39 protein-coding genes are annotated in these 41,226 nt (G+C 64.1%); 19 read left to right on the forward strand and 20 right to left on the reverse strand.

The features are described 5' to 3' along the window. The 3 genes from DK261_RS08285 to DK261_RS08295 form a co-directional block, all read right to left on the reverse strand. Positions 1-228 (reverse strand): bacteriocin immunity protein (locus DK261_RS08285; RefSeq protein WP_110175578.1); only part of this gene is annotated, 228 nt, incomplete at its 3' end. Between the two features lie 121 nt (positions 229-349). Continuing rightward, the gene (locus DK261_RS08290; RefSeq protein WP_009048391.1) at positions 350-706 is read right to left on the reverse strand and encodes a DUF6572 domain-containing protein; all 357 of its coding nucleotides are present in this window, start codon (positions 704-706) and stop codon (positions 350-352) included. A gap of 94 nt (positions 707-800) precedes the next feature. Next, on the reverse strand, positions 801-1,901 hold the full coding sequence (locus tag DK261_RS08295; RefSeq protein ID WP_232788612.1) for an S-type pyocin domain-containing protein: 1,101 nt from the start codon (positions 1,899-1,901) through the stop codon (positions 801-803). Between the two features lie 269 nt (positions 1,902-2,170). Between DK261_RS08295 and DK261_RS08300 the strand changes: the two genes are divergently transcribed. The 3 genes from DK261_RS08300 (at position 2,171) to dmeF (ending at position 3,991) form a co-directional block, all read left to right on the forward strand. Beyond that, positions 2,171-2,509: an FKBP-type peptidyl-prolyl cis-trans isomerase gene (locus DK261_RS08300; protein ID WP_009048393.1), complete on the forward strand. Its 339-nt coding sequence runs from the start codon at positions 2,171-2,173 to the stop codon at positions 2,507-2,509. A 238-nt stretch (positions 2,510-2,747) separates the two neighbouring features. Beyond that, positions 2,748-3,020 carry a metal/formaldehyde-sensitive transcriptional repressor gene (locus DK261_RS08305; protein WP_009048394.1) on the forward strand — a complete coding sequence of 91 codons (273 nt, stop codon included), beginning with the start codon at positions 2,748-2,750 and terminating at the stop codon, positions 3,018-3,020. Positions 3,021-3,034: 14 nt separating this feature from the next. Next, on the forward strand, positions 3,035-3,991 hold the full coding sequence (dmeF, locus tag DK261_RS08310; protein ID WP_028682778.1) for a CDF family Co(II)/Ni(II) efflux transporter DmeF: 957 nt from the start codon (positions 3,035-3,037) through the stop codon (positions 3,989-3,991). 2 nt (positions 3,992-3,993) lie between these two features. Here the strand turns inward: dmeF and DK261_RS08315 are convergent, their stop codons facing one another. From DK261_RS08315 to DK261_RS08325, 3 genes are all read right to left on the reverse strand, one after another. Then, complete coding sequence (locus DK261_RS08315) at positions 3,994-4,968, reverse strand: alpha/beta fold hydrolase (RefSeq protein WP_053268744.1); 975 nt, start codon at positions 4,966-4,968, stop codon at positions 3,994-3,996. 91 nt (positions 4,969-5,059) lie between these two features. Further along, positions 5,060-5,407: an antibiotic biosynthesis monooxygenase gene (locus tag DK261_RS08320; protein WP_009048397.1), complete on the reverse strand. Its 348-nt coding sequence runs from the start codon at positions 5,405-5,407 to the stop codon at positions 5,060-5,062. Next, positions 5,407-6,549, reverse strand: coding sequence for a cytochrome P450 (locus DK261_RS08325; protein ID WP_038631633.1), 1,143 nt, complete (start codon positions 6,547-6,549; stop codon positions 5,407-5,409). The genes DK261_RS08320 and DK261_RS08325 overlap by 1 nt, the downstream gene beginning before the upstream one ends. Before the next feature lie 81 nt (positions 6,550-6,630). Between DK261_RS08325 and DK261_RS08330 the strand changes: the two genes are divergently transcribed. Both DK261_RS08330 and DK261_RS08335 read left to right on the forward strand, forming a co-directional pair. Next, positions 6,631-7,404, forward strand: a complete 774-nt coding sequence (locus DK261_RS08330) for a helix-turn-helix transcriptional regulator (RefSeq protein WP_110175545.1) — start codon at positions 6,631-6,633, stop codon at positions 7,402-7,404. A gap of 71 nt (positions 7,405-7,475) precedes the next feature. Continuing rightward, positions 7,476-7,973, forward strand: a complete 498-nt coding sequence (locus DK261_RS08335) for an AAA family ATPase (protein ID WP_110175546.1) — start codon at positions 7,476-7,478, stop codon at positions 7,971-7,973. A 312-nt stretch (positions 7,974-8,285) separates the two neighbouring features. On the opposite strand, the gene DK261_RS32830 is transcribed toward DK261_RS08335, so the two are convergent. Next, complete coding sequence (locus DK261_RS32830) at positions 8,286-8,822, reverse strand: hypothetical protein (protein WP_146043827.1); 537 nt, start codon at positions 8,820-8,822, stop codon at positions 8,286-8,288. Between the two features lie 215 nt (positions 8,823-9,037). Here DK261_RS32830 and DK261_RS08340 point away from each other — a divergent pair, with 215 nt between their 5' ends. The 4 genes from DK261_RS08340 (at position 9,038) to DK261_RS08355 (ending at position 13,307) form a co-directional block, all read left to right on the forward strand. After that, positions 9,038-10,447, forward strand: a complete 1,410-nt coding sequence (locus DK261_RS08340) for a circularly permuted type 2 ATP-grasp protein (protein WP_009048402.1) — start codon at positions 9,038-9,040, stop codon at positions 10,445-10,447. A 3-nt stretch (positions 10,448-10,450) separates the two neighbouring features. Further along, entirely contained in the window at positions 10,451-11,401 is a 951-nt protein-coding gene (locus DK261_RS08345; RefSeq protein WP_007925069.1) for an alpha-E domain-containing protein, read from the forward strand. Continuing rightward, positions 11,398-12,195, forward strand: coding sequence for a transglutaminase family protein (locus DK261_RS08350; protein ID WP_110175547.1), 798 nt, complete (start codon positions 11,398-11,400; stop codon positions 12,193-12,195). Before DK261_RS08345 ends, DK261_RS08350 begins: the two co-directional genes overlap by 4 nt. A gap of 227 nt (positions 12,196-12,422) precedes the next feature. Next, the gene (locus DK261_RS08355; protein ID WP_110175548.1) at positions 12,423-13,307 is read left to right on the forward strand and encodes an N-acetylmuramoyl-L-alanine amidase; all 885 of its coding nucleotides are present in this window, start codon (positions 12,423-12,425) and stop codon (positions 13,305-13,307) included. 81 nt (positions 13,308-13,388) lie between these two features. Here the strand turns inward: DK261_RS08355 and DK261_RS08360 are convergent, their stop codons facing one another. From DK261_RS08360 to DK261_RS08380, 5 genes are all read right to left on the reverse strand, one after another. Then, positions 13,389-14,408, reverse strand: a complete 1,020-nt coding sequence (locus DK261_RS08360; protein WP_009048405.1) for a branched-chain amino acid aminotransferase — start codon at positions 14,406-14,408, stop codon at positions 13,389-13,391. A gap of 301 nt (positions 14,409-14,709) precedes the next feature. Next, the gene (gene lpdA, locus DK261_RS08365; RefSeq protein WP_110175549.1) at positions 14,710-16,101 is read right to left on the reverse strand and encodes a dihydrolipoyl dehydrogenase; all 1,392 of its coding nucleotides are present in this window, start codon (positions 16,099-16,101) and stop codon (positions 14,710-14,712) included. Positions 16,102-16,119: 18 nt separating this feature from the next. Next, on the reverse strand, positions 16,120-17,409 hold the full coding sequence (locus tag DK261_RS08370; RefSeq protein ID WP_110175550.1) for a dihydrolipoamide acetyltransferase family protein: 1,290 nt from the start codon (positions 17,407-17,409) through the stop codon (positions 16,120-16,122). Next, a complete protein-coding gene (locus DK261_RS08375) occupies positions 17,410-18,468 on the reverse strand; it encodes an alpha-ketoacid dehydrogenase subunit beta (RefSeq protein ID WP_016702795.1) in 1,059 nt (352 codons plus the stop codon). A gap of 1 nt (position 18,469) precedes the next feature. After that, complete coding sequence (locus tag DK261_RS08380) at positions 18,470-19,705, reverse strand: 3-methyl-2-oxobutanoate dehydrogenase (2-methylpropanoyl-transferring) subunit alpha (protein WP_009048409.1); 1,236 nt, start codon at positions 19,703-19,705, stop codon at positions 18,470-18,472. Positions 19,706-19,902: 197 nt separating this feature from the next. On the opposite strand from DK261_RS08380, the gene bkdR reads away from it, so the two are divergent. After that, positions 19,903-20,391: a Bkd operon transcriptional regulator BkdR gene (gene bkdR / locus DK261_RS08385; RefSeq protein ID WP_009048410.1), complete on the forward strand. Its 489-nt coding sequence runs from the start codon at positions 19,903-19,905 to the stop codon at positions 20,389-20,391. Positions 20,392-20,549: 158 nt separating this feature from the next. Here the strand turns inward: bkdR and DK261_RS08390 are convergent, their stop codons facing one another. Beyond that, positions 20,550-21,491 (reverse strand): polysaccharide deacetylase family protein, encoded by a 942-nt coding sequence (locus tag DK261_RS08390; RefSeq protein WP_110175551.1) that lies wholly within the window; start codon positions 21,489-21,491, stop codon positions 20,550-20,552. A gap of 222 nt (positions 21,492-21,713) precedes the next feature. After that, positions 21,714-22,508: a diaminopimelate epimerase gene (dapF, locus tag DK261_RS08395; protein ID WP_110175552.1), complete on the reverse strand. Its 795-nt coding sequence runs from the start codon at positions 22,506-22,508 to the stop codon at positions 21,714-21,716. Between the two features lie 300 nt (positions 22,509-22,808). Between dapF and DK261_RS08400 the strand changes: the two genes are divergently transcribed. Both DK261_RS08400 and DK261_RS08405 read left to right on the forward strand, forming a co-directional pair. Continuing rightward, on the forward strand, positions 22,809-24,482 hold the full coding sequence (locus DK261_RS08400; RefSeq protein ID WP_039967995.1) for an MFS transporter: 1,674 nt from the start codon (positions 22,809-22,811) through the stop codon (positions 24,480-24,482). Beyond that, a complete protein-coding gene (locus DK261_RS08405) occupies positions 24,479-25,624 on the forward strand; it encodes an HlyD family secretion protein (RefSeq protein ID WP_110175553.1) in 1,146 nt (381 codons plus the stop codon). The genes DK261_RS08400 and DK261_RS08405 overlap by 4 nt, the downstream gene beginning before the upstream one ends. A gap of 119 nt (positions 25,625-25,743) precedes the next feature. On the opposite strand, the gene copD is transcribed toward DK261_RS08405, so the two are convergent. The 3 genes from copD to DK261_RS08420 form a co-directional block, all read right to left on the reverse strand. After that, positions 25,744-26,607, reverse strand: a complete 864-nt coding sequence (gene copD / locus DK261_RS08410; protein ID WP_110175554.1) for a copper homeostasis membrane protein CopD — start codon at positions 26,605-26,607, stop codon at positions 25,744-25,746. A gap of 3 nt (positions 26,608-26,610) precedes the next feature. Then, positions 26,611-26,973, reverse strand: a complete 363-nt coding sequence (copC, locus tag DK261_RS08415) for a copper homeostasis periplasmic binding protein CopC (RefSeq protein WP_110175555.1) — start codon at positions 26,971-26,973, stop codon at positions 26,611-26,613. 93 nt (positions 26,974-27,066) lie between these two features. Further along, positions 27,067-27,507, reverse strand: a complete 441-nt coding sequence (locus DK261_RS08420; protein ID WP_016702787.1) for an acetyltransferase — start codon at positions 27,505-27,507, stop codon at positions 27,067-27,069. Between the two features lie 239 nt (positions 27,508-27,746). On the opposite strand from DK261_RS08420, the gene DK261_RS08425 reads away from it, so the two are divergent. Further along, positions 27,747-28,367: a TetR/AcrR family transcriptional regulator gene (locus DK261_RS08425; RefSeq protein ID WP_007922198.1), complete on the forward strand. Its 621-nt coding sequence runs from the start codon at positions 27,747-27,749 to the stop codon at positions 28,365-28,367. A gap of 184 nt (positions 28,368-28,551) precedes the next feature. Here the strand turns inward: DK261_RS08425 and preA are convergent, their stop codons facing one another. From preA to hydA, 3 genes are all read right to left on the reverse strand, one after another. Next, positions 28,552-29,826 carry an NAD-dependent dihydropyrimidine dehydrogenase subunit PreA gene (gene preA / locus DK261_RS08430; RefSeq protein ID WP_110175556.1) on the reverse strand — a complete coding sequence of 425 codons (1,275 nt, stop codon included), beginning with the start codon at positions 29,824-29,826 and terminating at the stop codon, positions 28,552-28,554. Beyond that, a complete protein-coding gene (locus DK261_RS08435) occupies positions 29,827-31,194 on the reverse strand; it encodes an NAD(P)-dependent oxidoreductase (RefSeq protein ID WP_101282215.1) in 1,368 nt (455 codons plus the stop codon). It abuts the gene before it with no gap. A 158-nt stretch (positions 31,195-31,352) separates the two neighbouring features. Continuing rightward, the gene (gene hydA, locus DK261_RS08440; protein ID WP_101282216.1) at positions 31,353-32,792 is read right to left on the reverse strand and encodes a dihydropyrimidinase; all 1,440 of its coding nucleotides are present in this window, start codon (positions 32,790-32,792) and stop codon (positions 31,353-31,355) included. A 623-nt stretch (positions 32,793-33,415) separates the two neighbouring features. Here hydA and DK261_RS08445 point away from each other — a divergent pair. The 6 genes from DK261_RS08445 to DK261_RS08470 all read left to right on the forward strand — a co-directional run. After that, positions 33,416-34,903 carry an NCS1 family nucleobase:cation symporter-1 gene (locus tag DK261_RS08445; RefSeq protein WP_028682762.1) on the forward strand — a complete coding sequence of 496 codons (1,488 nt, stop codon included), beginning with the start codon at positions 33,416-33,418 and terminating at the stop codon, positions 34,901-34,903. Positions 34,904-35,120: 217 nt separating this feature from the next. Further along, positions 35,121-36,404: a Zn-dependent hydrolase gene (locus DK261_RS08450; RefSeq protein WP_110175557.1), complete on the forward strand. Its 1,284-nt coding sequence runs from the start codon at positions 35,121-35,123 to the stop codon at positions 36,402-36,404. A gap of 421 nt (positions 36,405-36,825) precedes the next feature. Then, positions 36,826-37,794 carry an aliphatic sulfonate ABC transporter substrate-binding protein gene (locus tag DK261_RS08455; RefSeq protein ID WP_110175558.1) on the forward strand — a complete coding sequence of 323 codons (969 nt, stop codon included), beginning with the start codon at positions 36,826-36,828 and terminating at the stop codon, positions 37,792-37,794. A 135-nt stretch (positions 37,795-37,929) separates the two neighbouring features. Continuing rightward, the gene (locus DK261_RS08460; protein WP_110175559.1) at positions 37,930-39,996 is read left to right on the forward strand and encodes an ATP-binding cassette domain-containing protein; all 2,067 of its coding nucleotides are present in this window, start codon (positions 37,930-37,932) and stop codon (positions 39,994-39,996) included. After that, positions 39,993-41,048, forward strand: coding sequence for a glycine betaine ABC transporter substrate-binding protein (locus DK261_RS08465; RefSeq protein ID WP_110175560.1), 1,056 nt, complete (start codon positions 39,993-39,995; stop codon positions 41,046-41,048). Before DK261_RS08460 ends, DK261_RS08465 begins: the two co-directional genes overlap by 4 nt. A 17-nt stretch (positions 41,049-41,065) precedes the next feature. Continuing rightward, the coding region (locus DK261_RS08470) for a peptide-methionine (S)-S-oxide reductase (protein WP_177411707.1) at positions 41,066-41,226 on the forward strand (161 nt) is incomplete at its 3' end.

Consider the following 41,226-nt stretch of genomic DNA (forward strand, 5'->3'; position numbering starts at 1 on the left):
CTTGTCACGGCAATAGCTGCTGACAGTCCGCGTTACGCCATCGGCTGAATCGTCTTCCCCAGCCTCTGGATAGAACATTAAATCGTTCCCTGCTGGATGGGGAACGATCTTGTTGAAGTGATCGACAAGCTCGGCTCGCTCTTCCTCAGTTCGTGCATTTTCAATCGCTTGGATCAGGGCCTTGAATTCCTGTTCGGTGTAGTAAGCCAAATGGCTCTTCAATTCCATTACTCAACTCCCCCTATGAGAGCCCACATTGAATGGGCTTTTCTTTTTCTGTCAGTTCTTGATCCCTGTAGCCAGAGCTTTGGCGCCTTGCCCTCTCCCCTAAGCTGGAGCGCATCGCCGGTCACTCGTTGTCTGTCACATCGTCTTGTTTAAGCACGAACTCTAGGCCAATGCCTACTTCCTTTAACACCTCGGTAGCGCGATCAACAAGGAGTTCACCTTGCTCTGAAAGCTCATACTTCCCGATGATGCGGATGATGGGGGACTTACCAAGGGCGCCGGGAATCTCGGTGTAGATGTCGCCGCTTTCGATGAAAGCGATGTACGCATTCAGCTTTTCTTGAAGCGCAAGAAGGTGCTCGCCCTGTTCGGTTTTGTCAGCCCACCCAAGATGGTCTGTGATCCCGAGAACTATTTTGTTGTGATCCCATTTTGGGATTCCCCACATGTCGATGACTTCGGTATCTGTAACTGACATAGCTGTTCCTTGATTGCGTTAGTCTATTTTCGGTCGCAAGATTTGTACTCGGGTTGGCGGTATAACCGTTCCTCCGGGGAAGCCAGGTTTACCTTTACCAACAATGACTCCGCCGCTCTCTTCGATTTCCGGGAACGCCAGCTTTTGATTGCGTGTAAGTGGTGCATCCGACGCACGCAATGTCTCCGTTCGCGTCCCTGCCAATCATATCGAGACGAGTTCTGGTGCCGCTCTTTGTTTTCAGCGTTACCTGTTGAGTTGACTCGTCCATTTCTTCGGCAAATGGAGGGTAAGCCTTATCTTCAAAAGCAGCGCCAGCCGTCTTGTTCTTCTCCAACTGTGTACTGAGCACAATGTAGATTGGCTCAATCCCCGAGTCAGGGAACCAGATAATTGCATCTCGGAATTCAGGTGGATGTGCGGGGTTCGCCAACACCGTGTCAGATTGTGCTGTAGGTGGATACACCCAAACAGGTGGCAACTGTGACGCGCCTTCCAGTGCAGGAATACCCAGTACACCGTCACCGCTTGCCGCTGGTGTCCAAGTGAGGCCGATCCCGTTGCCAATGTCGGCGATAAACTTCTCACCGTCTTTCCTGCCCTCAATGACTGGGACATTTTCCCAATCCGTCTTGCCGCCCGTGTAGAAGCCATAGGCGTTAACGGAGCCATCCGGCAAGGTCTTCACATTGACACGAACACGTGTGCGGCCTGTCTTGAGCATTGCGTACTGCTCATTCTTATAGAAGGCACTGTCAGGCGAAATGCTGGTGTTTGGAATCAGCAACGCAACAGTGCCCACTACAGCGCCAGTAGCAACAACACCTGACCCTTCCAGCAATGTGAGAGCCAATGATCCGCCAAGACGTTTGGCAATGGCGCTGCCAGTGGCAGAGCCGCCCACCAATTGGAGAGAGGAACCTTGCGCTGTGATTGCCGTCCCGGTAGCTAATACAGCCCATAGCCCGTAATCAGCCAGCTTCTCAACAGGCACAAATCCGGCCGGATTCTTGTGATCGATCACACCGTCAGGCAGGTTGCAGCTTTTGGCAAAGACACAACCCATGGTGGCGGGCTTGTCTTCTGCCTTTGGCGGCAGGTCCTTGTATTCCGCCCAGCGCTGGGCGCCAAGATCGACGGGCTCTACACCCTTGTTGCGATAGCCCTTCGGGGCGTTCGGTACGTAGCCACTCATCCCTGTTCGCGTCCACATTGTCCATAAAGAAAGCCCCCGTCAGAGGGGAGCGAAGAGCATTTGCAGTTGGCTTAGGGACGCTAGTGGATTCGGCTATGGAGGGTCTGTAGGGACAATCTGAAAAATGCTGGCTGGGCCAGGAGGCATCGATAATGTGCCCTGCCTCAGCCCCTTCCAGGAGCATGCCTGACAAGTCGCGAGGCCGAAAATTTGCTATTTTCCGCACCCTCGGCCGCCACTGTCGGCTGCCTCCAACAGAGAGTGAATAGATGAGCGACCTGTTACAGGTGATCGATATCGAAGTGGGCGAGGGCAAGGCGGTGGTCAAGGGCGCCTTGATCACCACCCAGTACCGCGGTTTCCTGGAAGACGGTACGCCCTTCGATTCGTCCTGGGAGCGTGGCAAGCCGTTCCAGTGCGTGATCGGCACCGGGCGGGTGATCAAGGGCTGGGACCAGGGCCTGATGGGCATGCAGGTCGGCGGCAAGCGCAAGCTCTTGGTGCCGGCGCACCTGGGTTACGGCGAGCGCTCGATGGGCAAGATCCCGCCGAACTCCAATCTGGTGTTCGAGATCGAGTTGCTGGAAGTCCTGACTCGCGACGACTGATTTCGCTTATTGGCCAGATCAGGGCTCTGCCTGATCGGGCCGCGTTACCCGGGCCGGGCGTGGGCTCGAACAGAATCGCCACGCCCTTGCTCCCTAGATCTCCCTTGAAATCGTGCTTCCGTGCTTTCGCCAGGCGGGGCCAGGTTGTGGCTGGTTGAAACGCAGCGGGCTTTGGCCTCTTGCGTCTGTTCCAGTCATCGGCCAGGATGGGTGCCATATAGGTATAGGGGGTATAGGTATGTCGCACACGCACGCACAGAAAGACGATCTGCTCAAACGGGTCCGGCGCATTCTTGGCCAGGTGCAGGCCGTGGAGCGGGCCCTGGAGTCCGGCGCGGAGTGCGCCAAGACCCTGCATCTGGTGGCGGCCACCCGCGGCGCGATTAACGGCCTGATGGGGGAAATCATCGAGGCCCACGCCCTGGAGCATGTGGCTCACCCCGAACTCAGCGATGAAGAACGGGCCAAGGGCGTGAACGAACTGCTCGAAGCCATTCGCCGTTATTCCTGACCGGAGACCACCCCATGCGCCTCACCTTGCCCTCTGCAGGCTTGACCCACGACCACCACTTCCTCGGTGCCGCCCACGATGAAAACGCCCGACGCACGCTGTGGGTGGTGGCGCTGACCTTCATCATGATGATCGGCGAAATCGCCGCCGGTTATCTCACCGGTTCCATGGCCTTGCTCGCCGACGGCTTCCATATGGCGACCCATGCCGGGGCCCTGGGCATCGCGGCGGCGGCCTATGGTTTCGCCCGGCGCAATGCCGACAATGCGCGCTTCAGTTTCGGCACCGGCAAGGTCGGCGACCTGGCGGGGTTCGCCTCGGCGCTGATCCTCGGCCTGGTGGCCATCGGCATCGCCGGCGAGTCGTTGCTGCGGCTGTTGCAGCCGACCCAGGTGGCGTTCACCGAGGCGACCGTGATCGCCGTGGTCGGGCTGCTGGTGAACATTGTCAGCGCCTTGCTGCTTTCCGGCGGCCATGCCCATCACGGCCATGATCACGCTCATCAGCCTGCTCATGAGCATCCGCATCCGCATTCACACGGGCACGGCCATCACCACGACAACAACCTGCGCTCGGCCTACGTCCATGTGCTGGCCGATGCCCTGACCTCGGTCCTGGCCATCGCCGCCTTGCTGGCGGGGCGTTATCTGGGGTGGGTCTGGCTCGACCCGGTGATGGGTGTGGTTGGCGCGCTGGTCATCGGGCGCTGGGCCTATGGCTTGATGAAGTCCAGCGCGGCGGTGCTGCTCGACACCACGGACGAACACCTGGCCGGCGAGATTCGCCAGTCGGTGGAAGCCGCCGGCGATGCGCGCATCACCGACCTGCATGTGTGGCAGGTGGGCCCGCAGGCGCGGGCGGCGATCGTCAGTGTGGTAGCGGCTGCCGGCGTCAGCGCCGAGACCATTCGCCAGCGCCTGGCGCCGGTCCACGAACTGGCGCACCTCACCCTCGAATATCGCAGCCTGTAACGCTAGGCCCCTGTCTGCACGGCAGGCGGGCAGGGGTAGTTCCTCCCAAGAAAATCCAGCAGCCGCAGATTGACCTCTGCGGCCTGTTCGCTCTGGATCCAGTGCCCGCAATCCGCCAGCCGATGCTGTTCCAGGCGTGGCACCTTGCCGGGCATGCGCTCCATAGTGCGAGCTTCCAACTGACCCACCGGGTCGCGGTCGCCGATCATGAACAGGGTCGGTTGGCTCACCTGGCGTTCGCCCAGGTGTTCGGTCCGCTGCCAGTTGCGCTCGAAGTTGCGGTACCAGTTCAAGGCGCCGCGAAAACCTCGCCCCGCAAAGGTGCGTCGGTACACCGCAAAGTCTTCCGGCGTGCACCAGGCGGGCGGTGCCTGGTGCGGCGGCATGCCGTCGAACAGCAGGGCCGACGGACTCTTCTCATCCAGCAGGTGTTCGCAGTCGTGCATGAAATGCAGCAGGCTGCGGTCGATGTCGGCGTCCAGTTCCCGCTCGGCGACGCCGGGTTTCTGGAAGTACAGGATGTAATTGAAACGCTCGGCGAACAGCTCGGCCATGATCTCCACGGCTGGGCGCTTGGGGCGGCCGGCGAAAGGCACCGACAGGGTCACCAGGGCCTTGACCCGCTGCGGCTCCAGCAGCGCCAGGTGCCAGGCGACTACGGCGCCCCAGTCGTGACCGACGATGCAGGCCTGCTGCTGGCCCAGGGCATCCATCGCCTGCTGGATATCCGCACACAGGGTCAGCACGTCATAGGCGGCTACCTCCTCTGGGGCGCTGCTGTCGCCGTAGCCGCGCATCTGCGGGATCAGCACCCGGTAGCCGGCGGCCGTCAGCGGCGCGACCTGCCGGCGCCACGAATACCAGCACTCGGGAAAACCGTGCAGCAGCCACACCGGCGGTCCATCCAGCGGGCCATCGGCATGCAGGTGCAATTCGATGCCATTGAGCTTCAGGGCATGTTGGGTCATCTGGCTCATGATGGTGTCCTCCCAAGTCCAGGCATGACCCTAGCAGAAGCACGATGACCTTCTGACCACCATTCATTGGTCGAATAGGCGCCCAGCAGTTTTACCCGGCATGGGCCCGGCGGCTGTCCGCCGGCGCCTGGTCGCGCTGGGTCAGCCCGTAGTCGCGCGCCACTGCGGCGACCCGCAGCCGGTAGTCGGCGAACACCTGGGTCCGCCCCAGGGCCTGGGCCGTGCGATGGCGTTCCAGGGTGCGCCAGGCCTCGACCGCTTGCTCGTCGCGCCAGAACGACAGGGACAGCAGCTTGTCCGGCTCGCTCAGGCTCTGGAAGCGCTCGATGGAAATGAACCCGTCGATCTCCAGCAGCAGCGGTTTCAGCGCGGCGGCGAGGTCCAGGTAACGCTGGCGATGTTCCGGGCGGGGCAGGGCTTCGAATATCACGGCGATCATCAGTGCGACTCCGGCAGGAGGGTGAACAGGGGGATGCGTCCGTTGAGCGAGGGCTTGTAGGTCCAGGCGATGGGCTGGTCGAGGGTCGATTGTGGCAGCAGTGCACCGACCACCGCGCTGGCGATGCTCAGGGCCAGGGCCTGGCCGGGGCATTGGTGGCGGCCGCTGCCAAAGCTGAAACTGCGCCGGTCCTCGCGTTCGAGCAGCAGGCGATCCGGCTCCGGGTTCAGTTGCGGGTCGCGGTTGGCCGAGGCCAGCAGCACCAGCACCACAGCGCCTGGCTCCAGCGTCACCCCGGCGATGCGGCAAGGGGCGGCGACGAAGCGCCGGGTGTTCTGCACCGGCGGGTCGTGACGCTGCACTTCGGCCAGCAGGTCGGCGATCCGGTTGGGCGTCGTCCGCAGGTCCGCGAGTAACTGGCGATCGTTCAGCAGGGCGCAGAGGCTGTTGCCGATCAGCCCGGCGCTGGCCTCGAAGGTCTGGGACAACAGGCCGATCAGGTTGCCGATCAGGCTGTCGTGACCCTGCCTGCCGAAGCCGTTGACGATCCGCTGCAACAGCGGGCTGACGGGGGCCTGATCGAGCAGGGCCTCGAAGTGTCGGCTCAACGCTTCGGCTGCCCGGTGGGCGGCCTCCCGTTGTGCCTGATTGCTGGCCGGCGACAGGCAGGCGACAAAGTCCCGGGTCAACCCGGCAATCTCTGGCAACTGGTGCGCGGCAAAGCCCAGCAGCCCGGCGACCACCGCCACCGGCAGGCGGAACTGGCAATCGTGCAGCCTGGCAGTGGTATCCCTTGGCAGGCCCAGCAGCAGGGCGGCGACCCGCTGCTGGATTTCCTCGGCATATACCTGTTGCAGGCCCGGCTCGACCGCGGCCCGCGGGCAACGCTGGCGTTCGCCGTCGTTCATCCGCATCAGTTGGCCGAACACTGTGCCGGCGGCGCCGTCGGCTATGGCCCGGGGCACCGGCTCGTGGGCGGGACGTACCCGGCACTCGGGATGGGCCAGCACCGCGGCCACCGCTGCGGCGCTGCTGGCCAGCCACATCCCCAGCCTGGGGTCGAAGGCCAGCCCGTCCCGGACCCGCAGGCTGGCGTAGTAAGGGTAGGGATCGGCGTGGGTGACGGCGGTGATCGGGTCCATGACGGGCGGCCTTATTCGCGGGGGAGAAGTGTTGCTACTATCGGCAACCTGCGAAGGGCACGATTCGTTCGGGAGCGAAATATGAATGCACAGCAGCACGACAACGCCGTATCCCAGGTCGCCGCGGCCATTGCCGAGCCGGCGCGGACGAAGATGCTCTGCGCGTTGATGGACGGCCACGCGCGCACCAGCACCGAGCTGGCGGCGATCGCCGATGTCAGCGCCTCCACCGCCAGCGCGCACCTGGGCAAGCTCAAGGACCTGGCCCTGGTGCGCCTGCATGTGCAGGGCCGCCATCGCTACTACAGCCTGGCCGACAAGCGCGTGGCCCAGGCCCTGGAGGCCCTGATGGTGATCGGCCGCAACGCCATGCCAGCTTTCAGCCCGCGCACCCCGGACCGCCTGCAGTTCGCCCGTACCTGCTACGACCATATGGCCGGCACCCTGGCGGTGCAGTTGCATGACCGCCTGCTCGACGCCGGCTGGTTGCAGGAGCCGCAGGAGGGCGCCCAGGAGTACAGCCTGAGCCCGGCCGGCGAAGGGTTTTTCGCCGGATTGGGTATCGATGTGCAGGCCCTGGCGACCTTGCGTCGACGCTTTGCCTGCCCGTGCCTGGACTGGAGCATGCGCCGCCCGCATCTGGGTGGTGCGCTGGGAGCCGCGTTGTTGCAGGAGGCGATCCGGCGCAAATGGCTGACCCAGGACCTGGACAGCCGGGCGCTGGGATTGACCGCCCTGGGGCGCAAGGAGCTTGCCACTCGGTTCGCGGTCCAGCTCGAAGAACCGGACAGCCCAACCCTGCGGGTCGGGAGCGCTGCCAAACCGGATCGGCCGTCCGTTACCCAGGCTTCATAGGCCGGTCCACAACCCCATGGCTGGCGCTGCTGTCAGCCTGCGCATGCAGTGCTTTGCTTGGAGTTCTCCCTATGCTCATCGTCTTCAGTGGCCTGCCCGGCAGCGGCAAGACCACCATCGCCCGGGCACTGGCCAGCCATCTGCGGGCCGCCTATCTGCGCATCGACTCTATCGAGCAGGCTCTGCGCAACGGCGGCTTGGCGGAGGTCGGCAAGGCCGGGTACGAGGTCGCCAATGCCCTGGCCCGCAGCAACCTGGCCCTGGGCAACCGGGTGGTGGCCGACTGCGTCAATCCGGTCGCCGAGAGCCGCCAGGCCTGGCAGGACATTGCCGAGGCCGAGCAGAGCCCTTTACTGAATGTCGAGGTGGTCTGCACGGACATCGCCGAGCATCGGCGCCGGGTGGAAAGCCGTGAGGCGGATGTGCCCGGCCTGCGACCACCGAGCTGGCAGTCGGTGCTCGATCATGATTACCAGGCCTGGAGCAGCGAGTGCTTGAGGCTGGACAGCTCCCTGCTGTCGCCAGCCGAGGCGGTGCGGATCATCCTCGAACACCTGGAAACCTTGTAGTACCTGACCCACCGCGATGCCTGGATCGCCAGCAAGCTGGCTCCTACACGTTTTGCGGTGTGTGCGAGTAGCTATTTATCCGCGAATCACTGTAGGAGCGAGCTTGCTCGCGATGGCGGCGTGCCTGATTCACCCTGGTGCCTGCATCGCGAGCAAGCTGCGCTCCTACAGGTTCGGTGGTGGGGGTAGGGCGGCGATAAATCCTGGCTGATTGCACTGAATCAATAAAAAGTGGAATGAAGAGTTCGGCGGATAACGTCGGCGAACGTTATTCCTTTGGGCGCGAACCGTGCACAGTCGGAAATACCCGATTCAATCCTGTCCGACACTTTTACAAACTAGCGCTGGCGAAAAGCTGAAATTGCGCCAATAGTTGGCGCTATTGGGTGTTTCGTTCGCCGTTGGTGCGTTTTCCGGACCGCTAATGGTGCGCTGTTCTTTCTCTCGGCAGGCCGCGTCAACTCTTGCTTTGTGCAAAGCGATAACAGCTGCTTTGCCAAAAATCCCCGTGTCAGGGCAAAAAAACCTTCCTCGACAGTTTCTGCACTTTTTTCGTTCGCGCCAGTGTTGTGCAAAGCCGTTCCGGCGGCCTTCCGGATAAAACGTTTCAGCATCAACAGGGAGTGGAGCCCCCTGGTTGAGTGAAAAGTGTCGCCAAAGTGTCATTTTTCCACCCTTGGGGACTTTATTCGCGGGGAGACGGGATTTGGGCACAGCGATTGCTAAAGCAGATAGACAGCCTTTGAAATCCAACGAAGTGTGCTGTTGAAGTTTCGGAAAACTTTCAGTTTGAAAGTTCACATTAAAACGAAAAAGGAGGTGACGAGTTCCACAACCAATGGACGTCATCGCGGGCGATCCATTGCCGAAAATCCATACGGGAAGTTTCGCCAAACGACTGGCGTCAATAAGTGGGGGTATTTCCGTCGGCATCGAGCGGAATATTCAAGCCGCACAATGAGGTGCACAACAGAACAGTTTCTATCGCTCAGCGTAAGGCCCGATTTATTGAAACAGAGAGTTTAAATAAAAAAGCCGTTTAAACCACGGCGAGGAGTTGGGGTATGTCCCGTGCTTTTTTTAACGAAATGTATGATGCGAGTGGTGGCTGCCGCCCACATTACCAGGAGTTCGCCCGCTGGCTGGCGGACACCCCCGTGGAGCTGCTGGACCAGCGTCGGCGCGAAGCCGACCTGCTGTTCCACCGCGCTGGCATCACCTTCACGTTGTACGGTGACGAGCAAGGCACTGAACGGCTGATTCCCTTCGACATCATCCCGCGCAGCATCAAGGCCAGCGAATGGCGGAACGTCGAGCGCGGCTGCATCCAGCGGGTCCAGGCATTGAACATGTTCCTGGCCGATATCTACCACGGGCAACGCATTCTCAAGGAGGGCATCATCCCGGCCGAGCAGGTGCTGGCCAACGAGGGTTACCAGGTGGCGATGCGCGGCCTGGACCTGCATCGCAATATCTATTCGCACATCTCCGGCGTCGACCTGGTGCGTGACGGCGACGGCAGCTACTACGTGCTGGAAGACAACCTGCGCACCCCCAGCGGCGTCAGCTACATGCTCGAAGACCGCAAGATGATGATGCGCCTGTTCCCCGAGCTCTTCGCCGCGCAACGGGTGGCGCCCATCGACCACTACCCGAACCTGCTGCTCGATACCCTGAAAAGCTCCAGCCCGCTGGACAACCCGACGGTGGTGGTGCTGACCCCGGGGCGTTTCAACAGCGCCTATTTCGAGCATGCGTTCCTGGCCCGGGAGATGGGCGTGGAACTGGTGGAAGGCGCCGACCTGTTCGTGCGCGACGACCGCGTATTTATGCGCACCACCTCCGGCGCCCAGGCGGTGGATGTGATCTACCGTCGTCTCGACGACGCCTTCCTCGACCCCTTGTCGTTCAACCCCGATTCCATGCTCGGCGTGCCCGGGCTGATCGCCGCCTACCGTTCCGGCAACGTGGTGCTGGCCAACGCGGTGGGCACCGGGGTGGCGGACGACAAGTCGATCTACCCCTATGTCGACGAGATGATCCGTTTCTACCTGAGCGAGGAACCGATCCTGAAGAACGTGCCGACCTGGCAATGCCGCAAGCCCGCGGAGCTGTCCCACGTACTGGCCAACCTGCCGGACCTGGTAGTCAAGGAAACCCAGGGTTCCGGCGGCTACGGCATGCTGGTGGGGCCGGCGGCCACGGCGGCGGAGATCGAAGACTTCCGCGCCCGGCTCAAGGCCCGTCCGGAAGCCTATATCGCCCAACCCACCCTGTGCCTGTCGACCTGCCCGACCTTTGTCGAGAACGGCATCGCGCCGCGGCATATCGACCTGCGTCCGTTCGTGCTGTCGGGCAGCGAAACCCGTCTGGTGCCGGGCGGCCTGACCCGCGTGGCCTTGCGCGAAGGCTCGCTGGTGGTGAACTCGTCGCAGGGCGGCGGCACCAAAGACACCTGGGTCGTGGAGGATTGACCGATGCTTTCAAGAACCGCTGCAGACCTCTACTGGATGTCCCGTTACCTGGAGCGCGCCGAGAACCTGGCGCGCATGCTCGAAGTCAGTTACTCGCTGTCGCTGATGCCCCAGGCGGGGCGTAGCGATGGCCATGCCGAGCTGGCGATGTCGCTGCTGGCCGCCGGCACCCTGGACGACTACAACCAGCGTTACGGCGAGCTGAACACCGAACGCATGCTGCACTTCTTCGCCCTCGACGAAACCAACCCCGGCAGCATCTATTGCTGCCTGCGGGCGGCACGGACCAACGCCCATGCGGTGCGCGGGCGGATCACCGCCGACATGTGGGAAAACATCAACGCCACCTGGCTGGAGATGCGCAACATCGCCAAGAGTGGCCTGGGACGCTACGGCATCAGCCATTTCTGCGAATGGGTCAAGGAGCGTTCGCACCTGTTCCGTGGCGCGACCTCGGGCACCATCATGCGCAACGATGCCTATTGCTTCATTCGCCTGGGCACCTTTATCGAGCGGGCCGACAACACCCTGCGCCTGCTGGACGCGCGCTACGAAATGTTCGGCGAGGAGTCGGAGGAGGTCAGCGACAACTCGGCCCGTGGCTACTACCAGTGGAGCGCCTTGCTCCGTGCCCTGTCCTCGTTCGAGGCGTTCAACGAGATCTACCGCAATGCACCGGGAGCCGAGCAGGTGTCCGAGATGCTGCTGTTGCGTGCCGACGTACCGCGCTCGCTGCATGCCTGCGTCGAGGAGCTGGACCAGATCCTCGCCAGCCTGCCGGGCAACAACGGCCGTCCGGCCCAGCGCCTGGCCGCCGAGCTGAACGCGCGCCTGCGCTACACCGGGATCGACGAGATCCTCGCGTCGGGCCTGCACCTGTGGCTGAGCGATTTCATCGCGCAGATCCGTCACCTGGGGCAGACCGTCCACGAATCCTATCTGGAGGTTGTATGAAACTTTCCATACGCCACGACACCACCTACAGCTACGCCGATGAAGTCTGCACCAGCATCCAGTTCCTGCGCCTGACCCCGCAGAACAGCGAGCGCCAGCAGATCCTCGAATGGCACCTGGAACTGCCGCGCCTGGTGCGCAGCCAGCTCGACCCCTACGGCAATATCCTGCACGTGCTGACCATGGACGAGCCCCATGGCGCCCTGGTCCTGAGCGCCTATGGCCAGGTGGAAATCGACCAGGCCCGGGAGATGGAGCACGACAGCCAGTCGCCGCTGCCCTTCCTGCGCAGCAGCCCGCTGACCAAGGCCGACGCCGCCCTCAGCGCCTTCGCCGCGCAGCACTGCGGCACCCGGCGCGACCGCGCGGCGCTGATCGAGCTGATGCACGCCCTGGCCGCACACATGGTCTACAGCCCGGGCGCGACCACGGTGGACACCACCGCGGCCGAGGCTTTCGCCGGCGGGGTCGGGGTCTGCCAGGACCACACCCATGCGTTCCTGGCCTGCGCCCGCGGCCTGGGGATTCCCGCGCGTTATGTCTCCGGCTACCTGTGCACCGAAGACGAAAGCCACCTGGCCAGCCACGCCTGGGCCGAGGCCTGGATCGACGGCGGCTGGTACAGTTTCGACGTGACCAACCGCCTGGCGCGGCCGGAACGGCACCTGAAGCTGGCGGTCGGCCTCGACTACCTCGACGCCTGCCCGGTGCGTGGCATGCGTCGCGGCGGCGGCGCCGAGCACATGCTGGCACAGGTCCAGGTGAACTCGATGTTCCAGGTCCAGCACCAGTAGCCGCGGCCTTTCCCGCACCATCGGGCATGCCGGCCCCGGCATGCCCACCTCTTGGGGCGCAGCAGCCCTGCATGGCCCATCTGCGCTTTCTGTCGTCGACTTTCTCAGCGACTTTCGGACTTTTCCTAAAGACAGTCTTTCCCCCCGGCCCCTAGCATGCGCCGCTCCGCAGGCCTGCAACGCAGCAAGCCAGGCGGGGAAAGGAAAGCAACGTTCAAGGGCAAGTCATGAAGAAATACACCACGGTCTTAAGCCTCTTGCTGGCGATGACCGGTTGTACCAGCAGCCACCAAGACACCTCCGAGGCCACGCTCACGGAGAAAGACGGCTACGTCCTTTCGAAAGGCGAAAGGGCGGTGGCGAAGAACCACCGGATCCGTTTCCTGGTCTTGCACTACACCGCGCTCGACCAGGCGCAGTCCTTCGAAACGCTGACGCGATCGGAACACGTCAGCGCCAACTACCTGATTCCCGACCGGCCGAAGACCCACAAGGGCCTGCCGGTGGCCGACCAGTTGGTCGATGACCACGACCGGTCCTGGCATGCGGGAGTGAGCCAGTGGAAGAACCGCAGCAACCTGAACGACACCTCGCTCGGGATCGAGATCGTCAACGCTGGCTGGGACCAGGACACCGGCCAGTTGCTGGGCGAGCCCTACAACGAGCAGCAGATAGAACTGCTGATCAGCCTGGCCCGGGACCTGGTCAGTAAGTACGACATACAGCCGACGGACATCGTCGGGCACTCGGATATCGCCCCCGGGCGCAAGATCGATCCGGGGCCGTTCTTTCCCTGGAAACGGCTTGCCGAAGCCGGCATTGGCGCCTGGCCCGACGAGCGCACCCTCGACGACTACCTGGCCCGCTTCAGCGTGGCGCCGCCGAGCATGGTCCAGGTCACGAAGGCGCTGCAAACCTATGGTTATGGCTATCTGGACGAGCAACCGGAAAGGGTGGTGGAAGCCTTCCAGATGCGCTTCAACCAGGAAAATGTCAGCGGGATCGTGGATATCCGTACGGCGGCCATCCTGTTTTCCCTGATCGACAAATATCACGGCAAGGACAAGGCGAGCGCCATTCTGCTGCCGCCGCAAGTGGCGGCGCTCGGCTAGGGGCACAGGTTTCGGCACCCATGAAAAAGCCCGCCGTTCGCGGTGGCGAAGGGCGGGCTTTTCAGCACCTGGTGGCTAGGGTCAGACCTTGACGATCCAGCCCGCTGGCGCTTCGATGTCGCCGGTCTGTACGCCGGTCAGCTCTTTGTAGAGCTTCTGGGTGATCGGACCGACTTCTTTTTCGCTGTAGAACACGTGCAGCTTGTCCTTGTACTCGATGCCGCCGATCGGCGTGATCACCGCGGCGGTACCGCAGGCGCCGGCTTCCTTGAAGTCCGACAGCTTGTCGATCAGCACGTCGCCTTCGATCACTTCCAGGCCCAGGCGGGTCTTGGCCAGTTCGATCAGCGACAGGCGGGTGATGCCCGGCAGTACCGACGGCGACTTCGGCGTGACGAATTTGTCGTCGTGGGTGATGCCGAAGAAGTTGGCCGAACCGACTTCCTCGATCTTCGAGTGGGTCAAAGGGTCCAGGTAGATGCAGTCGGCGAAGTGCTTCTTCTTGGCTTCCGAACCTGGCATCAGGCTGGCGGCGTAGTTGCCACCGACCTTGGCCGCGCCGGTGCCTTGTGGCGCCGCGCGGTCGTAGCTGGAGATCAGGAAGTTGTGCGGGGTCAGGCCGCCCTTGAAGTAGGCACCGACCGGAATGGCGAAAATCGAGAAGATGAACTCGGGGGCGGTGCGCACGCCGATGTTGTCACCCACGCCGATCACGAACGGGCGCAGGTACAGCGCGCCGCCGGTGCCGTAAGGCGGGATGAAGCGCTCGTTGGCGCGAACCACTTCCTGACAGGCGGCAACAAATTGCTCGGTGGACACCTGCGGCATCAGCAGGCGCGCGCAGCTGCGCTGCATGCGGGCGGCGTTCTGGTCCGGGCGGAACAGGTTGATCGAACCGTCCTTGCAGCGGTAGGCCTTCAGGCCTTCGAAGCACTGCTGGCCATAGTGAAGGGCGGTGGAGCCTTCGCTGATGTGCAGCACGTTATCTTCGGTCAGGGTGCCTTTGTCCCACTCGCCGTTACGCCAGTGCGACAGATAGCGCTTGTCTGTCTTGATGTAGTCAAAACCCAGCTTGTCCCAATTGATGCTTTCGTTACCCATGACACCCTCTATCGCTTAACAACCGTCGCAACGGCTCAAGGCTTCTGACGTTTTTTGGATGGGCACAACAATACTGCATTCCGGGGGGCTACCGCATCCCGGGCGATGGGAGGGGAAGCAAAAAAACTTAGCCTGCTCATGAACCCTCCTGCCGTCCTGTGGCGCGAACCCCAAAGGCTGCGGCGAGCTGTTTCTGTAGGAGCGAAGCTTGCTCGCGATAGCGTCGGCACAGACGGCTTGATATCCCTGCCGTGCTCACTGGTCCTATCGCGGGCAAGCCTCGCTCCTACAGACCCGGTGTTTATAGATGCAACGCGTGGCCCAGGGCGCGCAATGCCGCTTCCTGCACCGCCTCGCCCAGGGTCGGATGGGCGTGGATGGTGCCGGCGATATCTTCCAGGCGCGCGCCCATTTCCAGGGACTGGCCGAAGGCCGTGGACAGTTCGGACACGCCGACGCCCACCGCCTGCCAGCCGACAATCAGGTGATTGTCACGGCGCGCCACCACCCGCACGAAACCGCTTTTCGATTCCAGGGTCATGGCACGGCCGTTGGCGGCGAACGGGAAGCTTGAGACGATGCAATCCAGGCCGGCGGCCTTGGCCTCGTCCGGGGTCTTGCCGACCACCACCAGTTCCGGGTCGGTGAAGCACACCGCGGCAATGGCCGTCGGGTTGAATTCCCGGTGCTGGCCGGCGATCAGCTCGGCGACCATCTCGCCCTGGGCCATGGCCCGGTGCGCGAGCATCGGTTCGCCGGCGAGGTCGCCGATGGCCCAGACATTGCGCATGCTGGTCTGGCAACGCTGGTCGATGCGGATGGCCGAGCCGTTCATGTCCAGGTTCAGCGCTTCGAGGTTCCAGCCCTGGGTGTTCGGCTTGCGCCCGACCGCCACCAGCACCTGGTCGGTGTCCAGCTTCAGGCTGTCGCCGTTCGGGTCGCGCACCTGCAAGGAGTGGGTCGCGGCATCGAAACCTTCGACGCTGTGCTTGAGGTAGAGCTTGATCCCCAGTTGTTTCACCGATTCGAGCACCGGTTGGGTCAGCTCGGCGTCATAGGCCGGCAGGATGCGCTCCTGGGCCTCGACCACGCTGACTTCGGCGCCGAGCTTGCGGTAGGCGATGCCCAGCTCCAGGCCGATATAACCGCCACCGACCACGATCAAGCGCTTGGGCAGGGCCTTGGGCGCCAGGGCTTCGGTGGAGGAGATGATCGGCCCGCCAAGCGGCAGCATCGGCAGGTTGACGCTCTTCGAACCGGTGGCCAGCAGCAGGTGTTCGCACTGGATGCGGGTGCCGGCGCCTTCGATTTCCACGGTCTTGCCGTCGATGACCCTGGCCCAGCCCTGGATCACCTGGACCTTGTGCTTTCTCAGCAGGGCGGCGACGCCGGTGGTCAGGCGGTCGACGATGCCGTCTTTCCATTCCACGCTCTTGCCGATGTCCAGGGTCGGCGCCGAGACGTTGATGCCCAGGGCCGAGCCCTGGCTGTGATGGCGGGTCTGCTGGAACTGTTCGGCGACATGGATCAGCGCCTTGGACGGGATGCAGCCGATGTTCAGGCAGGTGCCGCCCAGCGCCTGGCCTTCCACCAGGATGGTCGAGATGCCCAGCTGGCCGGCGCGGATCGCCGCCACATAACCGCCGGGGCCACCGCCGATGATCAGCAAGGTAGTGTTCAGAGTTTGTTGCATGCCTTACTCCAGAAATGCCTATTCAACAAAGAGACTGGCGGGTTGTTCGAGCAGGCCGCGAATGGCCTGGATGAAGAGCGCCGCGTCCATGCCGTCGACCACCCGGTGATCGAAGGAGCTGGAGAGGTTCATCATCTTGCGGACCACGATCTGGCCTTTGATCACCATCGGCCGTTCGACGATCTTGTTCACCCCGACGATCGCCACTTCCGGCAGGTTCAGCACCGGCGTGCTGACGATGCCGCCCAGGGCGCCGAGGCTGGTCAGGGTGATGGTCGAGCCGGACAGTTCGTCGCGGGCCGCCTTGCCGCTGCGCGCGGCTGTAGCCAGGCGCGAGATTTCCGCGGCGCTGTCCCACAGGCTGCGGGCTTCGGCGTGGCGCACCACCGGCACCATCAGGCCGACGTCGCTTTGCGTGGCCACCCCGACATGCACCGCGCCGTGGCGGGTGATGACCTGGGCTTCGTCGTCGTAACGCGCGTTGATCTGCGGGAAGTCGCGCAGGGCCACGACCAGGGCCCGCACCAGGAACGGCAGCAGGGTCAGCTTGCCGCGGGTGGCGCCGTGTTTTTCATTGAGGTGCGCGCGCAGTTCTTCCACGGCGGTGACGTCGATTTCCTCGACATAACTGAAGTGGGCGGCGCGTTGGGTGGCTTCCTGCATGCGCTGGGCGATCTTGCGGCGCATGCCGATTACCGGGATCTGCTCCTCGTCATGACGTTCGGCATAACCGGACGGCGCCGAGCCGCTGCGTGCGCTCTGAGTGCCCTGGGCCAGGTAGGCGTCCAGGTCTTCGTGGAGGATGCGTCCGGCCGGGCCGCTGCCCTGCACCAGGCGCAGCTGGATGCCCAGGTCCAGCGCATGCTTGCGCACGGCCGGGGAGGCCAGTGGGCGCTCGTCGGCGTCGCGGGCTACCGGCGCCTGTGGCGCGGGGCGGCACGCGGCGGCGGGTTTGCTTTCCAGCACTGGCGCGGCTTCGACCTTGGGCGCCACCGCTGCTGGTGCTGCTTCTTTAATAGGGGCAGGTTCCTTGACCAGCTGATCGGAGGCCTTGAGGTTGCCGGCGCCTTCGACCTCGATGCTGATCAATATGCTGCCCACCGCCATCACTTCGCCGGGCTGGCCGCCCAGGGAGATGACCTTGCCGTGCACCGGGGAGGGGATATCCACCATGGCCTTGTCGGTCATGACGTCGGCCAGCACCTGGTCCTCGACCACCAGGTCGCCGACCTTGACGTGCCACTGCGCCAGTTCTACTTCTGCGATGCCTTCGCCGATGTCCGGCATCTTGATAACGTGCGTGCCCATTCAGACCTCCATGACCCGTTGCAAAGCCGCGCCCACTCGGGACGGGCCAGGGAAATACGCCCACTCCTGCGCGTGCGGGTAGGGGGTGTCCCAACCGGTCACGCGCTCGATAGGCGCTTCCAGGTGGTGGAAGCAATGCTCTTGCACCAGCGACACCAGCTCGGCGCCGAAGCCGCAGGTGCGGGTGGCTTCGTGGACCACCACGCAGCGGCCGGTCTTTTTCACCGACTTGACGATGGTCTCCAGGTCCAGTGGCCACAGGCTGCGCAGGTCGATGACCTCGGCGTCGATCCCGGTTTCCTCGGCGGCCACTTGCGAGACATACACCGTGGTGCCGTAGGTCAGCACGGTGACGTCCTTGCCCGGCCGGGTGATGGCGGCGACGTCCAGCGGCACCTTGTAGTAACCGTCCGGCACCTGGGCCGAGGGGTGTTTCGACCAGGGGGTTACCGGGCGGTCGTGGTGGCCGTCGAACGGGCCGTTGTACAGGCGCTTGGGCTCGAGGAAGATCACCGGGTCATCGTTTTCGATGGAGGCGATCAGCAGGCCCTTGGCGTCGTAGGGGTTGGACGGCATCACGGTGCGCAGGCCGCAGACCTGGGTGAACACCGCCTCGATGCTCTGGCTGTGGGTCTGGCCACCGTAGATGCCGCCGCCGCAGGGCATGCGCATGGTCAGCGGCGCGGTGAACTGGCCGGCGGAGCGATAACGCAGGCGCGCCGCTTCGGAAATGATCTGGTCGGTGGCCGGGTAGACGTAGTCGGCGAACTGGATCTCCGCCACCGGGCGCAGGCCGTAGGCACCCATGCCGACGGCGACGCCGACGATGCCGCTTTCCGAGATCGGCGCGTCGAACACCCGTGAGGTGCCGTACTTGGTCTGCAGGCCTTCGGTGCAACGGAACACTCCGCCGAAATAACCGACGTCCTGGCCGAACACCACCACGTTGTCGTCACGCTCTAGCATCACATCCATGGCCGAGCGCAGGGCCTGGATCATGGTCATGGTGGTCGTGGTCATGGCGGTGTCCAACTGGATATTGTTGTTGTGGTCGTTCATGTCAGATTCCCAGTTGCTGGCGTTGGCGCTTGAGGTGCTCGGGCATTTCCTTGTAGACGTCCTCGAACATGGTCGCGGCGCTGGGGATCTGCCCGCCGGCGAGGGTGCCGTATTGCTCGGCCTGTTTCTGCGCGGCGATGACTTCGGCTTCCAGTTCGGCGCTGACCGCGGCGTGTTCCTCTTCGGACCACTGGCCGATCTTGATCAGGTGCTGCTTGAGGCGGGCGATCGGGTCGCCGAGGGGGAAGTGGCTCCAGTCGTCGGCCGGGCGGTACTTGGACGGATCGTCGGAGGTGGAGTGCGGGCCGGCGCGGTAGGTGACCCATTCGATCAGGGTCGGGCCGAGGTTGCGCCGGGCGCGTTCGGCGGCCCAGCGGGACGCGGCGTAGACCGCGATGAAATCGTTGCCGTCCACTCGCAGCGAGGCGATGCCGCAACCGACGCCGCGTCCGGCGAAGGTGGTGGCTTCACCACCGGCGATGGCCTGGAAGGTGGAGATTGCCCACTGGTTGTTGACCACGTTGAGGATCACCGGCGCGCGGTACACGTGGGCGAAAGTCAGGGCGGTGTGGAAGTCCGACTCGGCGGTGGCGCCGTCGCCGATCCAGGCCGAGGCGATCTTGGTATCGCCCTTGATCGCCGAGGCCATGCCCCAGCCCACGCCTTGCACGAACTGGGTGGCCAGGTTGCCGGAGATAGTGAAGAAACCGGCCTCTTTCACCGAGTACATGATCGGCAGCTGGCGGCCCTTGAGCGGATCGCGCTCGTTGGACAACAGCTGGCAGATCATGTCCACCAGCGGCACGTCGCGGGCCATCAGGATGCTTTGCTGGCGGTAGGTGGGGAAGCACATGTCGTCGATGTTCAACGCCAGGGCCTGGGCGCTGCCGATGGCCTCCTCGCCGAGGCTCTGCATGTAGAACGACATCTTCTTCTGGCGCTGGGCGACCACCATGCGGTTGTCGAAGATCCGCGTCTTGAGCATGGCGCGCATGCCCTGGCGCAGCACCTCGCTGGGCACCTCTTCGGCCCATTCGCCCAGGGCATTGCCCTGGTCGTCGAGCACGCGAATCAGGCCACGGGCCAGGTCGGCGGTGTCAGCGGGTTCTACATCGATTGGGGGTTTGCGCACCGTGCCAGCGTCGGTCAGACGCAGGTAGGAGAAGTCGGTTTTGCAACCGGGACGGCCTGAGGGTTCGGGCACGTGCAGGCGCAGCGGTTCGTACGCTTGGGTCATGGCTTGTCTACGCTCGATCTTGTGAATTTCTTGTAGTGGGCGCGCTTAGCTGACAGTCATTCTTTGGGTAAAAGAAATCTTGTCCTACAACAATCATAGGCCGGGCCAAGGAGAATATTTATCTCTGTTTCGTTGCGCTAAAGACGATTTGCAGATAAAAAAACTGCATAAACATAAAAAACAGGTTGATTTGTCTCATGCGCAAACTGGACCGTACCGACATCGGCATTCTCAACAGCCTCCAGGAGAACGCCCGCATCACCAACGCCGACCTCGCCCGTTCGGTGAACCTTTCGCCCACCCCGTGCTTCAACCGCGTGCGCGCCATGGAGGAGTTGGGGCTGATCCGCGAGCAGGTGACCCTGCTGGATGCCGACCTGCTGGGGCTGCACGTCAACGTGTTCATTCACGTCAGCCTGGAGAAGCAGGTGGAAGAGGCGTTGCAGCACTTCGAAGAGGCGATCGCCGACCGCCCGGAAGTCATGGAGTGCTACCTGATGGCGGGCGATCCGGACTACCTGATCCGCGTGCTGGTGCCGACCATCCAGGCCCTGGAGCGCTTCATGATGGACTTCCTGACCAAGGTGCCCGGCGTGGCCAATATCCGTTCCAGCTTCGCCCTCAAGCAGGTGCGCTACAAGACTGCGCTGCCGTTGCCGGCCAATGGGTTGACGCTGGGGAATTGACTTGATGGGCGAACCGCAGGCCCGGCCTCTCGCGAGCAAGCTCGCTCCTACAAGGACCCGTGCAGTCCCTGTAGGAGCGAGCTTGCTCGCGATAAAAATCGGCAGGCCGCCGCTGTTCTCGGATCGACCCACCGAACTTTCGTTCAACACATAACGTCTCAATCGTTATACGCCGCCTCGCTGTTATCGATCAGCGGGTCCTTCTCCGTCAGCACGATCTGCGCGATCCGGTCCTTGCGCATAAAGCTGACCTTGGGGTGGGACTGGGCGTAGCGGATAAAACGCTCCACCGCTTCGACCATCGCCGGCGTACCGCCGATACGATCGTGCAGGCTCACCGACATCATCCGCCGCCGGTTCGCGCCTTCGGCGTACAGGCGATCGAACTCCAGCACCAACTGCTGATAGAACTGTTCGGCGGAGAAGTGTCGGCCCTCGATCAGCACGATGTCGTTGTTGCGCAGGGTGTAGGGCACCACGGCGAATTTCTTGCCGCGCACCAGGGTGACGAAAGGTTCGTCACGGCTGACGTCATCGATGTGGTAGGTGAAATTCAGGTCCTGCAACACTTTCAGGGTGTTGGGGCTGCGCCGCAGCCAGTTGGCGTTGTAGCCGACCGAGCGCTGGCCGGTGAGCTTCTGCACCGCGTCCACGCCATCGCCGATGAACTGTTTTTCCTGGGCGTAGCTCATGTTGTAAGAGTCGGCCCAACGCATGCCGTGGGCCGCCACCTCATGGCCTCGCTCGGCGATGGCCTTGACCAGCTCCGGGTGTTTCAGCGCGGCTTCACCGACCACATGCGAGGTGACCTTGATCCCGGTGCGGTCCCACAGATCGAGCAGGCGCCACAGGCCTTCCTTGTGGCCGTAGTCGAACCAGGTGTTGGCCGGCAGGTCGGGGTAACCCTTGGGCAAGGGGCTTGCGGAAAACGGGCTTTCGGCGCCCTCTGGCTGGCCACCGGTCTCGAACTGCATGGAAAACGACAGCACCAGTTGCGAGCCGTCCGGCCAGGGGCGCTCCTGGGCGAACGCCAGGGCCGGCGCCAGCAGGCTGAGGGCGAGCAGGCGCTTGAACCAGCGCAAGTTTTTGTGGGGGGACATGGTGGCACTCCTTGAGGAAAAAGTGCCGATAGGCTGGCATCCAGTTTCTGCTTGAAAAATCCCCTCGAAACCAGATCACCTTTAAAGAAAATTTACCAATCGAGTCCGGGGAGGGCGTCGCTGCCGCTGGCCTCATCGCGAGCAAGCTCGCTCCTACAGAGTTTGCGCAAATCCTGTAGGAGCGAGCTTGCTCGCGATCAGGTCCACCAAACGCCGCGGCTCTCAGATCACCCCGCTGAACACCCGCTCCACCCCACCGGCCAGCCGCACCTTGCCCTGGCCGTCCCAGCTGACGGTGACCGGGCCGCCGTCGCACAACACCCGGACCGGGCTGTCCAGCAGGCCGCGGCGTATGCCGTTGACCGCCGCGCCGCAGGAGCACGAGCCGGAACCCAAGGGAATGGCGCCGTTGCGCTCCCAGATGCGCAGGCGAATGGTCTGGCGGTCGATGACCTGGACGAAGTGCACATTGGTCTTCTGCGGGAACAGCGGATGCGCCTCGATCCGCGGGCCCAGTGTCGCCACGTCGATGGCCTGCAGGTCCTCGACAAAAAACGTGCAGTGCGGGTTGCCCATGCTGCACGCCGCCGGCTCGCCGGGCAGGGGCAGGGCCAGGCTGTCGAGGGCCATCGCCAGCGGGATCTCCTGCCAGGCGAATTGCGGCACACCCATCTCCACCGACACCGACTGATCGTCCAGCCGCAGGCAATGCAGGATGCCGCGGACGGTCTTCACCTGCACCGAGTCTTCGCCGCTTTCGCGCATCAGCAGGTCGGCCGCGCCGCGGGTGGCGCTGCCGCAGGTGCTCAGGCTGGAACCATCGGCATTCCAGAAGGTCAGTTGCGCCGCTGTCTCGGGGCAATGGCTGAGCACCACCAGCTGATTGAAACCCACGCCGCGATGGCGGTCGCCCAGGGTCCTGGCCAGCTCGCCGGTGATCGGGTTGTCGCGTCCACGGGCATCGACCAGCATGAAGTCGTCGCCATTGGCATGCAGCTTCTGAAAGGGCAGGGGCATTGCGGGGCTCCGCGGGAGGCACAGGTGACGGCCGATTCTAGGGGGCGAGCAGCGGCAATGATAGGCAGGGCCTGTGGCGGATTTGCGTCAGCGCCACGGGTATTTCGTCCGGCGGCCGGCAGTGGGCTGAAAAAATCCTCTGCGCCGTGATTAGCTTTGCATAAAGTTCGTCAATCGAGCCCGGCAGTGTGCCTGGATCCCGAGGTTTTCCGGCACACTGCCGGGCAACCCGGAACAACTCTGGAGCGTCCGCCATTCGGGCGGACATGGAACAAGGTCAGCGAATGGCAAGGTCAATGAATGGATAGCTACGCCCCGCGCAACTGGCAGCCCCACGAAAAGCCCAGCTTGCCCGGTTCCCCCTCGACGCCGCTGCACCCCACGCACAAGCGCCTGGCCTATGCCCTGGTCGGTCTGCTGGTGGCGATCACCGGCGGCCTCGGCAACTCCCTGGTGGTCGCCAACTTGCCGTATCTGCAAGGGGCGCTGGGCGCGACCACGGCGGAAATGGCCTGGCTGCCGGCGGCCTATGTGATGACCAACGTGTCGATGAACCTGCTGCTGGTGAAGTTTCGCCAACAGTTCGGCCTGCGCGCCTTTACCGAGGTGTTCCTGGTGCTCTATGCGCTGGTGACCTTCGGCCACCTGTTCGTCAACGACCTGAGTTCGGCCATCGCCGTACGTGCGGCCCACGGCATGGTTGGCGCCGCCCTGAGTTCCCTGGGCCTGTACTACATGGTCCAGGCCTTCCCGGCCAAGTGGCGGATGAAAGCCCTGGTGCTGGGGCTGGGTGCCTCGCAACTGGCCTTGCCCCTGGCCCGGCTGTTTTCCGAAGACCTGCTGCAGATCGCCGAATGGCGCGGCCTGTACCTGTTCGAGCTGGGGCTGGCGCTGGCCTCCCTGGGCTGCGTGTTCCTGCTCAAGCTGCCGCCCGGCGACCGTTTCCGCACCTTCGAGAAACTCGACTTCCTGACCTTCGCCATCCTCGCCAGCGGCGTCGCGCTGCTCTGCGCGGTGCTGTCCCTGGGGCGCATCGACTGGTGGCTGGAGGCGCCGTGGATCGGCTACGCCAGCGCCGGCTCCATCGTGCTGATCCTCGCCGGCCTGGCTATCGAACATAACCGCAGCAACCCGATGCTGATGACCCGCTGGCTGGGCAGCGGGGCGGCGATCCGCCTGGCCCTGGCGGTGATCCTGATCCGCATGGTGCTGTCCGAGCAGTCCACCGGCGCCGTGGGCTTTCTCCAGGCGCTGAACATGAGCAGCCAGCAGATGCGCCTGCTGTATGGGGTGATGCTGCTGGGCAGCATCGCGGGCCTGGCCACCAGCGCCCTGACCATCAACCCGGCGCACCTGTTCATGCCGCTGGTCATCTCCCTGGCGCTGATGGCCGTCGGCTCGGTGATGGACAGCTTCTCGAATAACCTCACGCGCCCGGCCAATATGTATGTCAGCCAGTTCCTGCTGGCCTTCGGCGGGACCTTCTTTCTCGGCCCGACCATGGTCCTGGGCACGCGCAACGTGCTGACCAACCCGCGCAACCTGGTGAGCTTCTCGGTGCTGTTCGGCATCTGCCAGAACCTCGGCGGGCTGATCGGCTCGGCGCTGCTGGGGACCTTCCAGATCGTCCGCGAGAAATACCATTCCAGCCATATCGTCGAGCAACTGGTGCTGATGGACCCACGGGTGCTGGGCCGGGTGCAGAGCGGCGGGGCGGCGGTCGGCAGGGTGATCGCCGACCCGCAGGCCCGCGAGCTGCAAGGCATCCGCAGCCTGGCCAGCGCCGCCACCCGCGAAGCCAACGTGCTGGCCTACAACGATGTGTTCATGCTGATCGCGGTGATCGCCGTGCTGACCATGATCTGGATCTTCATTCGCAGCCTGTGGCTGATGAGCACGACCAAGGCGGTCACGCCCGCAGCTTCGACCCCAGCCCCGACTCCCGTCCAACCCAGCGGTGCCATTTCTTCATGACCGAACCGACCATCACCACCACCAACGCCATTGCCTCGACGCCGGAAGGCAGTGCGCCGCCCTCGATGCCGATCACCGAGCCGCGTTCGCTGCGGGTGCGGGTCATCTCGTCCCTGGGGTTCGCCGCGATCGCCATCAGCGGCGTGCTGGTCGTGCTCTATGCCTGGCAGCTGCCGCCGTTCAGCAGCGCCATCGAAAGCACCGAGAACGCCCTGGTGCGGGGCCAGGTGACGATCATCGGGCCGCAGCTCAGCGGTTATGTGTTCGAGGTGCCGGTGCAGGACTTCCAGTTCGTCAAGGCCGGCGACCTGCTGGTGCGCCTCGACGACCGCATCTACAAGCAGCGCCTGGAGCAGTCCCTGGCCCAGCTGGCGTCGCAGAAGGCGGCCCTGGCCAATGTGGTGCAGCAGCGCAACAGCGCCGAAGCCACCATCAAGCTGCGCCAGGCGGCGCTGGCCGACAGCCAGGCCCAGGCGCGCAAGAGCGCCGCCGACCTGCGGCGCAACCAGGAACTGATCGCCGACGGTTCGGTGTCCCAGCGTGACCTGGACGTGACCCGCGCCGCCAACGCCCAGACCCTTGCCGCGGTGGCCCAGGCCCAGGCGCAGCTGGACATCGCCCGCCAGGACCTGCAGACGGTGATCGTCAATCGCGGTTCGCTGGAGGCCGCGGTGGCCAATGCCGAGGCGGCGGTGCAACTGGCGCGGATCGACCTGTCCAACACCCGGGTCACCGCGCCGCGCGATGGCCAGCTGGGGCAGATCGGCGTGCGCCTGGGGGCCTACGTCAATTCCGGGGCGCAACTGATGTCGCTGGTGCCGAACCAGCTCTGGGTGATCGCCAACATGAAGGAAACCCAGATGGACAACATCCGCGTCGGCCAGCCCGCGAGCTTCACCGTCGATGCGCTCAACCACCGCAAGTTCCACGGCCATGTGCAGCGCATCTCGCCGGCCACCGGCTCGGAGTTCGCCTTGTTGCAGGCCGACAACGCCACCGGCAACTTCGTCAAGATCGCCCAGCGGATACCGGTGCGCATCACCGTCGACCCCGACCAGGCAGAAAGCGAACGCCTGCGCCCGGGGATGTCGGTGGTGGTGAGTATCGATACGGCGGCCGAGGGTGATGCCCACATCGAGTGATGTGCTCCCTTGTAGGAGCGAGGCTTGCCCGCGATAGGATCTTGAATCTGACACCAGCTTCGGATCTGTATTGGCCGGGCGGGCCTCATCGCGGGCAAGCCTCGCTCCTACAGATGCGCTCAGGCGGCGCTCAGGGGCGGCAGGGTGCCGAGCAGGGACACGGCCGCCACCGCGGCGATCCCCAGCAGCCATTCCAGCAGCACGCTACGGCGCAGGGTGTACAGGCGCTGCTGGCAGTCCTCGATCCGCAGGCGGTTGAACAGGGCCAGGGCGAACATGCCGCACACCAGCAGCACCTTGATCAGCAGGATCAGGGCAAAGCCGGACAGCAAGGGTGTCGGCCACAGCTGGCCGGTCAGCACTCGTACATTGATCAGGCCGGTGACCAGCAACCCACCTACGAGCCCGTAACCCACGCCGCTGAAACGCAGTAGGACCCGCTCCAGAGGCTGCTCGCCGGGCTGCCGCAGAGTCATCAGCAGCACCAGCAAACCGCCGAGCCACAGGCTGACGCAGCCCAGGTGGACGATCTGGTTGAGGATCAGCAACTGGCCGCCGAGGCCGTCGAGCATGGCGCCGTGGCCCACCGGGGCGAGGGTGGCCAGCAGCAGGGCGGCGAGGATCAACCGTAGCGCCAGCCGCTCACCCAGGCGAGTCAGCAGTACAACCATCAGCGCACCATTGAGCAGCAGATGCCAGCTCCACACCTGGCCGAAAAAGGTCTTGCCCAGCACCCGTCGCAGGGTGGCCGGGTCCAGGGCCGCGGCGCCGCTGCCGGCCATGCTGGCGGTGATCAGCAGCAACCAGCAGACGCCCGTGGCCAGGGCGATCCCGGCCAGCCAGCGGCCGAGTCGGGTCAGGTTGCGATCCAGTGCGGCGAAGGGCTCGCGCCCCAACAGCAGGGGCCTGAACACCCAGGCCCCGAACAGCAAAAGGACTGCCGCGAAATGCACGAAGCGGCAGAGCACCAACAGGGTCGACATCGGTTACTGGCCGACCTTGAAGCTGTAGCTGCCTTCGCTCGTGTGGGTATCGACCGACACCGCGTGCCACTCGACCTTGTAGGCGCCCGCCGCCAGCGGCGCCGCCGGGGTCACGATCAGGGTCTTCTTGTCCGCGCCTTCGGTGGCCAGGGTCTTGACGGCGACCGCCGCGCCATCCTTGCTCAGGCTGACTTGGGTGAAGGCCGCCTCGACGCCTTCGGAGAACACCAGGCGCAGTTCACCCGGCGCGCTCACCGTGCTGTCGGCGGCTGGGACCTGGCTTTGCAGGTGGGCGTGGGCGAAGGCCGAGGAAGCGGCAACGAGAGAGGCCAGCAGGGCGCTGGCGGTCAGCAGTTTTTTCAGCATGGGAAATACCTGTTCAATGAGTGTCGGGTCGTCGCTGGGCCTATGAGTATAAGGACCGTGGCAGGGGCCCTGGATGAAACATCGGCGCGGCGTTCAAGGGGTTTTCAGGCGCATATGGATGATCGGGAACGGCCGGCCCTGGCCGTCGGTTTCCGAGCGGCCGATGTCTTCGAAACCGTAGTGCCGATAAAAACCGTGGGCCTGGGGGTTCTGTTCGTTGACGTCGACAGTGAGTCGCGGATGGCGGCTGCGCACGTGGTCCAGCAGTTGTCGGCCGACGCCCTGGCCACGGCGGGCCGGTTCGATAAACAGCATTTCCACCTTTTCACCGGCGCTGGCGATAAAACCGGCCGGGGTGCCGTCGTCGTCCTCCAGCAGCCAGACCTCGAGGGCCGGCAGGTAGGTGTCGCGCACCAGGGGGTAGAGCAGTTGGATATCGTCTTCGCTAATGAAGTCGTGGGTGGCCCGTACCGAGCGTTCCCACAGGGCGGCGAGCTGCGGGTCGTCCGCGGGCCAGCGTTTTCGAATGTGCATGAGCATGATCCATGGCGGCGTTGCAGGATGGCCGAAACCCTCAGGGTTCGGCGGCGAAAGTCCTGCCTGCATGTCCGTGTCGCGAATCAACGCCTGGACGGAACACTTCAGGTGCCTGGGAATAAGGCGGGAAGGATCCTAACCAATCGTTTTTGCCGGGGAAAGCCAGGTCCAGGAAGTTTCGTTTTTGTACGAAGGCCAATGGTAGTCTTGCAGCAGACTGTTTTCAGGGAGCCCATATGGGCAATCACAAGATCGAGATCCGTCGCAGCAACGTCGAGAAGATCCTCCTGGCGGCGGAAAAGGTATTCGCCGAAAAAGGCTTCAGCGGCACGGCCATGGCCGATATCGCCGCCGAGGTGCAGTTGCCGCGCTCCAACCTGCATTACTACTTCAGCACCAAGAGCGAGCTGTACAGCGCGGTGCTGCTGGAACTGCTGGAGTTGTGGAAGCAGGACGCCCTGTGCTTCGAGATGTTCGACGACCCGCGGGTGGTGCTCAGCAGCTACATCCGCGCCAAGATGAACCATTCCCGCAGCCGGCCCTATGGCTCGAAAGTCTGGGCCAACGAAATCATCCACGGCGCGCCGACCCTGGGCGAGGCCCTGGACGCCAGCCTGTACGACTGGGCGAAGATGAAGGAAGCGAAGATTCGTCAGTGGGTCGAAGACCAACGCATCCTGCCGGTGGAGCCGTCGAGCCTGCTGTACATGATCTGGGCCTCGACCCAGCACTACGCCGACTTCGACCATCAGATCATGATCATCAACGAGCATCAGCCGCTGTCGGACATGCAGTTCGAAAAAGCGGTGCAGACGGTGACCAGTGTGATTCTGCGGGGGATTGGGTTGGAGCCGTAGGCGTCCCTGAGATTGCTATCGATATCGCTGGAGCACCAGACAGTATGCGTTATCGTTCACCTCCATCGCGGGCAAGCCTCGCTCCTACAGAAGCGCACGGTCTTCTTCTGTAGGAGCGAGGCTTGCCCGCGATGACGTCAGTCCAGTCAATGAGCGTTATCCGGCAAATCCTCTAGCCACTCACTCAAACCGCCTCGCGATACGGATTGCGCGGATCATGCTGCCAGTCGAGGAATGGCTTGCCGGTGTCCTGGGGCACCATCTCGATGCAGTCCTGCACCGGGCAGGTGATCTGGCACAGGTTGCAGCCCACGCATTCGGCGTCGATCACCTCGTACTTATGCGTACCGTCGGCCTGCCTGAGGCTGGCGATGGCCTGGTGCGAGGTGTCTTCGCAGGCGATATGGCAGCGGCCGCAACCGATGCAGGCGTCCTGGTCGATCTTGGCGATCACCTGATAGTTGATATCCAGGTACTTCCAGTCGGTGGTGTTGCCCACCGCCTTGCCGGAAAACTGCTGCAGGCTGCTGTAGCCCTGACTGTCCATCCACCGCGACAGGCCGTCCTTCATTTCCTCGACAATCCGAAAACCATGGAGCATCGCCGCCGTGCACACCTGCACCGCGCCGCAGCCCAGGGCGACGAATTCCGCGGCGTCGCGCCAGTTGCCGATGCCGCCGATACCGCAGATCGGCAGGCCCTGGGTCTGCGGGTCGCGGGCGATCTCGGCCACCATGTTCAGCGCGATCGGCTTGACTGCCGAGCCGCAGTAGCCGCCGTGGGTGCTCTGGCTGCCGACCATCGGATTGGCCACCATGCGCTCCAGGTCGACGCTGGTGATCGAGTTGATGGTGTTGATCAGCGACACCGCGTCGGCGCCGCCGCGATGGGCCGCGCGGGCGGCCATGCGGATATCGGTGATGTTCGGCGTCAGCTTGACGATCACCGGCAGCGAGCACCAGGTCTTGCACCAGCGGGTCACCTGCTCGACGTACTCCGGCACCTGGCCGACCGCCGCGCCCATGCCGCGTTCGGGCATGCCGTGGGGGCAGCCGAAGTTCAGCTCGATGCCGTCGGCGCCGGTGGCTTCCACCAGCGGCAGGATGTTTTTCCACGACTCCTCGACGCAGGGCACCATCAGCGACACGATCAGCGCGCGGTCCGGCCAGTCCTTCTTGACCTGGGTGATTTCCTTGAGGTTGATCTCCAGGGAGCGGTCGGTGATCAGTTCGATATTGTTGATGCCCAGCACTTCGCGGTTGGCGCCGAAGTGCGCCGAGTAGCGTGACGACACGTTGACCGCCGCCGGGTCCTCGCCCAGGGTTTTCCAGACCACGCCGCCCCAGCCGGCCTCGAAGGCGCGGACCACGTTGTAGGCCTTGTCGGTGGGCGGCGCGGAGGCCAGCCAGAACGGATTGGGGGCCTTGATACCGGCGAACACAATCGAGAGATCGGCCATTTACGCAGCCTCCACATTGAGCATGAGTTGGGCATGCATGGCTTCGGCGGCCCGCTTGCCGTGTTGCACCGCCTGCACGGTGAGGTCCTGGCCGAGGCTGACGCAGTCGCCGCCGGCATACACCCCGGGGATGCTGGTGCGCAGTTGTTCGTCGACCTCGATGCGCTCGCCGGCGCGCTTGAGCTCGCGGGCCAGCGGGTCGCCCAGCGCGGCGCCGTCGAACGCCTGGCCGATGGCCTTGAAGATCGCGTCGGCGGCCAGCTCGAAGGTTTCCCCGGTGGTCTGCAGCCGGCCCTCCACCAGGTGGGTGCGGGCGAAGCGCATGCCGCGTACCCGGCCCTGGGCGTCGAGCAGCACTTCCTCGGGCGCGGCCCAGGTCAGCAGGCGCACCTGATTGGCCTTGGCGATGTCCTGTTCGTGTTGGGTGGCGCCCATGTCCTCGACGCCGCGGCGGTACACCAGGTTCACGTCGCGGGCACCGAGACGGGCCATCTGCACCGCCATGTCGATCGCCGTGTTGCCGGCGCCGAGGACGATGCAATGGTCGGCCAGGGGCAGTTGGGTGAGGTCGTCGGCCTGGCGCAATTCACGGATGTAGTCGGTGGCGGCCAGCAGGCCGGGGGCGTCCTCATGGGGCAGGCCCAGCTGCTTGCTGGCGGCCAGGCCCAGGCCGAGGAACACCGCGTCGAACTGCTGGTGCAGTTCGGTGAGGCTCAGGTTGTCGCCGAGTTTCTGCCCGTGGCGGATCTCGATGCCGCCGATCTGCAACAGGAAATCCAGCTCCTTCTGGGCGAAGTCGTCCACCAGCTTGTACTTGGCGATCCCGTATTCGTTGAGGCCGCCGGCTTTTTCCCGGGCTTCGAAAATCACCACCTCGTGGCCGTGCATGGCGCAGCGGTGGGCACAGGACAGGCCCGCCGGCCCGGCGCCGACCACGGCGATGCGTTTGCCGCTGGCGGCGGCGCGCTGGAACGGGTGCTGGCTGAAGTGCGCGTTGTCCACCGCGTAGCGCTGCAGCAGGCCGATCAGCACCGGCGCGCATTCCTGGGCGTTGTTGCGCACGCAGGCCTGCTGGCACAGGATCTCCGTCGGGCACACCCGGGCGCAGCTGCCGCCGAGGATATTGGCCGAGAGAATCTTCTGCGCCGCACCCTGCACGTTATCGGTGTGGATATGGCGGATGAACGAGGGAATGTCGATCTCGCTGGGGCAGGCGTTGACGCACGGCGCGTCGTAGCAATACAGGCAGCGCGAGGCTTCCAGGTGCGCCTGGCGGTCGTTGAGCGGCGGCGCCAGGTCGCTGAAATGGCCGGCGAGGGTGGCCGCATCCTCCTGGGGATGGGGCAAGTGGTTCAGGGTCTTGATCACGGTTCTGGCCTCACGGTTTTTTATCGATTGCCTCTGACGGGCATTGTTTTTCTATCGGGCGCGAGCGCCCGGATCGCGAGCAAGCTCGCTCCTACACAAAACGACGTAATCCCCTGTAGGAGCGAGCTTGCTCGCGATAGGGGGCAAGGCCCCCGATCTCAGCGTTTGACGGCCGTCGGCCTGTGCGCCTCGGCGCGTTTGCTCAGCAGGTCGAACACCGCCGGATAGGCCGGGCGCTCGACATACCGCCCTGCGCCGCGCTCGGCGCGCAGGTCACCGTCGGCCCAGACCAGCTTGCCCTGGCTGATAGTGTGGCTGGGCACACCGCGCACGGTCTTGCCTTCGAAGATGTTGAAGTCCACCTGCTGGTGGTGGGTCGCGGCGGAAATGGTGCGGCTGCCTTGCGGGTCCCAGAGCACCAGGTCGGCATCGGCGCCGACGCGGATCGCGCCCTTGCGTGGGTAGAGATTGAAGATCTTCGCCGCGTTGGTGGAGGTCAGGGCGACGAAGTCCTGCATCGACAGGCGTCCGCTGTTCACCCCTTCGTCCCAGAGCACGGCCATGCGGTCTTCGATGCCGGCGGTGCCGTTGGGGATCTTGCTGAAATCGTCGCGGCCGGCGGCTTTCTGCTCGGCGCAGAAGCAGCAGTGGTCGGTGGCGGTGGTGTGCAGGTTGCCCGATTGCAGGCCGTGCCACAGCGCGTCCTGATGCCCGTGAGGGCGGAAGGGCGGGCTCATCACATAGCCGGCGGCGGTCTGCCAGTCCGGGTGGCGGTACACGCTGTCGTCCAGCAGCAGGTGCCCGGCCAGCACTTCGCCGTACACTGGTTGGCCCTTGCCACGGGCGTAGGTGATTTCGTCCAGCGCCTCTTTGGTCGAGACGTGCACCAGGTACAGCGGCGTGCCGAGGGTTTCGGCAATGCGGATCGCGCGGCTGGCGGCTTCGCCTTCGACCTGGGAAGGGCGCGACAGCGGGTGGGCTTCCGGCCCGGTGATGCCCTGGGCCAGCAACTTGCGTTGCAGGTGGTAGACCAGCTCGCCGTTCTCCGCGTGCACCGTTGGCACTGCGCCGAGTTCCAGGCAGCGCTCGAAGCTCGCCACCAGGGTGTCATCGGCGGCCATGATCGCGTTCTTGTAGGCCATGAAATGCTTGAAGCTGTTGACCCCGTGCCGGCTCACCAGCTCGGCCATTTCCTCGCGCACCTGCTCGCTCCACCAGGTGATGGCGACGTGGAAACCGTAGTCCGATGCCGACTTCTCGGCCCAGCCGCGCCACTGGTGAAAGGCCTCCAGCAGGGACTGCTGCGGGTTGGGAATCACGAAGTCGATGATCGAGGTGGTGCCGCCCGCCAGGCCCGCCGCGGTGCCGCTGAAGAAGTCTTCGCTGGCCACGGTGCCCATGAAGGGCAATTGCATATGGGTGTGAGGATCGATGCCGCCGGGCATCAGGTATTGGCCACTGCCATCGAGCACTTCGCAGCCTGCGGGACTGTCCAGATTCTGGCCGATGGCCTTGATCACGCCGTCGGCGCACAACACATCGGCTTTATAACTTTCATCATGGGTAATAACGGTGGCGCCACGGATCAACAGAGACATTCCGAGTTCCTCGCAGGCATGACCGGCTTATGCCGGTTCTAGTGTTCTTGTAATAAGCAGGCTGCGGAATTTTTATTCCTGTCAGCGGTGTCAGGAATAAAAACTAGCTGGTGTTCAATCAATCGGCAAGATTATTTTTTATAAGCATATATCGATATTAAATGATTGAAATATAAGGATTTAATTCTTAAATCCGCAAAATGGTGCAGCCTTTCACCATTTTGACGCACTTGACAGGATCGAAATATGAGCAAGATTTCCTATGTGAAATCAGCCGCTTGAAGGAGGCCTGTGGCCCATACGAAAGTTTGAAAAAATTTTGCGTGCACCAGATTGAGTCCTGACCCGATGGACAACTTGCCCGGCATTCGGCCTGAGTGAACCGGCACGTTATCCAGGACAGGAAGTTATTCAGAATAAAACTGAAGAAACATCAGTTGTTTACATGGATTTTACCGACTGTGGAGCACCGTCGATGGACCAGCCGGCACGCTTATTGAGTGCCGCCGTCGACAGGATGGCCGGTCGGTAAAAGTCGTCAGTTCTCCGGCCATCGCCGGGCTGGCAGCACGTCTGCCGGCCCGCCCGATGAGCAAAAATAATCAGAAAAAAGTGGAGCGGCCATGCAACAGAACAGATCTCAAGTGACCGAGCGTGCCGGCCTGTACGAGCTGGACGCCGGCAGCGACGTGCTCGACAGCCCCCGTTACAACCACGATATCGCGCCGACCAAGGTCCACGAGCGCACCTGGAACAAATGGCACATCACCGCGCTGTGGGTCGGCATGTCGATCTGCGTGCCGACCTACACCCTGGGCGGTGTGCTCACCGCCTATTTCGGCCTGACCGTGGGCGAGGCGCTGCTGGCGATCCTGCTGGCCAATATCGTGGTGCTGGTCCCCCTGACCCTCAACGCCTTTGCCGGCACCAAGTACGGCATCCCGTTCCCGGTGCTGCTGCGTGCGTCCTTCGGCGTCATCGGTTCCAACGTGCCGTGTCTGATCCGCGCCCTGGTGGCCTGCGGCTGGTTCGGCATCCAGACCATGTTCGGCGGCCTGGCGATCCACCTGTTCCTCGGCTCGATCTTCGAGGGCTGGAAAGCCCTGGGCGGCACCGGCGAGGTGATCGGCTTCATGATTTTCTGGACCCTCAACCTGTGGGTGGTGCTGCGTGGCGCCGAGTCGATCAAGTGGCTGGAAACCCTGTCGGCGCCGCTGCTGGTATTGGTGGGCGCGGGGCTGCTGGTGTGGGCGTTGCCCAATGTGTCGCTGAGCGAACTGCTGGCGCAGCCGCCCAAGCGTCCGGAAGGGGCGAGCGTCTACAGCTACTTCTTCGCCGGGCTCACGGCGATGGTCGGTTTCTGGGCCACCCTGTCGCTGAATATCCCGGACTTCAGCCGCTACGCGAAAAGCCAGAAGGACCAGATCCTCGGGCAGATTTTCGGCCTGCCGCTGACCATGTTCCTGTTCGCCGCCCTGGGGGTGGTGATGACCGCCGCCTCGGTGAAACTGGTGGGCGTCACCGTCTCCGACCCGGTGAGCCTGATCGGCCATATCCAGAGCCCCGGCTGGGTGGCCCTGGCCATGGCGCTGATCATCATCGCCACGCTCTCGACCAACACCGCGGCGAATATCGTCTCGCCGACCAACGACTTTCAGAACATCGCGCCCAAGCTGATCGGCCGCACCAAGGCGGTGATCCTCACCGGGCTCGTCGGCCTGGCGCTGATGGCCCACGAACTGCTGAAAAAGCTCGGCCTGCTGGTCTCGGATGTGAGCCTGGAAACTGTGTATTCCAACTGGCTGCTGGGCTATTCCAGTCTGCTGGGGCCCATCGCCGGGATCATGGTGGTGGACTATTTCATCATCCGCAGACAGCAGCTGGACCTGGCCGGGTTGTACCGCGATGACGTGTACCCGGCATGGAACTGGTACGGCTTTATCGCCTTCGGCGTGCCGGTGGCGCTGACCCTGCTGTCCCTGGGCAGCGATGCGTTCAGCTGGTTCTACAGCTACGGCTGGTTCACCGGTTCGGCGCTGGGCGGGATCATTTACTACGGGCTGTGCAGCCTGGGCAGCCCGCGAACCGCGACCGCCAAGACGCCGGTGTGATGGACGGACCCTGTAGGAGCGAGCTTGCTCGCGATTGGCCAGCAGACATAACGCGATCCAACAGGCAGACAAGGTTGTTTGCAGGTTTATCGCGAGCAAGCTCGCTCCTACAAGGGGCCGTGTCGCTTTTTTGCGCGATGCGATCCACCAGACACCACAGCACCCAAGACGAGCCCGACCTCGTCAACGACAACCAGAAAAGCCTGAGGAGATCACCATGAACGCTGCCGTCGACGTTCTGCAATCCAGCCACCGGCACATCAACCGCGACCGCTTGTGGCAGTCGCTCATGGAGCTGGCGCAGCTCGGGGCCACGGTCAAGGGCGGGGTCTGTCGCCTGGCCCTGACCGACCTCGACCGCCAGGCCCGCGACCTGTTTGTCCAATGGTGTGAGGAGGCGGGGTGCACGGTCACCGTGGATGGCATCGGCAATATCTTCGCCCGCCGCCCCGGGCGTAACCCGCAGCTGCCGCCGGTGATGACCGGCAGCCATATCGACACCCAGCCCACCGGCGGCAAGTTCGATGGCTGCTTCGGCGTGCTGGCCGGGCTCGAAGTGCTGCGCACCCTCAACGACCTCGGGGTGGAAACCGAGGCGCCGTTGGAAGTGGTGGTGTGGACCAACGAAGAAGGCTCGCGCTTCCCGCCGTGCATGATGGGCTCCGGGGTGTTCGCCGAGAAATTCACCCTGGAGGAAACCCTGGCCAAGACCGATGCCGAGGGCGTGAGCGTCGGCGATGCGCTGAACGCCATCGGCTATGCCGGCAGCCGCCAGGTCAGCGGGCACACAGTGGGGGCCTACTTCGAAGCCCATATCGAGCAGGGGCCGATCCTCGAGGACGAGAAGAAAACCATCGGCGTGGTACTCGGCGCCCTCGGCCAGAAATGGTTCGACCTGAAGCTGCGCGGTGTCGAAGCCCACGCCGGCCCGACCCCGATGCACCTGCGCAAGGACGCCCTGGTCGGCGCGGCGGCGGTGGTAGCCGCGGTCAACCGCGCCGCCCTCGGCCATCAGCCCCATGCCTGCGGCACCGTGGGCTGCCTGCAGGCCTATCCCGGTTCGCGCAACGTGATCCCGGGGGAGGTGCGCATGACCCTGGACTTCCGGCACCTGGAACCGGCGCGCCTGGACTCGATGATTGCCGAGGTGCGCCAGGTGATCGACAGCACCTGCGAAGAGCATGGCCTGACCTTCGAGATGCAACCGACCGCGGACTTTCCGCCGCTGTATTTCGACACGATCTGCGTCGATGCGGTGCGCGAGGCGGCGCAGGGGCTGGGCCTGAGCCATATGGACATCGTCAGTGGCGCCGGGCACGACGCGATCTTCGTCGCCGAGCTGGGCCCGGCGGGGATGATCTTCGTGCCCTGCGAGGGCGGCATCAGCCACAACGAAATCGAAAACGCCGACCCCGACGACCTCGCCGCCGGCTGCGCGGTGTTGCTGCGGGCGATGCTGGCGGCGTCCCAGGCCGTGGCCAAAGGACAACACGTCGCTTGACGACCATCGTCCACCTGTAGGAGCGAGCTTGCTCGCGATAAACCAGAGGGCACCGCATTTCTCCAGGAAGCGGCGCGTTATCGTTGACGGTCATCGCGAGCAAGCTCGCTCCTACAGGTTTGCGGTGGTCGTGAGAACACCACTTCTGTAGCCGCTGCCGCAGGCTGCGATCGCCCGGAACCGGCGCGGCGATCTCAAGGCCGATTGAGGTTCGTCGGGATATCGGGAACCAAGGCCCTGCGGGCCTTATCGCAGCCTCGCGGGCTCGGCAGCGGCTACAGGGTGATGTTGTGATCGGCCATCGCATGCAGCTTGGGATCGTCCGCTCGAACCTAAGCTAATTCCTAAAAAGTATTTATATCTTGATTCTTAGATCGATTAGCTTTTAGCGACTTTCCTGTCTTCCAGAAGGTCCGCCCCCATGCGCCTGCCCTTTGCTTTGCGTCGTAGCTTGTCGATCACCGCCCTGGCCGGTCTGGCGCTGGGCATGGCCCTCGATGCCCAGGCCGATACCGACCTGCGTATCGGCTACCAGAAATCCTCGACCCTGCTGGCGGTGCTCAAGGCCCAGGGCACCCTGGAAAAACAACTGGCGGGGCAGGGCGTGAAGATCTCCTGGCATGAATTCACCAGCGGCCTGCCCCTGGCGGAATCGCTGAACGTGGGCAACGTCGATATCAGCGCCGATGTCGCCGACACCGTGCCGGTATTCGCCCAGGCCGCCGGAGCCAAGCTGACCTACTTCGCCACGGAAACCCCGTCGCCCGCCGCCCAGTCCATCGTCATTCCCAAGGACTCCACGCTTAAATCCCTGGCCGACCTCAAGGGCAAGCGCGTCGCCGTGACCAAGGCCGCCGGCAGCCATTACCTGCTGATTGCCGCGCTGCGCGAGGCTGGCCTGAGTTTCGCCGACATCCAGCCGGTGTACCTGACCCCGGCCGATGGCCGCGCCGCCCTGGAAACCGCCAAGGTCGATGCCTGGGTCACCTGGGAACCCTTCGTCGCCAGCGCCGAACGCCAGCAGGGCGCGCGGGTGCTGCACGACGGCCAGGGCCTGGCCAGTTACCGGCGTTATTACCTGGCCTCCAACGATTACGCCAAGGCCCACCCCGAGGTGCTGCAGCAGGTGTTCGCCGAGTTGCAGAAGACCGGCACCTGGGTCAAGGCGCACCCGACGGAGGCGGCAAAACTGCTGGGTCCGCTGTGGGGCAACCTGGACGTGAGCACGGTGGAGCTGGCCAACAGTCGCCGCACCTACAAGGTGGAAGCGGTGCAGCCGGACGCCCTGGGCGAGCAACAGAAAATCGCCGATGCCTTCTACCAGGAAAAACTCTTGCCCAAGCCGGTGGATGCCCGCGCGGTGCAGTTGTGGAGCCCGAAGCATTTGTGATTGACCGTTAGATTGCTATCGCCGGCAAGCCGGCTCCTACAGGGATTTGTGTAGGAGCCGGCTTGCCGGCGAACAAGATCACCCCCTTTTTTCTTTTTCACCGCCGGTTACGCCACCCCGGCGTCAGGAGTTCCCGTGTCCGCCGTTCACCCCCAAGCGGCCTTTGCCGTCCCAGCCTCGTCCGCCCCGCAACCGGCCAGCGCCGAGGTGGTGCTGGAGCTGCGCAACTTGACCAAGCAATACGGCCGCGGTTCGTCCGCGCCGGCGGTGGAGCAAGTCAGCCTCAGCGTGCGCCGTGGCGAAGTGCTGTGCCTGATGGGCACCTCCGGCAGCGGTAAATCCACCTTGCTGCGGCACATCAACCGGCTGATCGAGCCCAGCAGCGGCGAGGTATTGATCGACGGCGCAGCCATCAGCCAGCTCTCGGCCAAGGACCTGCGCACCCTGCGTTCGCGGCGCATCGGCATGGTCTTCCAGCACTTCGGCCTGCTGCCCCATCGCAGCGTGCGCGACAACGTCGCCTTACCCCTGGAACTGCGCGGCGAACCCGAGGCCCTGCGCCAGGCCGCGGCCGATGTGCAGCTGCGGGCCATGGGCCTGGACGGTTGGGGCGAGCACTATCCCCATGAGCTGTCCGGCGGCATGCAGCAGCGGGTCGGCCTGGCCCGGGCGCTGGTCAGCGAGCCGGACATCCTGCTGATGGACGAACCCTTCAGCGCCCTCGACCCAACCATCCGCCGCGACCTGCAAAGCCACTTCCTGCGCCTGGTACGCGAGCGCGGCATCACCACCTTGCTGGTGACCCACGACCCGGCGGAAGCCCTGCGCCTGGCCGACCGCATCGCGGTGTTGCGCCATGGGCATCTGATCCAGTTGGGCAGCCCCGGCGAGTTGCTGGAGCACCCGGCAGACGCCGAGGTGGCGGATTTCTTTCAGGAGCACGGCGCGCGTAGCGATACCCTTGCCGCGGTGCCCGTGGTCTCGGCTAAAACAGCACCCGCTCCGGCGCCCGTGACCCCGGGGTTTTCCTTCTGGCGGGCGCTGTTGCTGGGGCCGGCGGCCTTGGCCGCCAGCGGGCATGGCGCCTTGTATTGGCTGGGCTTCGCCCTGGAACTGGCGGCGGCCAGTGCAGTGGGGCAGTGGTTGACCAGCGCCAGTCAGGGTTGGGCTGGGTTGGCGATTCTTGGCTTGCTGCTCAGCCGCCTGCTCAGCGTGACCCTGGCTCGCCGTCCGAGCCGCCAGGGCCGTTCCGATTGGCGCCTGCCGTGGCTGGTGCTGCTGTTGTGCCAGGGCCTGGTGTTGTGGCGGGTGGCGGCCGTGGATGCCAGCGGCCCCTGGCTGCAATTTCCCGCCGACCGCCAGGCGCTGCTGAGCACCGCGGCCGCCATCGATCAATTGATCGGGTGGTCCCAGGTCACCTTCGAAAGCACTTTCGTCGGCGTGATAGTCGCCGTGCGCACGGTGATCGAAAGCATCGAAAGCCTGCTGGGCTGGCTGCCCTGGCCGGTGCCGGCGCTGGCCCTGGTGCTGCTGGCCTGGCGCTCGGCCGGCGCGGCCCTGGCCCTGACCAGCGCGGCAGCCTTGCTCTATATCGGCCTGTTCGGTTTCTGGGAGCGGACCATCGCCACCCTGGCCCTGGTGGGTTCCTCAGTGCTGCTGTCGCTGCTGATCGGCGTGCCCGCCGGCATCCTCCTGGCCAAGCGCGCCCTGGCCCGACGCCTGATCACGCCCTTGCTGGACGTGATGCAGACCCTGCCGACCTTCGTGTACCTGATCCCGGCGGTCGCATTCTTCTCGGTGGGCAAGACCCCGGCGGTGATCGCCACGCTGATCTTCGCCCTGGCGCCGATGATCCGCCTCACCGCCCTGGGGATCCAGGAAGTGCCCAGGACCGCCGTCGAAGCGGCCCTGGCCCACGGCGCCACGCCGTGGCAGATCCTGACCAAGGTCGAGCTGCCCCTGGCCGCCGGCTCGCTGCTGCTGGGGATCAACCAGACCCTGGTGATGAGCCTGTCGATGGTGGTGGTCGCGGCGCTGATCGGCGCCGGCGGCCTGGGCTACGACGTGATGACCGCGCTGCGCAATATCAAGGGCGGCGAGGGCATGTTGGCCGGCGCCGCGATCGTGTTCTGCGCGCTGATTCCCGACCGCATCATTCAAGCGACCCTGCGCCAGCGGGATCGCGCTTTCCATCAGTCATGAGGTGTCTCTTGAACAAGTCGTTTTCCCGTACCCTGGGCGCCGCCGCGCTGCTGTTGGGGTTGTCCCTGCCGGTGCTGGCCAAGGACAAGATCGTCATCGGCGAACAGAACTGGACCGGCGCCATCGCCATCCAGAACATCCTCGGCGAGGTGATCAAAAGCCGCCTCGACGGCGACGTGTCTTATCTCGCCGGTGACATACCGGTGCTGTTCGCCGCCGCGGCCAAGGGCGACGGTTCGGTGGACGTGCTGACCGATATCTGGCTGCCTAATCAATCCGCCGCCTGGGCCAAGTACGTCACCGGCGGCACCCGCTCGCTGGTACCGAACAAGCAACCCTACCTCGGGGTCCAGGGCTTCTATATCCCCGGTTACCTGCAAGACAAATACGGCGTGAAGTCGGTCTACGACCTGCAGAAACCCGAAGTGGCGAAACTCTTCGAACCCCTGGGCGGCGGCAAGGCGCAATTGCTGGTGGGCCCGGCGGGCTGGGAGTCGACCTATATCGGCCAGATCAAGGCCAAGGATTTCGGCTTTGCCGATCAGTTCGAGTCAGTGTCCACCGAAGCCTCGGTGACCTACGCCAAACTTGCCGCGGCCTACAAGGCCCAGCGCGGCGTGGTGTTCTACGCCTACACCCCGGACTGGATCTTCTCCGCCTTCGACCTGCGCCGCCTGGACGAGCCGGCGTTCGACGGCTACGCCCAGGACAACAAGAAGGGCGACCCGCTGTACAAGGCCGACGGCTGCTGGAAATTCATCAGCCCGACGGTGGACGCCGACTGGCTGAACAAGAGCAAGATCACCTGCGCCTACCCGGACGCCCGGGTCTATGTACTGGCCTCCAGCGCCTTGCAGAAACGCGCGCCACGGATCGCCGCCTTCCTGGAAAACTTCAGCATCGACCCGCAGGTGCTGAACGACCTGATCCTCAGGATCGAGAAGGAACAACAACCTGCGGCGCAAGCGGCCAAGGCTTGGGTCCAGGCCAACCCGGCGATTGTCGATCAATGGCTGGGCGCCAGCGGCGAGAAAGTCGGAGCGGTGCAGTGAGCGAGGAGTATCGGAACATGAGCGGGATCAAGCAGGCGACCTTCGGCGCGGGCTGTTTCTGGGGCGCGGAAGCCGCGTTCCGGGTGCTGCCGGGGGGGGTGGATACGCGGGTGGGCTATGCGGTGGAGGCGGGCGATGAGTCGTTACGGATCGAGGTGGTGCAGGTGGATTTCGATCC

The sequence above is a fragment of the Pseudomonas sp. RW409 genome (genome assembly GCF_003184125.1).
Classification (GTDB): domain Bacteria; phylum Pseudomonadota; class Gammaproteobacteria; order Pseudomonadales; family Pseudomonadaceae; genus Aquipseudomonas; species Aquipseudomonas chlororaphis_I.

Excerpts from the sequence above, each read along its gene's own strand:
- DK261_RS08375 (WP_016702795.1), bottom strand. The coding sequence starts at position 18,468 with ATGAACGACCACAACAACAATATCCAGTTGGACACCGCCATGACCACG.
- DK261_RS08390 (WP_110175551.1), bottom strand. The coding sequence starts at position 21,491 with ATGTCCCCCCACAAAAACTTGCGCTGGTTCAAGCGCCTGCTCGCCCTC.
- DK261_RS08315 (WP_053268744.1), bottom strand. The coding sequence starts at position 4,968 with ATGAGCCAGATGACCCAACATGCCCTGAAGCTCAATGGCATCGAATTG.
- DK261_RS08320 (WP_009048397.1), bottom strand. The coding sequence starts at position 5,407 with ATGATCGCCGTGATATTCGAAGCCCTGCCCCGCCCGGAACATCGCCAG.
- DK261_RS08325 (WP_038631633.1), bottom strand. The coding sequence starts at position 6,549 with ATGGACCCGATCACCGCCGTCACCCACGCCGATCCCTACCCTTACTAC.
- DK261_RS08305 (WP_009048394.1), top strand. The coding sequence starts at position 2,748 with ATGTCGCACACGCACGCACAGAAAGACGATCTGCTCAAACGGGTCCGG.
- dmeF (WP_028682778.1), top strand. The coding sequence starts at position 3,035 with ATGCGCCTCACCTTGCCCTCTGCAGGCTTGACCCACGACCACCACTTC.
- DK261_RS08350 (WP_110175547.1), top strand. The coding sequence starts at position 11,398 with ATGAAACTTTCCATACGCCACGACACCACCTACAGCTACGCCGATGAA.
- DK261_RS08380 (WP_009048409.1), bottom strand. The coding sequence starts at position 19,705 with ATGACCCAAGCGTACGAACCGCTGCGCCTGCACGTGCCCGAACCCTCA.
- DK261_RS08425 (WP_007922198.1), top strand. The coding sequence starts at position 27,747 with ATGGGCAATCACAAGATCGAGATCCGTCGCAGCAACGTCGAGAAGATC.
- hydA (WP_101282216.1), bottom strand. The coding sequence starts at position 32,792 with ATGTCTCTGTTGATCCGTGGCGCCACCGTTATTACCCATGATGAAAGT.
- dapF (WP_110175552.1), bottom strand. The coding sequence starts at position 22,508 with ATGCCCCTGCCCTTTCAGAAGCTGCATGCCAATGGCGACGACTTCATG.
- DK261_RS32830 (WP_146043827.1), bottom strand. The coding sequence starts at position 8,822 with ATGACGTCCATTGGTTGTGGAACTCGTCACCTCCTTTTTCGTTTTAAT.
- DK261_RS08295 (WP_232788612.1), bottom strand. The coding sequence starts at position 1,901 with ATGAGTGGCTACGTACCGAACGCCCCGAAGGGCTATCGCAACAAGGGT.
- DK261_RS08335 (WP_110175546.1), top strand. The coding sequence starts at position 7,476 with ATGCTCATCGTCTTCAGTGGCCTGCCCGGCAGCGGCAAGACCACCATC.
- DK261_RS08330 (WP_110175545.1), top strand. The coding sequence starts at position 6,631 with ATGAATGCACAGCAGCACGACAACGCCGTATCCCAGGTCGCCGCGGCC.
- lpdA (WP_110175549.1), bottom strand. The coding sequence starts at position 16,101 with ATGCAACAAACTCTGAACACTACCTTGCTGATCATCGGCGGTGGCCCC.
- copD (WP_110175554.1), bottom strand. The coding sequence starts at position 26,607 with ATGTCGACCCTGTTGGTGCTCTGCCGCTTCGTGCATTTCGCGGCAGTC.
- DK261_RS08370 (WP_110175550.1), bottom strand. The coding sequence starts at position 17,409 with ATGGGCACGCACGTTATCAAGATGCCGGACATCGGCGAAGGCATCGCA.
- DK261_RS08465 (WP_110175560.1), top strand. The coding sequence starts at position 39,993 with ATGAGGTGTCTCTTGAACAAGTCGTTTTCCCGTACCCTGGGCGCCGCC.
- DK261_RS08420 (WP_016702787.1), bottom strand. The coding sequence starts at position 27,507 with ATGCACATTCGAAAACGCTGGCCCGCGGACGACCCGCAGCTCGCCGCC.
- DK261_RS08360 (WP_009048405.1), bottom strand. The coding sequence starts at position 14,408 with ATGGGTAACGAAAGCATCAATTGGGACAAGCTGGGTTTTGACTACATC.
- bkdR (WP_009048410.1), top strand. The coding sequence starts at position 19,903 with ATGCGCAAACTGGACCGTACCGACATCGGCATTCTCAACAGCCTCCAG.
- DK261_RS08355 (WP_110175548.1), top strand. The coding sequence starts at position 12,423 with ATGAAGAAATACACCACGGTCTTAAGCCTCTTGCTGGCGATGACCGGT.
- DK261_RS08405 (WP_110175553.1), top strand. The coding sequence starts at position 24,479 with ATGACCGAACCGACCATCACCACCACCAACGCCATTGCCTCGACGCCG.
- DK261_RS08450 (WP_110175557.1), top strand. The coding sequence starts at position 35,121 with ATGAACGCTGCCGTCGACGTTCTGCAATCCAGCCACCGGCACATCAAC.
- copC (WP_110175555.1), bottom strand. The coding sequence starts at position 26,973 with ATGCTGAAAAAACTGCTGACCGCCAGCGCCCTGCTGGCCTCTCTCGTT.
- DK261_RS08345 (WP_007925069.1), top strand. The coding sequence starts at position 10,451 with ATGCTTTCAAGAACCGCTGCAGACCTCTACTGGATGTCCCGTTACCTG.
- DK261_RS08455 (WP_110175558.1), top strand. The coding sequence starts at position 36,826 with ATGCGCCTGCCCTTTGCTTTGCGTCGTAGCTTGTCGATCACCGCCCTG.
- DK261_RS08400 (WP_039967995.1), top strand. The coding sequence starts at position 22,809 with ATGGATAGCTACGCCCCGCGCAACTGGCAGCCCCACGAAAAGCCCAGC.
- DK261_RS08340 (WP_009048402.1), top strand. The coding sequence starts at position 9,038 with ATGTCCCGTGCTTTTTTTAACGAAATGTATGATGCGAGTGGTGGCTGC.
- DK261_RS08300 (WP_009048393.1), top strand. The coding sequence starts at position 2,171 with ATGAGCGACCTGTTACAGGTGATCGATATCGAAGTGGGCGAGGGCAAG.
- DK261_RS08290 (WP_009048391.1), bottom strand. The coding sequence starts at position 706 with ATGTCAGTTACAGATACCGAAGTCATCGACATGTGGGGAATCCCAAAA.
- DK261_RS08445 (WP_028682762.1), top strand. The coding sequence starts at position 33,416 with ATGCAACAGAACAGATCTCAAGTGACCGAGCGTGCCGGCCTGTACGAG.
- preA (WP_110175556.1), bottom strand. The coding sequence starts at position 29,826 with ATGGCCGATCTCTCGATTGTGTTCGCCGGTATCAAGGCCCCCAATCCG.